Below are 57,671 nucleotides of genomic sequence, written 5' to 3'. Positions count from 1 at the left end.
CCGGCCCGGACCCTGGCCCCCGTGGCCTGACACCCCGTCGACCACGCCCAAGGTCGCCACAGCCAGCCGTACCCGCCCGGCCGGCCCTCGTCGAAGCGAGCGGGACCAGTACACCCCGGACCCGGGGCCGGTCGCGGCGCAAGCCGGGACCGGCCCCGTCCGCTGTGCCGGGGAGGCTCAGACCAGGCCGGCGTCGCGCAGCAGCTTCCACAGCCCCGCGCCGTCGGGGGCGGAGAGCCACTTCTGCCCCACCGGGCCGGACGACGAGCTGCCGGACGGGGCGGGCAGGCCGCCGGCCAGCACCGACTGGGCGGGCGAGAGCCGGCGGATCGCCACCCCGGCCACGTTGTCCGGATGCCCGGCGGCGAACTCCCGGTAGATCTCCGGGTCGTGCTGGCCGTCGTCGCCGATCAGCAGCCAGCGCACGTCGGGGAACTCGCGGGACAGCCGGGCCAGGGTGGCCCGCTTGTGTTCCCGGCCGCTGCGGAACCACCGGTCGGCCGTCGGCCCCCAGTCGGTGAGCAGCAACGGCCCCGCCGGGTAGAGGTGCCGGGACAGGAACCGGGTCAGGGTCGGCGCGACGTTCCACGCGCCGGTGGACAGGTAGAACACCGGGGCCCCCGGGTGGGCGGTGACGAGCCGCTCGTAGAGCACCGCCATGCCGGGCACCGCGTTACGGGCGTGCTCGTCGAGCACGAAGGTGTTCCACGCGGCGAGCAGCGGCCGGGGCAGCGCCGTCACCATGACCGTGTCGTCGATGTCGGACAGGATGCCGAAGCGGACGTTCGGGTCGAGGACGCGGATCAGCGCCTCCACCGGCTCGGCGTCGGCGACGCTCAGCCGCACCGACGACCAGCCGGGCGTCAGGTGGGCCTCGACCACGGTGTCGACGAAGCCGCTTCGGTCGGCCTTCGCCTCGTGCTTCACCCCGCCGGCCTCGATGGTGACCGTCACGTGCTTCGCGGGCAGGGTGGTGAAGCTGCGCCAGCCGCGCACCTTGTCCAGCCGCTGCCCGGACCGGTTGTCGGGGCGGCCGAGCAGCACCCGGCACAGCACCCGCGCCCAACCCGGGGCGCCGTATCCGGCGTACGCGATGATGTTGGTCTGCCACCCGGTGCGCCGCAGCCGGCGTTCCACCAGGTTGTGCACGGCGTCCTCGATCCGCGCGGCCCGGTGCAGGTTCGGTACGGCAAGTTCGCCCGCGGGTGTGGGTGGCACGCTGCAACCCTGCCACACCCCGGCGGGGACGGCCACGCGAGGCGGGGACGAGGCGGTTCTCCCCCGATCGGCCCCGGTCCGGGCCGCGTGCGTGACAGACTCCGGTCGGGACGGCGACGGGGGCGTTGGTCGTGTCGACACATGTGCAGCACCGCGGGCGGTGGCGCCCGACCGACCGGCCGGCGCTGGTGGCGCTGCTGCTCGGGCTGGCCGGGTTCGGCTACCGGCTGGCGCTGACGCTGCTCACCCTGCCCGGGTCGAACAGCGACGAGGCGACCTTCGGCCTGGCCTCCCTGCACATCGCCGCCGGCCGGGAGCACCCGGTCTTCCTGTACGGGCAGCGTTACATGGGCACGCTGGAGGCGTACCTGGCGGCGCCGCTGGTCGCCGTCGCCGGGCCGAGCTGGCCGGTGCTCCGGCTGCCGATGCTGGCGCTCTGGGCGATCTTCGCGTGGCTGATGTACCGGCTGACCCGCCGGATCTGCTCGCCGTGGTGCGCCGTGCTGGTGGTGGGGCTGCTCGCGCTCGGCCCGGAGCGGGTGGTGCGGGACCAGTTGACCGTGGTGGGCGGCCGGCCCGAGGTGAAACCGGCGGTGGCGTTGGTGCTGCTGATCGCGCTGGGGCTGGCCGACCGGCGGATCGGGGCCCGGCGGCTGGCGGCCGGGGCCGCCGGCCTGCTCGCCGGGGTGGCCGTCTGGTCGGACTGGCTGATCGTGCCGTACCTGGCGGTGGCCGGCCTGCTGCTGGCCTGGGTGCTCCGCCGGGAGCTGGCGGGCTGGGCGGGGGCGCTGCTGGTGGCCGGGTTCCTCGTCGGGGCGGCGCCGCTGATCGTCGACAACCTGCGCGCGCCGCCCGGGCAGGACTCGCTGTCGGTGTTGCGCCGGATCAGCACCGCCGCCGGGCCGGCGCCGCCGCTGGCCGACCGGCTGCGCGGCGGGCTGCTGGAGGGGGTGCCGCTGGCCACCGGCCTGTGCCAGATCAACGGCTGCGCCCGCTGGCAGCAGTGGTTCGGCCTGCTCTACCCGGTGCTGCTGGCGAGCGCCGCGGTCCTCGCGCTGGTCGCGTACCGGCGGGCCGCCGGCCGGCCGGACGCCGACCGGGTCGGGCCGGCCACGCAGCTCGCCCTGGTCGCGGGCGCCGGCCTCACCCTGGTGGCGTACGTCCGCAGCCCGCTGGCCGGCACCGACCCGCTGGGCAACGCCCGCTACCTGTCGGTGCTCCAGCTCTCGCTGCCGGTGGCGCTGTGGCCGCTGTGGCTGGCGGCGGTGGGCGTCTGGCGGGGCACGGCAGGGGTCGTCGGGCGGCTGGCCGGGGCGTCGGCCACCGCCGCGCTGGCCGGGCTGGCCGCCACCGCGCTGGTCGCCACCGGCCTGTTCGTGGCCGGCGGCGGCGGGCTGCGGACGGAGGAGCGGCGGGCACGGGAGCTGGCCGACACGGTCCGCCGGGCCGGGCTGCGCACGGTGTACGCCGAGTACTGGACCTGCAACCGGCTGGTCTTCAACACCGCCGAGGCGGTGGTCTGCGGGGTGCTCGACGGGGACCTGGCCCCGGGGCAGAACCGGTACCGGCCGTACTGGCAGCAGGTGGGGCGGGCCGACCGCCCCGGGTACGTGCTGGCGGCCGGCGGCCCCGCCGACCGGCGGCTGCGGGAGCTGCTCGGGGCGGGGGCCGACTCCGCCCTGCTCGCCGAGGCCGGCGGCTATCGCGTGTACCACCCGGCGACGGCCGTGCGGCCGTGGCGCTGACCGGTGGGCCGTACGCTGGCCGGACCGGCACGCGCCGGCGTGCCGCCGCACCGAGGAGTCGACCGAGATGCTCATCCTGCTGCCGCCCTCGGAGGGGAAGGCCGACGCCGGCACGGGCCGGCGGCTGGACCCGGCCCGGCTGTCCCTGCCCGAGCTGGCCCCGGCCCGCACGGAGGTGCTGGCGGCACTGGTCGGCCTCTGCACCGGGCCGGACGAGGCGGCGGCCCTGGACGCGCTGGGGCTGACCCCGGGGCTGGCCGGCGAGCTGCGCCGCAACGCCCGGCTGGAGCGGGCGGCCACCGCCCCGGCGGGCCGGATCTACACCGGCGTGCTCTACGAGGCCCTCGACCTGGCGACGCTGCCCCCCGCGGCGCAGCGGGCGGCCCGCCGGTCGGTGCTGATCAGCTCCGGGCTGTGGGGGGCGGTGCGGCTCACCGACCGCATCCCGCCGTACCGCTGCCCGATCGGGGCGCGACTGCCCGGGGTGGGGGCGCTGTCGGCGTACTGGCGGCGGGAGCTGGCCCCGGCGATGGCGGCGGCTGCCGGCGGCGGCGCGGTGCTGGACCTGCGCTCGGGCGCGTACGCGACGACCTGGACGCCGAGCGGCGAGCTGGCCGAACGGACGGTGACGGTGCGGGTGCTGCACGAGCGGAACACCCCCGACGGGCCGGTCCGGTCGGTGGTCAGCCACTTCAACAAGGCGACCAAGGGGCGGCTGGTGCGCGACCTGCTCACCGAGGGCGCCCGCCCGCGCCGCGCCGGCGAGTTGGTGACCGCGCTGCGGGACCTGAAGTACACCGTCCTGGAACAGCCGGTGACCGCCGGACGGCCCCGGGCGGTGGACGTCGTGGTGACCCAGTTGTGACGGATCGCGCACGGGAGGGCGTCACCGACGGCGACTGTCGCAAGATTTCCTCAAGGCTCGCGGCCACGGCTACCACCGGACGGCGCGGGAGTCCACGGTAAGGGGAACCTGACGCCGACAAGGAGACTGTGGTGGCCCCCGAACCCACGCTGCTCGACCGGCCTCGTCTTCCCTCGACCCCACCCCCGCTGGACTGGCTGACCCTCGCCGACGCGTTCGAGGTCGCCTGCCTGCTGCGCTGTGCCTCCCCGCCGGCCGCCCAGGCCGGGGCGGGTCGCCGGCCCCCGGCCCCCGCCCACATCGGCCCGACCGCCGAGTTCAACCGGGAGGACGCGGCACACCGGATGCGCCAGCTCCTCGCCCGGCTGGAGATCCCGGTCGGGCACGAGGTGACCACCGGCGGCCTGCGCCGCCGCTTCGAGCTGCACCGGCTCCAGGTGCCCCGCGAGCACCGGGCGACGTACGCGACCCTGGTGGAGATCGGCTGGCGGCAGGGCCGCCGGGAGCTGCTCGGCGGGTCCGTCCCGGGCACGTCCCCGGCCCGCCGGGTGTGGCGTCCCCGGCTGGCCGCCGCGGCCTGGCGGGCGGCGCTGCTGGCGGGCGGCCGGCACGTCCGGCGGCACATCCTCGGGATCCGGCTGACCGACCGGGAGCTGGCCGCCGTGCTGGTCCGGGGCGCAGCCCTGCTGGAGGTGCCGGCGCTGCTGCGGCCCGGCGCGGGCTGCTACGTCGTGAGCGTGGCCGACGGCTCGGACCGGGACCGCATCCTGCACAGCGTGACCCTGGACCCGGCGACCGGTCCCGGGGTGGCCGCGGTCGCCTGAGCACGGCCGGCCGGCGGGCTTGCGCCGGGAGCGTCGCACGCGCAGAGTGCACCGGGTGAGCCGTAGCTGGTCTGTGCCACCGCGCGCCGCCGGCGTGGCGGTGCTGCTGTTGGTGCTGGTGGTGGCGGCACCCGGGCTCGCCGGCTGCCGGGACTCGCCGAGCGAGCCGATCCCGATCCGGATCGCCACCGGCAGCCCCACCGCCGTCTACCACGCGTTCGGCCAGTCGCTGGCCGCCGTCCTGAACCGGGAGCTGCCCGGGGTGCTGGCCAGCGTGGTGGTCACCGCCGCGTCGGCGGAGAACATGCGGCTGCTCGGCACGGGGGACGCCGAACTGGGCTTCACCCAGGCCGACGTGCTCCCCACCGGCCGGGAGGGCCGCCCGAGCGTGCTGGCCGTGGCCCGGGTCTACGACGACCTGCTGCACCTGGTCACCCGGGCCGACGGCCCGGTCCACTCGGTGGCCGACCTGCGTGGCCGGCGGGTCTCCGTGGGGGCGCCCGGCTCCGGCACCGAGGTGACCGCCACCCGGCTGTTGGAGGTCGCCCAGCTGGGCGGCGCCGCGGTCCGCCGGGAGCGGCTGGGGCTGGACGCCTCGGCCGACGCGCTGCGCGCCGGGCGGATCGACGCCTTCTTCTTCTCCGGTGGGCTCCCGGTGCGCGGCGTCGAGGAACTGACCGCCGACGGCGCCACCCGCATCGTCGACCTGGGCGACTGGACGGAGCCGCTGCGGCGCAGCTACCGGGAGGTCTACGTGTCCCGGGACATTCCCCGCTCGGTGTACGGGGTAGAGCCGGTGACCACCGTGGCGAACCCGAACTACCTGGTCGTCCGGGCCGACCTGCCGGATCCGCTGGTCCGGGAGGTGACCCGGCTGCTGATGGAACGCCGGGCCGAGCTGGCCGCGGCGCATCCCGCGGCGGGCCGGATGAGCCCTCGCTCGGCGATCGCCACCGCCCCGCTGCCGCTGCATCCCGGCGCCGCCGACTGGTACCGGTCGAACAAGCCCTGAACCGTCAGCCGACCGGGGCCGCCGTTCCGCCGGTCAGCGGGGTGTCCCGGGCCGACGCGGCGTCACGGGTCGGCGCGGTCTCGCCGGTCGGCGCGGCGTCGCGGGTCGGCTCGGTCTCGCCGGTCGGCGCGGCGGTGCCCGGCGGGAGCGGGTCGGAGGCCGTCGCGGGGTCGGGAGCGGCCGGGAACCAGAGGCCGGCCACCAGGCCACGCGGCTGCGCCAGGCGCATGGTGAGCCGGCCGTCGGAGGCGTCGACCAGGACCGCGACGATGGTCAGCCCGAGCCCGGCGCCGTCGACGTTCTGCACCTCGGGGGCCCGCCAGAACCGCTCTGTGGCCTGGTCGAGCTGATCGAGGGTCATGCCGGGGCCGGTGTCGCGGACCTCCAGGGCGACCCCGTCGTCGGCCGGCCGGACGTCCACGGTCACCTCCCCGCCCGCGCCGCTGAACTTGACCGCGTTGTCGATCAGCGCGTCCAGCGCCTGGTCCACGGCGGTCGGCACGGTCCGGGCGTACACCGGATCGGCGACCGGGGCCAGGCGCAGGGCGACCGACCGGTGCCGGGCCAGCGGCTGCCAGGCGGCCACCCGGGACGCGGCGACCGCCGCGGCGTCCACGGTGACCCGTTCGTTCTCCTCACGCTCGGCGCGGGCCAGGGTGAGCAGGGCGTCCAGCAGCAGGGCCAGCCGGTCGGTCTCCTCCAGCGCCAGCCGGTGCTCGGCCCGCCCCGGCTGGTCGGTCAGGCTCGGCCCCAGCTCCTCCACCCGCAGCCGCAGCGCGGTCAGCGGGTTGCGCAGCTGGTGGCTCGCGTGCGCGACGAAGGCCCGCTGCCGGTCCATCACGTCCGACACCACGTCGGCCATGTTGTTGAAGCTCACCGCCAGCCGGCGCAGCTCCGGCGGGCCCAGCCGGTGCTGCACCCGGGCCCCCCGGTCCCCCTCCGCGATCTCGTGGGTGACCGCGTCCAGCTCGGTCACCGGGCGCAGCACCCAGCCGGCCAGCCCGAACGCGGTCAGCACGCAGGCCAGCACGGCGAAGATGCCGGTCGCGGCGAGCAGCAGCCACCACGCGGTGACGGTGCGCCGGACCCCGTCCGCCGGGGTGGCGATCACCACCGCCCCGAGCACCTCACCGCCGTCGTTGATCGGCACCGCCACCACGACCGGCCCGCCGGTCCACGGCCACACCGACTCCGGGTCGCTGAACTGCTGCCCGGACAGCGCGTTGTCCAGCGCCGCCTCGGTGCCCGGCCCGACCTGCCAGCTGCGCGAGGCCACCACCGTTCGGCGGTCCCGGTCGACCACGGCCGCGCCGATGCCGTACAGCTCGTCGTAGCTGCTCAGCTCGCCCCCGATCGGGCCGGGGACGCCGCCGCGCAGCGCCGGCCCGGCCAGCGAGGCGAACCGGGTCGCGTCGGCCAGCCGGTCGGCGCGCACCTCGTCGGTCTCCCGGGTGGCCAGGGTGGTGGCGAGCGGAGTCTCCAGCGCGATGAGCACCAGCACCATCAACAGCAGATAGCTGATGACCAGCCGACGACGCACCGGCCCTCACTCCCCGCGCAGCCGGTAGCCGACCCCGCGGACCGTCTCCACCAGCCGGGCGTCGCCCAGCTTGCCGCGCAGCGACCCGATGTGCACCTCGACGGTGTGCCGGTCCGCCCAGGTGGTGCCCCACACGTCGAGCAGGATCCGGTCCCGGGGCACCGCCACCCCGAGCTGCCGGGCCAGCGAGAGCAGGATGTCGAACTCCTTGCGGGTGAGGGTCACCTCCCGGCCGTCCACTGTGACCGTCCTCCCGGCGACGTCGATGCGGACCGGGCCGGCCTGGATCACGTCCCGCTCCGGGGCCGCGTGCGCGGCCCGGCGCAGCACCGCCTCGATCCGGGCCTGGAGCTCGACCATCGAGAACGGCTTCACCACGTAGTCGTCGGCGCCCAGCCGCAGGCCGAGGACGCGGTCGCGTTCCTCACCCCGGGCGGTGACCGCGATGATGCCGAGCTGGGCGCTGCGCCGGCGCAGCGCCCGGCACAGGTCGGTACCGTCGCCGTCGGGCAGGGTCAGGTCGAGCAGCACGAGGTCGCAGGGCGCGGCGGACAGCGCGGCGGCGACGGTGGCGGCGTGCTCCACCTCGTAGCCACGGCGGGTCAGGGCGGACGACAGGGCGGCGGCCACCCGTCGGTCGTCCTCGACCAGCAGGATGCGCAACCCGGACCTCCGCTCCTCGTTCCCCGTTGCTCGACCGTCGAATGGTCGCAGAAGCGCCGCCCGGACGGGAGGGCCGGCCGGTCAGACCCTTCCCGCCGGCCGAGGGCCCGCCCGGGGCGCGTCCCGGGCCGCGGGGTCGCGGTCGTCGTAGGCTGCCGGGGTGATCTACAAGCTGCTGGCCACGACCGAGTGGGACGCCGCCCGGGACGCCGGGCACTTCGCCGGTTCGGCGGTGGACCGCCAGGACGGGTTCATCCACCTCTCCGCCGCCGACCAGCTCGTCGAAACGGCCCGGCGGCACTTCGCCGACGCCACCGGGCTCACCCTGCTCGCGGTGGACCCGGCGGCGCTCGGCGCGGCGCTGCGCTGGGAGCCGTCCCGGGGCGGGGTGCCGTTCCCGCACCTGTACGGGACGCTGCCGGTGGCCGCCGTGGCCGCGGCCCACCCGCTGCCGGCGGACGTCCCGGCCGCCGACGCGGTGGCGCGACTGCTCCGCTGAGGGATCGCTATGCTCACCCGAGTCCGCGCGCCGGCCGGGGTGACCGCAGCCCGCCGGTGGGCTGCGGCAGTCCGATCCGCGCGGGCGGCCGGCACCCGCCGCCGTCCCGACGCGTCCACCCGCCGGCGCGACGGCGCCCCGAGCGATGCGAGCAGCGATGACTGACACCACCGACCGACCCGACGTCTTCGTCCACCCGAGCGCCGACGTGGAGGAGGGTGCCCAGGTGGGCGACGGCACCAAGGTCTGGCACCTGGCCCACATCCGGTCCAGCGCCCGGGTCGGCGCCGGCTGCGTGATCGGTCGCAACGTGTACGTCGATGCCGGCGTCACCGTCGGCGACCTCGTGAAGATCCAGAACAACGTCTCGGTCTACCAGGGCGTGACCATCGAGGACGAGGTCTTCGTCGGCCCGTGCGCCGTGTTCACCAACGACTTCCGCCCCCGGGCGCAGAACCCGGACTGGACCATCACCCCGACGCTCGTGCGCCGGGGCGCCTCGATCGGCGCGAACGCCACCCTGATCTGCGGGATCGAGGTCGGCGAGTACGCGATGGTCGCCGCCGGCTCGGTGGTCACCCGGGACGTCGCGCCGTACCAGCTGGTCGCCGGCAATCCCGCCCGCCCGAAGGGCTGGGTGGACGCCAAGGGCGAGGTCGTCTCCCGCGACGTGGACAACCCGCCGCACCGCGCCTGACGGTCGGCACGAAAAAGGGGGGCGGCGGAAGCCGTCCCCCTTTTTGCCGCGGGCGGGTCAGCCGCAGAGCCGGCCGATCTCCTGCCGGAACCGCTCCATCGAGTTCGGCTCGTCCGGGCCGAGCAGGTAGATCTTCAGCTCGCGGCGGGCCTCGGTCATCGGGTCGCCGCCGGCCCGGGTCAGGGCGACGATCTTCTCCAGCTCGCCGCAGTCCTTCGAGAGCAGGTACGCCCCCCGCGAGGTGGGGAAGTTGCGCCGGAACTCGTCCTCGGGCAGCCCGCTCGGGTTCGCCACCACGTACGGACGCTGGCTCTGCACGAAGTCCGAGACCACGCTGGAGATGTCGCTGATCAGCAGGTCGGTCTGGTTGAAGCAGTCGAACAGCCCCGGGGTGCGGCCGGTGACCACGAGGTGGGCGGTGCCGCCCAGCGAGGTCGCGTCGATGTCGCCGCCCGCGGCGCGGATCGCCTCCACCACCCGCTCGTGCACGGCGCGGGCCTCCTTGGCCCGGGTGCCGGTCAGCGGATGCGGCTTGTAGATCAGCCGCACCCCCGGCCGGGCCGCCAGCAGCCCCTTGACGATCCGCTCCCCCATCAGCACCAGCGAGGTGTGGTACGGGTCGTCGTCGAGCCACCCCTCCCAGGTCGGGGCGTAGAGCACGGTGAACGGCCGGTCGACCGACTCCGCGCCGAAGGTGTGCACGCCGGCGAGTTGGGGTCGGCCGACCTCCACGATGTCGGCGTCGAGCACCCCGACGCCGGCCCGGGCGTACCGCTCCCGCCCGGCGAGTCCGGCCACCCACACCTCGTCGTACACCTTGCTGTACGGGTTGACGCTGGCCTGCTTGTCGCTGTCGCCGTGCCCGACGAAGACGTGCTTCATGCCCGGGTCGCGGAGCATGTGGATGTTGGCGCCGACGTTGGCCGCGTACAGCACCGCCCGGACGCTGGCCGGCTCCAGGTTCATGAAGTCGACGCCGGCCGGCACGCAGATCACCGGCAGCCGGGTGTCGGCCAGCTCTCCGAACGCCTCCCGGCTGCGCATCAGCACCACCGCCGGCCGCTCGAGGGCCTCGGTCGGGGCGAGCCACATGTTGGCCTGGTAGACGTCCTTGGCGGGGCCCGCGAAGTAGAGGGCCACCTCCGGGCGGTGGGTGTCCAGCCACCGTTGCAAGGCGGGCAGCAGCGGGCTCTGGCCGGTGCCCCGGCCACGCAGCCAGGTCAGTGCGACGATGCCGCCGGCCACCGCCGCGACGAGCACGGCGGCGGCGGCGCCGGCCAACATCGGTGCGGCGTCGTCCCACACCGCCGAGAGCACGGCCGCCGGCACCAGCAGCACGTTCACCAGCGCGAGCCGCTCACCGGCGACCCCGGCCGCCCAGTCCGGCGGGCGCGGGGCCGCACGCATGGGGCCGAGGTCGATGTTGCGCACCAGCGCGGACATCGGGTTGCGCCGGTCGATCATCGTGTTCAGGGCCCCGGCGAAGACCGAGATCACCCAGACCACCGCCGGGAGCAGCAGGACCGTGGTGAGCTGCCCGGCTGTGAGATCGACCGTCGCTACCACCAGCAGCACAGCCGAGACGTCCCGGGTGAGCTGCCGGTAGCCAAGGCTGAGCCCGACCTTTTCCAGCAGGACCTCCGACGGCTTGGACCACCGGGCGAGCGCGAACTCGCCCAGTGCCGCCGCCGCACCGAAGACGGCGAACACGGCGGTCCAGCCCAACGCTCCGGCGGCGAGCATGACCAGGTAGGACAACAGGAGCAGGGCGCCGCGGGCGGCGACACCCACCCGCTGGGGCAACGAGCCGAACAAGGATTCAGTCTCCCTATGAAGTCAACGACGGGCGGAGCCCGTTGGCCGGCGGCACCACTGGGCCCGTCCGATGAGCTTCCGACGGCGGGCCATGGTCGTGTTCCCGCTCGGCGGCACCTCCTGACGGGCCTGTCCCGCAGTGCTCCGGGGAGCCCCGCCCGGGTTGACCGTGCGGTCGGACGGCCGCGGCCCTGGCGGGAGGCGGTCCACCGCCACCACTCAGGGCACGTGCCATCTCGGTTTCCTGGATCCAGTCTGTCATCGCCGGCAGCCGAAACGTCGTTGCGACCTTAACGCGAGGGACCGGCGTGCCGTCGCTCGGGTTAACCCATGACTTTCCGGCCCATCGTCGCGAAAACGGTCAGCCGGCCGCTGCGGGACGAACCGGCACAGCCTGGGACGGCGCCCCCACATCCGTGGCGGAGGTGCCCGGCCGGCGGCACGTCGGTTCCAGCTCATTCCGATAGTGTTGCCGCCGAAATCGGCGTCGGCGACTGCCCGCCGGAAAGGGAACCTGTGTTGACCAGTCTCGTCGCCCTGGCCGTGGCCGTCCTGCCCGGGGCACTACTCGGTTTCGTCGTGCCACCCGGGCGTTACCGCTGGGCGGTGTGGGCGACGGCGCCGGCGCTGACCCTCGGCCTGACCACGATCGCGATGGGTTGGCTGCCCAAGCTGGGACTGCCCGACAGCGCCTCGGCGGTGCTGGTGGTGGAAGTGCTGCTGGCCGGCGCGGCGGTGCTGGTCTCCCGGCTGTTCGCCCGGGGCTGGCCCGCTCCCGGGGGCCGGGAGACCGGGGCCGAGGACGGCGGGGCGGCTCCGGCGTCCGGGCGCCGCGCCGCACTGCTCGCCCGCCTCCGGCAGCGGCCGGCACGTCCCGGCTGGGCGGACGTGCTCGGTCTGGCGGTCCCGTCGGTGCTCAGCGTCGCGTACGGGTGGCTGCTGCTCGGCCGGCTCATCGCGCCCCCCGGCTGGGACGCGATGAACCACGGCTACTTCACCCGGCGGATCCTGGACACCGGCCACGCGGTCATCGAGTCGGCGTGCAGCAGCGGCTCCACCGACCCGGTGGTCGGCTGTTCCTTCTACCCGCTGGCCACGAACGTCGCCTGGGCACAGGCCGCGGAGCTGAGCGGCGGTCGGATCAGTGTCGCGATGACCGCCTGGTCGATCCTGGTCGGGCCGCTCACGCTGGTCGCCGGGGTGTACGCCTGCGTCCGGGTGCTCGGCGGCCGCCCGGTCGTCGCGGCCTGCGCGGCGCTCGCCCCGACCTTCCTCGGCCCGCTGTGGTACTCGGTGGTCACCGGCCGGATCACCCAGCAGACCGGTCCGGCCATGGCGGTCGGGATCGCCCTGCTCTGCGCGCTCGCGTTGCGCGGCGCGCACCCGGTGCGGCTCGGTCTACTGGCCGGCCTGTCCGGGGCCGGGTTGATCATGTCGCACACCTACGATGTCCTCGTCGTCGCCGTGCTGGCGCTGGGCCTGCTGGTGCTGCTGCGCCACCCGTTCTCGGTTCGCGGCGCGGCCGCCGGCGCGGTGGCCGCGGTGGTCGGCGGCATCGGCGCGTTGATACCGTTCATCAACGCGCTGACCAGCGCCAACGGCGAACGCGAGCAGAACAAGCCCGCGCTGCTCGGCAGGTGGGGCGAGGCGTTCGAGTACTGGGTCACCGACCAGCAGCGGTACGCCCTGCTGGGCTTTCCACCCCCGGGGGGCGCGGACTACCAGCTCAGCGTGCCAGCCATCCGGATCGGCCTGGTGATCACCCTCGCCTGCCTGATCGCCTCCCCGCTCTGCCTGGTCTTCCGTCAGCTGCGCTGGGCCCGACCGTGGCTGTTCACCGGTGTCCTGTTCACCGCCGTCGGGGTGTGGACGACCAGCTCCGACTCGGCGTCCGCGATGTTCGTTTCCGGCCTCTGGTACGGCGTGCGGGAGCGGTTGCGCTCGATGATCCTGCCGGTGTACGGCCTGCTGGCGGTGGCCGGTGCGGTGGCCATCGGCCTGGCGATCCAGTGGCTGGCAGCCCGCCTGGTGGCCCGGGCGCGAACGCTGCGTGAGTCGACCGTGCCGGCCGCGGTGGCCGCCTCGGCCCTGTTGGTCACGCTGATCGCGCTCGCCGTGCTGCCGCAGACCTGGCACCCGATCCGGGGCGAGTTCAAGCGCCGCGCCCCGGTCGGCGAGAACTACGTCCGCACGTACGAGTGGCTGGCGACGAACACGCCGCAGGGCAAGGTGGTGGCGTACGACCGGCACCGACAGTTCATGACCTGGTCGTACGTGGACTACGGCACGCCGGTGCTGTTCGGGCTGCCTCCTCTGCCCGTCTTCGACGTGCAGAACTACACACGCCGCTGGGACGCCTGGAACTGGCTGGTCGACAACGAGAAGGCCGTCCCGGCGGGGTGCGACGTGGAGCGGTTCGGCGTCGAGTACGTGGTCGTCGGCGGCGGTCGGGCGGTGCCGGGCGGCTGGGAGCAGCACTACACCCGGAACCGGCTGGACGCCAGCCGCCGGGTGAAGCTGGTCCAGAGTTTCGGAAGTATCAACATCTACCAGGTCACCGACGAGGGACGCGCCTGCGCCAACCCCGGCGGATGACCGGCTGGTGACCCCGGCTCGGCCGGGGTCACCGTCGCTACCCCGATATGCCGAAGGGCGTCGCCGACCACGGCGACGCCCTTCGGCTGTGGGCCGTTCAGTGGCCCTTGTCGTCCCCGATGACGGCGGCCACCGCGCGGTGGGCGGGGAGCAGCCGCTGGCGCTCCACGTCCGCGTCGAGGCGCCCGTCGAGGATGTCGAGGAAGTGGTCGAGCTGCGCGGCCAGCGGCTCCCGGTTCGACACCAACTCGGGCACCTCCATGATGCTCTGCTGCCGGTATCCGCGGCCGTCCGGCGTCGCCGCGTCCAGCGACACGTGCCGGTAGATCGTGACGTCCTTGCGGATCAGGTCCGCCTCGATCAGCCGGTCCACCTCGCTGATGACCAGCGTCCGCACCTTGCGCTGACCGATCCGGCTCGCCGAGATGTTGGCCAGTGCGGTGTTGCCGAAGGTCAGCACCGCCTCGGCGACGTCCTCCGCGCCCGCGACGGAGTCCGGGTGGAAGTATCCCAACGCACCCCGCGTCGAGGTCGGCTCCTGGCCGCCGAACGCCTGGATCGCCAGGTCGATGTCGTGCACCAGCAGGTCCCACGCCACGCCGGTGCGGATGCGGGGAGCGTACGGGGAGTGTCGGGTGACGGTGAGGTGCACCGGGCGGTGGATGAGCGCGAACGCGGTCAGCACGGCCGGGTTGAAGCGCTCCAGCAGACCGCAGAGCAGCGGCAGCCGCCGCTTCTCGGCGATCGCGACGATTTCCTCGGTCTCGCTCAGGCTGCCGCAGACCGGCTTCTCGATCAGCAGCGGCTTGTCCGCGACGAGGACCTCCTCGGCGAGGCCGCGGTGAAACTCGGTGGGGGCGGCGATGACCACCGCGTCGATGTCGGACAGGTCGGACAGGCCCGGAGCCCAGGACGCGCCGTACCGGTCGGCGATGTCCCGGCCGACCGCCTCCCGGGGCTCGATCACGCGGGCCAGCCTGGCCCGGGAGGACTGGGAGATGACCCGGGCGTGCAGGGAACCCATCACACCCGTACCCACCAGGGCGAAACGCACCGGGGCGGTCACGCGCCCACCGCCTTGCGGACGGCCTCGATGACCCGCTCCACGTCGCCGTCGGCGAGGTGGTGGTGCACCGGGAGGGAGACGCACTGCCGGACGACCCGGTCGGCTACCGGGGCCGGGTCGGCGACCACCCGGGGGTGCTCGCGGTAGCAGTCGTAGTCGTAGACCGTCTTCGGGTAGTAGATCCCACAGCCCACGCCCTGCTCGGTCAGCCGGGCGATCACCTCGTCCCGACTGACCGGCGCGGCGTCGGTGACCAGCACGGTGTACTGGTGCCAGACGTGCGAGCGGCCCGGCAACTCGGTCGGCAGCCGCAGGCCAGGCACGTCCACCAGACCGGCGGAGAGCCGGGCGGCGTTGTCCTTGCGGCGTTTGACGTTGTCCCCGTAGCTGGCGAGCTGCGGGATGCCGAGGGCCGCCTGAAGGTCGGTGAGCCGGTAGTTGTGGCCGGCGACCTCGTACTGGTAACGCTGCCGCATGCCCTGGTTGCGCAGCACGCGCAGCCGGTCGGCGAGGGTGGCGTCGTTGGTGGTGATCATCCCGCCCTCACCGGTGGTGAGGTTCTTCGTGGCGTAGAGGGAGAAGGTGCCCAGACCGAAGCTTCCGGCACCGCGCCCGCCGATCGTCGCGCCGAGCGACTGCGCGGTGTCCTCGACCAGGCCAAGCCCGTGCCGCTCGACCAGCGGCACGATCCCACCCATGTCGGCCGGCTGGCCGTACAGGTGCACCGGCATCACGACCTTCGTCCGCGGCCCGATCGCGGCACCGAGGGCCTCGGGGTCGAGACAGAAGTCATCCTCGCGGATGTCGGCGAAGCGCGCGGTGGCACCGGCCTCAAGGATCGCGTTCAGGGTGGCGACGAAGGTGAACGGGCTGGTGACGACCTCGTCGCCGGGCTGGAGGTCGAGCACCTCCAGCGCCGCGACCAGCGCGGTCGTGCCGTTGTTGACGGCCACCGCGTGCTCCACGCCGACGACGTCGGCGAACTCGCGCTCCAGCCGGGCGACCATCGGACCCTGTGCCAACATTCCTGAACGGATCACCTCGACCGCCAGCTGTTCGGCCGCCTCGTCGAGTTTGACGACGGAAATGGGGATCACAGCGTCTCTCCTTGGGGGGATCGGTGGCAGCGAGCAGACGGTAACAGCGGAGGACTGCGACGGGACAAGTGGTCCGTCGTCGACGGATTCCGCATCGAGTGCGCCGGGTGCCTACAGGCGCACAGCCTGGGCTAGTGTAGTGCCTTGCTCTGACCACCCCACCCCTGCAGCGGGTGAATGCGACGCGGAGGCAGGTAACGCATGGTAGAGACCGCCGCGCGGAAGGACGCCGCCGTCACGAACGCGCCGGTGTCCCCCGCCCCGCCGGCCCCGGCCAGTCCGCTGAAGCGGTGGCTGTCGCTGGGCGTACGGGTGGTCGTCATCGTGGCCATCGCCGCCGGGATGGTCTGGAGCGTCGTCGACCAGTGGCCTCAGGTCCGCTCCACCTGGCTCGGCCTCGCCTGGCAGTCGGTGGCGCTCTCCGTCCTCGCGGCCCTGCTGGGCATGGTCGCCAACACGATGGCCTGGCGGGCCGCCGTGGACGACCTGGAGCACAAGGTCTCCGTCACCGCCGCGCTGCGCATCTGCCTGGTCGGGCAGTTGGGCAAGTACATCCCGGGCAGCGTCTGGGCGTACGTGCTCCAGATCGAGCTGAGCAAGCGGGCCGGCCTGCCCCGGGCCCGGGCCTTCCTGGCCACCCTGGTCACCATCGGCCTCGGCGTGACCGCCGCACTCGGCCTCGGGCTGCTGAGCCTGCCGGCGCTGCGGGACGCGGCCGTCGCCAGCGACTCCACCTATGCCGATTCGGTCCGGGTGGCGCTCTGGATCGTCCTGGGGCTGTTCCCGGTCGCGTTGATCTGCGCCGTGCCGCGGGTGCTCACCATGCTCGTCCAGCTCGCCCTGAAGGTGCTGCGCCGACCGCCGCTGGAACACCGGCTCACCTGGCCGGGGGTGCTGCGCGTGGTCGGCTGGAGCGCGCTGGGCTACAGCCTGTTCGGGGTGCACCTGTGGCTGCTGGCGAACGCCCAGGCCGCCCCCGGGGTGGAGGGGCTGCTGCGCAGCGTCGGCTCCTTCTCGATCGCGATGACGGTGGGCATGTTCGCCTTCCTCTCCCCCTCCGGGCTCGGCGTGCGGGAGGCCGTGCTGGTCGCCGCGCTGGCGCCGTTCCTGGTCGGCAGCGGCGGCGTCGGCGCCGCCATGGGCATCGCACTGGCATCCCGGCTCATCTTCACCATCGCCGACGTCATCGCCGCCGGCCTGGCCGCCCTGTCCGGGATGCGTCAGCTGCGGCAGGGCGCCCCGGCGCAGGTGGCACCAGCGGTCGAGTAGCACGACGCACACACGAACGGGCCCGATCACGCCGGCGTGATCGGGCCCGTTCGTCGTCCGGCGGACTCTCAGCGGGTGACGACGCTGGTGATGCGGGTGAACTCCCGCATCAGGTCGTACCCGTCCCAGGTGGCGGCGAAGTTCAGCGCGTCGCCCACCGGGACGATCCGGTCCACCCCGCGACCGCCGAGGGCCCGGGCGAAGGCGACCAGTTCCTCGCTGCTGAACCCGAAGTGGGTGACGGTCTGGTCCCGCCGGACCACCACCGGCGCGAGGTCCACGAGGGCCTCCACCCGCGCCTGCGGGAACGTTCCGACGCCGAGCCAGCGACGCGGGATGGCCCCCGGATCGGTCAGGTCGACGGTGGCCAGGTCGTTGCCGTCGAAGTGGATGGCCGTGGCCGCTCCCTCGACGGCCAGGCCGTAGGTGGCCACCCGCTTCTCCACCGCCATCGAGGCGTCGACCTCCGGCCGCTTGCCGTTCAGCACCGCCCGCAGGCGGGCCAGCAGGTCCGCGCGGGCGGCCTCGGTCGTCGCCGGGTCGCCCACCCAGTACACCGTCCGGGGGGAGGCGCAGGCCGCCTGGTCGAACCAGTAGGAGTCGTTGTAGAGGCCGAGGGCGGCGTCGGCGCGGTCCTGCTCGTTCGCCGCCAGCCAGCCGGCCGCACCGATCACGGTGAACGAGGAGCGGTCCGGGAAGGTCAGGTCCCGGGCGTGCGGGGCGAGGGGGTGCCTGCGGATCTCGGTCACCGAACGGTCGCCGCCCCAGATAACCCGCAGGTCCGCGGCGGCGGAGAGCGCGGCGGTCACCGCGTCGTCGCGGCCGTAGGTGACCATCCGCTGGGTCTGCCGGACCGCCTCATCGGCGTCGGCAAGGGTGTCGTTGAGCGCGTCGAGCACCGCGTCGGCCGCCCCGGCCGAGCGGGACGAGATCCGGACGACGTTGGAGTTACCGGCCAGCGCGGACAACGCCCACGAGTAGACGAAGATGGTGTCCACGTTGGCCGGTGGGACGTGGAAGACCAGTCCCCGGGGGAAACGCAGCTGACCGGGCTCGTCAGCCACCCGGTGGAGCGCCTTGGCGATCTCCCCCCGCCGCAGGAAGAAGCCGAGCGAGGCCAGCTCCGGGTGCCGGCGGGCGACCGCCGGGCGGAGCAGCCGCCGGGCGAACGCCACCAGGAAGTCGACCACCCGCTCGTCGCCGACGGTCAGCGGACCACCGGCCGGGGCCACGCGCAGGGCGGTGACCAGGTCATCGACGGCAACCGCGCCGCCCGCCGGGAACCGCTCGATGACCTTGCCGCTCATGCCGCCTCCGCGAACGTGTCGCTGCAACCACGCGCCTCGGCACGGGGCAGCCGGCCCAGGATGGAGAAGCGCTTGCCGGGCCAGACGCCGTCGTCGATGCCGTGTATGACACCCCAGTCCTCGGTGAGCAGGACGTGCCCCGGGTACGACCGGGGCATCGTGCTGATCACCTGGACCACGCCCGGGGTGCCGACCGGCGTCTCCTCCCAGGTGTGCGGGTCCCGGACGATGATGTCGGCGAACTCGGGGCAGTAGAGCCCGCCGCCGTCCGGGCCCTCCAGGAAGGTCGTGCCGATCTGCTCGACCATTCCGTAGAAGCTGTGGATCCGGGTCAGGCCGGTGTCCTCGGTGAACCGGCGACGGAACTCGGCGTTGTCCACCGCGCGGTTGGCCAGCTTCTTCCAGCCGCCGCTGTGGATCAGGATGCCGTTGCTCAGGTCGAACTTGTTGTCCCGGGCCAGCTCGTAGAGGTAGAGCCAGGTCATGAAGGTGAAGCCGAAGATGAGGAACGGCTGGTCGCCGTGCTTGTCCAGGAAGCCACGCACCGCGTCCAGGTCGGGCTGCTCCTGCTCGTCCAGGACGAAGGTGTGGTCCCGACCGAAGTTCATCAGGCCGAGCACCCCGGCGCCCCGGGCCGAGAACGACTTGCGGTTCTTGAACAGCGCCTTCGTGTCGACCAGCAGCATCGGCAGCCGCTTGGCCCCGATCACCGTGCTCAACGTGGCGGAGAGCATCTTCTGCTGGACCCCGGCGGCGTCCTTGTCCAGGAAGATGCGGCTCACGTCCCCGGTGGTGCCGGACGAGGTGAGCACCTTGAAGACCTGGTCGTCGGGGATGCTCTTCAGCGTGTGGTCCTTGAACAGCCGCACCGGCAGCCAGGGCAGGTCGGCGATCCGGTCGTACCGACGGCCGGGCAGATGCCCCAGGGCGGCGAGCAGCCGGGCGTACTCCCGGCTGTTGGCCCGGTGGTGTTCGGTCAGATCGACCAGCTCGGGCAACAGCCTCGCCTCACGCGCCGCCTGGTCGAGGGTGAACAGGGTCATACCAGCGCCTCCAGGGAGCGGTAATCGATCTTGCCGTTGGGCAGCTGCGGCAACCGCTCGATGGTACGGATGTCGAAGCCGGACCGGTGCAGCTTGAGCCGCTCGGAGAGCCGGCCGGCCAGCGCCCTGGCCGCGTCGTCCGTGATCTGCTCGACGAAGACGACGACCTTGTCGGGACCGGAGACCGCCACGACGGGCCCCCGCTCGCGGGCCATCTCCTCGATGTCGTGCAGGTTGACCCGGATGCCGAAGATCTTGCCGAACCGCTTGAGGCGACCGCGCAGCCAGACGAACCCGTCCTCGTCGAGGTGGCCGAGATCACCGGTGCGCAGCGCCCCGCCCTGCTCGTCCCCCCGGGTGAGGTCGGCCGAGCTCTCGGCGTAACCCATCATCACGTTCGGGCCGCGGTAGACCAGCTCACCGACCACACCGGGGCGGTCGGTCTCCACACCGTCCTCGCCGAGCACGGCGAACGACCCGCCGTCCAGCGCCGGGCCGACCGAGCCGACCCGGTCGGGCAGCGCGTCCGCCGGCAGGGTGCTCATCCGCGGCGCGGCCTCGGTGCAGCCCCACATGACGTGGAACCGGCCGCCGACCGCGGCGATCTTCTCGTGGTAGGCGAGGATCATCTCGTCGCGCAACTTGCCGCCGGCCTGGGTGAGGGTACGCAGCGACGGGTACTTCGCCGGGCTCCACCGGATCCGGTGCAGCATCTCGTAGTTGTAGGGCACCCCGGCCAGCGACGTGGCGCCGTGGGCCTGCACGGCCTGCCAGAACTCTCGGGCCAGCACCCCGCCGTCGACGACCAGCACCGTCGCGCCGGCCGCCAGGTGGCTGTTCAGCACGGACATGCCGAAGCTGTAGTACAGCGGCAGGCTGGTCGGGGCGATCTCGGCCGGGCCGATGGCCAACGCCCGCCCGATCGCGGCGGCGTTGGACTCCACCGCGCCCCGGGAGAGCCGGACGAACTTCGGGTCCCCGGTCGAGCCCGAGGTCGCCAGCAGCACCGCGAGGTCGGAGTGGGGCTGGTCGGTCGACGGGCGGTCGCGGACCCAGACCGACCCGAGGGCCGGATCGTCGACGTGGTGGTACTGCTTGGGCCGCTCACCGGGGGTGGCACCGGCGCCGCCCTCGGCCAGGCCGACCACCACGGACGGCTCGAAGCGCCGGACGAAGTCGGCCAGCACGGCCGGGTCCAGCGACGGGTCCAGCAGCGCCACCGGGCGGTCGGCGCGCAGCGCGCCGACATACCGCAGCACCGCGGCCACCGAGGTGCCGCTGCGGGCGAAGACCACCCCGGGCGGCAGACCGGCGTACGCGGCGGCGTGCCGCTCCACCTGGGCGGCGAGGTCGTCGCCGCCGAGGACATCTCCGGTGGCGGCGTCGATCAGCCGGGCGGTCGGGGCGACCAGGTTCACGGCACGAGCCCTCCGTCGACGCCGAGCACCTGACCCGTCACGTACCGGGCCGCGTCGCCGGCGAGGAACCGGATGACGTCCGCCACCTCCTCAGGGGCGCCGAGGCGACCCAGCGCGGCAGCCGACGCCTGCCTGTCCAGCACCTCCGTCGGCAGCGACGCGGTGAGGTCGGTACGGATCACACCGGGCGCGACGGCGTTGACCCGGATCCCCCGGCTGCCCAGCTCCCGCGCGGCGGAGCGGGCCAGCGCGGCCACGGCGGCCTTCGACGCCGCGTAGACCGACTGACCGGCCGCGCCGTACGTCCCGACGACCGAGGCGAGCAGCACGATGGACCCGCCCCGCCGCTCGGTGCCGTCGCCGGCCCTGCGCTTGCGCGCCATCGCCCGGCCGGCCGCCTGGACCGCCGCGACCGTCCCCGCCACGTTGACGTCGAGGGTCCGGCGTACGTCGTCCGCGCGCATCATGCCGAGCAGGCCGCTCTCCATGATCCCGGCGTTGGCGACCAGCACGTCCAACCCTCCGTGCTCCGCGGTGACCTGCTTGACGGTGGCGCCGACCGCGTCGAAGTCCGCGACGTCCAGCCCTACGCCGTGCCCGCCGAACTCCTTGCCCACCTGCTCGGCCCGAGCGGCGTCGCGGCCGGTGATGACGACCGTGGCGCCCGCCTCGGCCAACGCCCGGGCGGTGGCCAGGCCGATGCCGCGGGTACCGCCGGTGACCAGGGCCACCCGGCCGGTCAGCTCACTCATCGACGCCGAGACCCCGCAGCATGTCGAGGGCGACCTTGAAGCTGCTCATGTCGATGACCTGCTCGGTCTCGAGCTGCACGTCGAACTCGTCCTCGATCGCGGCGACCAGTGTCATGTGACCGAGGGAGTCCCACTGCTCGATGCCGCGGTAGTTGAGGTTCTCCACGTCAGTGCCCTCGGGCAGTTCCAGGGCGTCCACGAAGACGGTGCGCAGGCGGTCGTTGAGAGTCATGATCGCATTTTCTCCGTTGAATCAATAAGGGGTGTTCGTCACTGCCCGTCGCGGCGCCCCGCGGGCGAGCCCCAGGCCGGGGTCTCCCCACGTGCCTGTGCCTCCGCCCGACGGACGGCGTTCTCCGCGCGGACCCGTTCCGCCTCGGCTTGGATGTGTTTCTCGTCGTACCGCTGGAAGACCCGGGCCGGGTTGCCCGATACCAGACTGTAGGCCGGAACATCCTTGGTCACCACCGACAGCGGGCTGACCGTGGCGCAGTCACCGATGGTGATCCCCATCATGATCACGCTGTTGCCGCCGATGAAGCAGCCCTTGCCGATCCGTACCGGCTTGCGTTCGATGAGGTCACTGCCGGAGTAGTTCTCCAGCATCATGTTCGCCAACCAGCTGGAGTGGGTGAACACCAGGCAGTTCAGTCCGATGCTGGTGTGGTCGCCGATCTCCAGACCGCCGCTGGCGTCCAGGACCGTGTTCTCCCCGATCCAGCAGTGCTCCCCCATGACCAGGTTCTCCGGGCTGACGATCTTCGTCCGCTCACGGATCCGGGTGGTCTCGGGCAGGCCGAGGTGCCGGGCCCGCTCCACGTCGTTGAGAAAGCCGCCGACGAAGTCGTTGAGGATGCCCGTGCGCAGCCGGTTGCTGCGCTCGTCGTCGGAGAACATCGTCACGCGCGCTCACCCACCATCCGCTCGAACACGTCCAGGTGCTTGCGGGTGACCACGTCGAGGGTGAAGTGCGAGTACACCAGGTCCCGCTGGCGCTTGGCGATCCACTCCCGCTCCTCCGGCTCGTCGAGCAGCCGGATCACGGCGTCGGCGAGGTCCGCCGGGTCGTTCGGGCGGACCAGCACGAAGTTCTCCCAGTTGCGCAGGTGCACAGCCGGGAAGTTGGTCTCGGTCACCGTGCCGATCGTCGCCCGGCCCGCCGCCATCGCCTCCAGGCTGGCGGTGCCGAAGCCACCGCCCTGCAGATCGTGGGCCACCACGTCGGCGGCCGCGAAGTACGCCGGCACGTCCGCCGACGGCACCGCGCCGGTGGTGATGATCGCGTCGCTGACCCCCAGCTGCGCGGCCCGCTTCGCGTACGCGTCGAAGTAGACCTTGCCAACGATCATGACCTTGGTGTCCGGGTGCTTCGCCAGGATGGTCGGCAGCGCGTCCACCAGGGCCAGCCGGTCCCGCAGCGGGATCACGTGCCCCAGCGAGACGATCAGCGGCACGTCGCCGACGCCGTGCCGGGCCCGCACGTCGGTCTCCGGGCTGCTGTCGAAGCGGCTCGGCTCCACGGCGACCGGGATGTAGTCGAAGTCCGCCGTGGTCGCGCCGTAACGCTCCGCACAGTAGTGGGCGGCCAGCTCGTCCATGATGACGTAGCGGGGTCGGAACCGGCGGATGATCGGCTTGACCATGAACCGGTCCAGCGTCCGGAACAGCGCCGCGTACTTCGGGTCCGGGCTCTCCAGGCGGGTGTGGATGGAGAGCAGCACCGGGACCCGGTGGCGACGCGCGTACCAGCCGGAGATCCAGCTCAGGTCGAAGAACTGGCCGTGCTGGTGGATCACGTCCGGCTTGAACTCGGCCAGCAGCCGGGAGACGCGGCGCAGGTTGCCGGGGCGGGCCAGGGCGAAGGCCATGTCGAAGTCGATGGACAGGCCGAGCTTCGGCATCGGCATCGCCGGCAGCCGGACGACCCGGTAACCGTCGCGCACCTCCTCGGGCGGCGCGTCCCGATAGGCAGCCGTCAGGACGAGCACCTCGTGCCCGGCGGCGGCGTAGCGTTCCGCCAGCGCTGCGGCGAGATGGGAACTCCCGCCTGGTCGCGGGGGGAAGAAGTTGTTGACGACCGCGATCCGCACAGCGGTAACTCCTGTCGAGATCGGTGTGGGGGCGGGGGCCGGGCCCACCGGTGGATGCTACGGGCGGGCCGGGGGATCTGCCGGGAGGCGACGCCGGCCTACGCTACCGCAGCGCTGCGCGGATCGGCGACGGGCTCCTGCCGAGGTTGATCGACACGGGACGCGGCGGCGGTGTGCGCACGGCGGCCCAACCGTCCGCGCCAGCCCGGCCCGGCGGTCGACTGGACGCGCCGGTCCAGGCGCCGCTGTCCGGGCGTCGGGCGCCGCCGCGGAACGGGTTCGCCGGGAGCCCGTACGACGACGGGCCCCCGGCGGACGGCGGCTAGATCACGCCACCTCGGTCTTGATCAGGTCGGTCATCCCGTCGCCGACGGCGATGCTCGGCTCCCAGCCGAGCACCTCGCGGGCCCGGGTGATGTCCGCCGCCCGGCGGCTGACCAGCACCTCGCGCGGGTTGAACTGCGGCTCCACGTCCACCCCGACCGCCTTGATCAGGATCTCGGCGAGGGTGGCGACGGAGGTGTCGATGCCGGTGCCGATGTTGACCGGCACGTTGCCCTGCTCGGCCTCCATCGCCGCGACCACCGAACGGGCGATGTCGTGGACGTGGATGAAGTCCATCGACTGCTCGCCCTTGCCGTCGATGACCGGCGGCTCGCCGTTCTTGAGCCGCTTCACGAAGTGGTTGATCACCGAGGTGTAGTACGCGGTCGGCTTCTGGCCGGGGCCGTAGACGTTGAAGAAGCGCAGGGCGATCCAGTTGAGGCCCTTGCTGCGCTGGTAGAAGGCGAGCAGGTCCTCGCCGGCCCGCTTGGAGATGCAGTACGGGGTGAGCGGGTCGAGCCGGTCGTCCTCGTGCATCGGCAGCTTCTGCGGGTCGCCGTACACCGAGGCGGAGGAGGCGAACACGAGCCGCTTCACGCCGTGGTCGGCGGCGGCGGCGAAGACGTTGTGGTTGCCGACCATGTTGATGTCGATCGACTCGTGCGGGTCGGCCTGGCTCTTGTTGATCGAGACGGCGGCCAGGTGGATGACGTACTCGCAGCCCTTCATGGCCGCGTGCACGGCGCCGCCGTAGCGGACGTCCTGGTCGATCAGCTCGACGTCGCCGGTGGCCACCAGGTCCGCGACGCGGTCCCGGTCACCCCGGAACATGTTGTCGAAGATGCGGACCCGGTAGCCCTTCTCCAGCAACAACGGCACCACGTGCAGGCCGATGAAGCCCGCGCCTCCGGTGATGAAGACGGTCTGCTTCGACATGGCGGACAGTGTCCTTCCTGGGGGGATCAGCGGCCGGTGGCCGCGCTGGCGACGACGTCGACCAGGGTGGCGGCGACGGTCTCGACCTGGGCGTCGGTGAGGTTGGCGTGCATCGGGATCGCCAGGTGCCGGGCGAACAGGTCCGCCGACACCGGGCACGGGTCGGCCTGCCCGTAGAGCGGCTGCGTGTGCGAGGCGTACGTGCCGAAGGTGCACTGCACGCCGCGCTGGCGCAACTGGAGGGCGACCGCGCCCCGGTCCACCGAGGGGTCGAGGGTGACCACGTACGACTGCCACGGGTGTTCGCGGTCCGGGGCCTCGTACGGGGTGGTGATCAGCTCGTGGTCCTTGAGCAGCTCGCCGTAGCGGGCGGCGGTGCGCCGCTTCGCGGCCAGCAGGTCCGGCAGCCGGTCGAGCTGGGCGATCATGATCGCCGCGGCTACGTCGGAGAGCCGGTAGTTGTAGCCCAGCTCGGTGAAGGTCGGGATGGGCAGGTGGGACAGCTCGGCGCGGCTGAGCGCGCCCTCCACCCCGTAGGTGCGCAGCTTGCGGGCGTGCGCGGCGAGGTCCTCGCGGTCTGTGACGTACGCCCCGCCCTCGCCGGCGGTGATGCCCTTGCGGCCGTGGAAGCTGAAGGTCGCCACGTCGGCCAGGCTGCCGGCGGGACGCCCCTTGTAGGTCGCGCCGGCCGAGCAGGCGGCGTCCTCGACCAGGAACAGCCCGTGCCGGTCGGCGATGGCGCGCAGCTCGTCGTAGTCGGCGGGCTGGCCGAAGGCGTCGACGGCGATGATGCCGACGGTGCGCGGGGTGATCGCCGCCTCGACCGCGGCCGGGTCGACCGTCCAGATGTCCGGCCGGACGTCGGCGAAGACCGGCTTCGCGCCGGCCCACATCACCGAGTGGCCGGTGGCCGGGAAGGTGTAGTCGGCGACGACCACCTCGTCGCCGGGCTTGACACCGAGGGTGAGCAGCGCCAGGTGCAGCGCCGAGCCGCAGTTGCTGGTGGCGAGCGCGTGCCGGGTGCCGACGGCAGCGGCGAAGCGCTCCTCGAACCGGAGGCTGGTGGGACCGGAGCCCGCGAGCCAGCCGGAGGCGAAGACCTCGGCGATGGCGGCGAGTTCGGCCTCGCCGACCGTGGGTTGACCGAGCGCGATGACCTCAGACATGTGACTCCCCGAGAAATTGGACCCGCAGCAGTGTAGGCCACCCGTGCGGGTCGGACGCGAATCGGACGCGCCGGGCGACTTCGTTACCATCTGTGGCGGCGCCGGCAGGGGAGAATGAGATGACTAGGTTCGTGGTCGTGGGTGGCGGCATCGTCGGCCTGGCGGTGGCACACCGCCTGGTGACCGACCGCCCCGGCGACTCGGTGACCGTGCTGGAGAAGGAGGCCGGCTGGGCGGGGCACCAGACCGGCCACAACTCGGGGGTCATCCACGCCGGCGTCTACTACAAGCCGGGCAGCCTGAAGGCCACCATGTGTAAGGCCGGCAGCGCGTCGATGGTCGAGTTCTGCGACAAGCACGGCCTGTCGTACGAGATCTGCGGCAAGCTGATCGTCGCCACCGACGCGGCGGAGCTGCCCCGGCTGCGCGCCCTGCACGAGCGGGCGAGCGCCAACGGGCTGCCGGCGCGGCTGATCGAGGCGGCCGAGGCCGCCGAGTACGAGCCGCACGTGGCGGCCGTCGCCGCGCTGCACGTCTCCTCGACCGGCATCGTCGACTTCGGCGCGGTCTGTCGCAAGCTCGCCGAGCTGCTCGCCGCCGCCGGGGCCGACCTGCGCACCCGCACCGAGGTGACCGGGGTGGTCAACCGGCCCGACGGCGTGGTGGTCACCACCACCGCGGGCGACGTGGTCGGGGACGTGCTGATCAACTGTGCGGGGCTGCACGCCGACCGGATCTCCCGGCTGGCCGGGGTGCCCACGCCCGTGCGGATCGTGCCGTTCCGGGGCGAGTACTACGAGCTGACCCCGCAGCGGCGCGACCTGGTCCGGGGGCTGATCTACCCGGTGCCGGACCCGCAGTTCCCGTTCCTCGGGGTGCACCTGACCAAGATGATCGACGGCAGCGTGCACGCCGGGCCGAACGCCGTGCTGGCCACCGCCCGGGAGGGCTACTCGTGGGGGCGGTTCAGCCCACGCGACGTCTGGGACGAGCTGTCCTACCGCGGGCTGTGGGCGCTGGCCCGCCGGCACTACCGGTACGGCCTGACCGAGGTGGCCCGCTCGCTGTCGAAGAAGAAGTTCGCCGCGAGCCTGGCCCGGCTGGTGCCGGAGCTGACCCCTGCGGACATCGTCCCGGCCGGCGCCGGGGTGCGCGCCCAGGCGATCCTTCCCGACGGCGGCCTGGTCGACGACTTCCTGATCGTCGAGGCGGACCGGCAGGTGCACGTGCTCAACGCACCCTCCCCCGCCGCGACCAGCTCGCTGGAGATCGCCCGGCACATCGTGTCCCGGCTCCCGGCCGAAGCCGGGCGCTGACGGCGCCCAGGCTGCCGGTGGCGGGGCGGGGCGGGGCGCAAGGCCGTGAGCGGGCGGGGCGGTTCAGGCGGGGGCGGCCGGCGGGGTCACGTCCCGCTGCCTCGGCACGGTCGGGGCCGCGCCGAGGCCGGTCGCCACGGTCTCGACCAGCGCGTCGAGGTATGCCTGGGCCGGGGTGGACCGGGCGATCGCCAGCCGCCAGTAGAGCGGCCCGACGATGAGGTCCACGGCCGCGCCCGCGTCGGTGCCGGCGGGCAGCTCGCCGCGCTGGACGGCCCGGGCGACCAGCGACCCGCCGATCTCCTGCTGCTTGGCCCGCAGCACCACCTGGAGGGTCTCGTCGATCTCGGGGTTGCGGGCCGCCTCGGCCAGCAGGTCCGGGATGATCTGCGAGGCCAGCGGGTGGCCCAGGGCGTGGGTGACCAGCTTGAACAGCAGGGTGAGGTCGCCGCGCAGGGTGCCGGTGTCCAGCGTCGGCAGCTTGCTGCCGGCCGCCGCGACGACGATCTCCAGGACCAGTTCCAGCTTCGAGCTCCACCGCCGGTAGATCGCCGTCTTGCTGACCCCGGCCCGCCGGGCGACCGCCTCGATGGAGAGCCGGCCGTAGCCGACCGCGGCGAGCTCCTGCATCAGCGCGCTGCGGATGGCCCTGGTGATCTCGCCCCGGAGCACCGCCGCCCCGGCCGGCGCCCGCCTCTTCTCGGTGGTCACGACAGGCTCTTTCTCGGGCGTCACGGAAGGCTCTTCTCGGCTGTCACGTGGGACAATGTACCGCAACGACGCTACGGTTGCGTCCCGACGTGTTTATGGACTACCTTCCACGCAGCGACGAGGCGGCGCTCCACGCACCGGCCACGCTCGACCCGTTCGAATCCGTCGTCGCGCGCATCCCGTTGGTACGAAAGATCGGAGCGCCCATCCCATGGCCAACACCGCGCTGGCCGACCCCGACGCCGGCCTGACCCAGGCGCAGCTGGCCGCCCGGTACGGGCTGCGGGTCGCCGGCGAACGGCCGTCCCTGGCGGACTACACCCGCCGCCTGTGGGCGTACCGGCACTTCATCGCCGCGTACTCCAACGCCAAGCTGGTCGCCTCGTTCAGCAACGCCCGGCTCGGCCAGCTCTGGCAGGTGCTCACCCCGCTGACCAACGCGGCGGTCTACTACCTGATCTTCGGCCTGGTGCTGAGGCAGAACAGCATCCCGAACTTCATCGCGTACCTCACCGCAGGGCTGTTCATCTTCAACTTCACCCAGACCGCGGTGCAGAACGGCACCCAGTCGATCACCGGCAACCTGGGGCTGATCCGGGCGCTGCACTTCCCCCGGGCCTGCCTGCCGCTGGCCGTCATGCTCACCCAGTTCCAGCAGTTGCTGGCCTCGCTGGTGGTGCTCGTCGGCATCGTGCTGGTGACCGGCGAGCCGCTCACCGTCGAGTGGCTGCTGCTGGTGCCGGTGGTGCTGCTCCAGGCGTTGTTCAACGCCGGGCTCACCATGGCGGTGGCCCGGGCGGGGTCGAAGATCGCCGACCTCAAGCAGGTCATGCCGTTCCTGCTGCGCACCTGGATGTACGGCTCCGGCGTCCTCTACAACGTGGCGCTGTTCGAGGAGAACCTGCCCAGCTGGGCGACCAGGCTGGTCGAGGCGAACCCGATGCTGGTCTACATCGAGCTGGCCCGGCACGCGCTGCTGGAGGGGGCGCCGCTGCTCAACTCCTCGATGCTCCAGCTCTGGCTGTACGCGGTGGGCTGGGCGGTCGTGATGGGTGTGGGTGGTTTCATCTACTTCTGGCGGGGCGAACAGGAGTACGGCCGTGGCTGAGCACATCGAGACGTCCAACGACGTCACCGTGACGCTGCCGAGGATCACCGAACGCATCCCGACCGTGGTGGTCGACGACGCGCACGTGATCTACCGGGTGCACAAGGGCGCCAGCGGCGGCACCAGCCCGGTGGCCGCGCTGAAGCGGATCGCGTCCCGCACCTCGGCGCCGAACATCCGCGAGGTACACGCGGTCAAGGGGGTCAGTTTCACCGCGTACCGGGGCGAGGCGGTCGGGCTGATCGGCAGCAACGGCTCCGGCAAGTCCACCCTGCTACGGGCCATCGCCGGCCTGCTGCCGGTGAACCGGGGCGCGGTCTACACCCAGGGCCAGCCGTCCCTGCTCGGCGTCAACGCCGCCCTGCTCAACGACCTGTCCGGCGAGCGGAACGTCACGCTGGGCTGCCTCGCCATGGGCATGCACCCCGACGACGTGCAGCGGCTGGCCCCGGAGATCATCGAGTTCTCCGGGATCAACCAGCGCGGCGACTTCGCCTCGCTGCCGATGCGGACGTACTCCTCGGGCATGTCGGCCCGGCTGCGGTTCTCCATCTCGTCGGCGAAGAAGCACGACGTGCTGCTGATCGACGAGGCCCTCGCCACCGGCGACAAGGGCTTCCGCAAGCGCAGCGAGCAGCGGGTCCGCGAGCTGCGGGAGGGCGCCGGCACGGTGTTCCTCGTCAGCCACCAGCTCTCCTCGGTCCGGGACACGTGTGAGCGGACGATCTGGCTGGAATCGGGCGAGCTGCGGATGGACGGGCCCACCGACGAGGTGCTGCGCGCGTACGAGGACTTCTCCAACGGCAAGTAGTGCTCCGGCATCCGTACGGCGTCGTGCGGGTGTCGGCCCACCGCGTCGTCCCTGGGGGCGACGCGGTGGACGCGTTATGGTTCACCGGGCCGCCACACGGCCGTCACCCATCGTTCTGACATTCCCTGAGAGTTTCTGACATTCCCTGAGAGTGAGGATCGGCAATGACGCAGGACCACACCACTGGCCCGGACGCCACACCGGAGACCCCGGCGCCGTGGCGGCCCTCGCGGACGGTGGCGGTGGTGCTGGCCGGTGGCACCGGGACCCGACTGGGCCTGGGCATCCCGAAGCAGCTCCTGAAGATCGCCGGCAAGCCGATCATCGAGCACACCCTGGCGGTCTTCGAGGCGGCCCCCGAGATCGACGAGATCATCGTGCTGATGGCCGCCGGGCACGTCCCCGACGCCCAGCAGATCGTCGACAAGGCCGGCTTCCGCAAGGTCAGCAAGGTCATCGAGGGCGGCGACACCCGAAACGCGACCACCCGGATCGCCCTGGATGCCGTCGGCGAGGGCGACGTCAACATCCTCTTCCACGACGCGGTGCGCCCGCTGCTCAGCGGCCGGATCGTCCGGGAGTGCGTGAACGCGCTCTGGACCTACACGGCGGTCGACGTGGCGATCCCCTCGGCCGACACGATCATCCAGGTCGACGAGAACGAGTGCATCACCGACATCCCGGTCCGCTCCACCCTGCGCCGGGGCCAGACCCCGCAGGCGTTCCGCTCGGGCACCATCCGGGAGGCGTACCGGATCGCCGGGGGTGACGCGAACTTCGCCGCCACCGACGACTGCGGCGTGGTGCTGCGCTACCTGCCCGGCACCCCGATCAAGGTGATCGACGGCTCGGACGAGAACATCAAGGTCACCCACCCGGTCGACGTGCACCTCGCGGACAAGCTCTTCCAGCTCGCCGCCGCGCAGGCCCCCCGGCTGACCGACCACCGCAGCTACACCGAGGAGCTGACCGGCCGGACCATCGTCGTCTTCGGCGGCAGCTACGGCATCGGCCACGAGCTGACCGAGCTGGCCCGCCGCTACGGCGCGCAGGTCTTCCCGTTCAGCCGCTCCACCACCGGCACCCACGTCGAGCGGGCCGCCGACGTCGAGGCAGCGCTGAAGACCGCCTTCGAGGCCACCGGCCGCATCGACCACGTGGTGGTCACCGCCGGCATCCTGGAGAAGGGCGAACTGGCGGAGATGGACCAGGAGACCATGGACCGGGTCCTGCAGGTCAACTTCGTCGGCCCGGTCACCATCGCCCGGCAGTCCCTGCCATACCTGCAGCAGACCAAGGGTCAGCTCCTGCTGTACACCTCCAGCTCGTACACCCGGGGCCGGGCCCGCTACGCGCTCTACTCGGCCACCAAGGCCGCGCTGGTCAACCTGACCCAGGCGCTGTCTGACGAGTGGGCCGAGTTCGGCGTACGGGTCAACTGCATCAACCCGGAGCGCACCGCCACCCCGATGCGCACCAAGGCGTTCGGCGAGGAGCCGGAGCACACCCTGCTCGCCGCGGAGACCGTCGCCCAGTCCTCGCTGGACGTGCTGGTCTCCGAGCTGACCGGGCAGGTCATCGACGTCCGGCGGGCGCCGGGCGAGGGGGCCACCGCGAGCGTTCCCGCCCAGGGCGGCCCGGCGGCGACCCCGGCCACGGCCGGCTGAGCGACGACGGCCACCGCGGTACGGCGGGAGAAGCGGAAGCGACATGCGTGGTGACCTGGTCAGGAAGCTGACCGCCCGGGTGGCGACCACCGGCCTGGCGGTGCTGGCGTTCCTCTTCCTCGCGCTGACCGGGGCGACCGGCTGGGGGCTGGCGCTCGCGGTGGCGGCCCTGGCCGCCGCCGGCTGGGAGCGCCGGGTCCGGCCGGCCGCCGACAGCACCGCCGAGTCGGTGCTGCTCGCGGCCGGCATCCTGGTCGGGTACGCCCGCCGGCTCGACGCCGGCTTCGACCCGGCGCTGGCCGCCACGGCCCTGGTGCTGCTGGGGCTGGTGCTGCTGGTGGGTCCGCTGCGGCAGGCCGGGGACCTGGAGATCCGGGCCGCCAACCTCCCGGCCCGGTCGTGGGCCCCGCTGGTCGCCGGCCGGCTGGGCGACGCCCTGCTGGTGCTGCTCGCCGCGGTGGCGCTGGCCGCCGCGCTGGTGCTGCCGCCGTTCGTCGCCCTGCTGCTGGCGCTGGGCGTCGGCGCGGGCGCCGGGGCGGTGGCCCTGGACCTGGCCCGCCGGCGGTTCCGGCCGGGGACCGGGGGCGGGGCGGTGACCCGGGCGCTGCGGGCGCACCGGCCGGAGTTCCTGCTGCACTTCTCCGCCCCGCCGGGGTCGGAGTACCAGGTCACCATGTGGCTGCCCTACCTGGAGCGGATCGGCCGGCCGTTCCTCGTGATGGTGCGGGAGCCGGAGTTCCTCGCCCCGATCGCCGCGGCCACCACGGCCCCGGTGGTGTACTGCCCCACCCTTAAGGCGATGGACGAGGCGCTGGTGCCGAGCCTCAAGGTGGCGTTCTACGTCAACCACGGGGCGAAGAACAGCCACTGCATCCGGTTCACCCAGCTCACCCACGTGCAGATCCACCACGGCGACAGCGACAAGGCGCCCAGCGCCAACCCGGTCTCGGCGATCTTCGACCGGATCTTCGTGGCCGGCCCGGCCGCGATCGACCGGTACGCCCGCGCCGGGGTGGACATCCCGGCGGAGAAGTTCGTCGTGGTCGGCCGGCCGCAGGTCGAGTCGATCGAGGTACGCCGGGAGCAGACCCCCGGCCTGGCCAACCCGACGGTGCTCTACACCCCGACCTGGACCGGGCACCACGCCGACGCGAACTACTGCTCCCTGCCGGTGGGCGAGACCATCGTCCGGGGGTTGCTGGCCCGGGGCGCGACGGTGATCCTGCGCGCCCACCCGTACACCGGGCAGAACCCGGCGTCGGCGCGGCAGCTCGCCCGGCTCACGGAGCTGCTCACCGCGGACCGGGCCCGCACCGGCCGGCAGCACGTCTGGGGCGCCGCGGCCAGCCGGGAGATGTCCCTGGTCGACTGCGTGAACCGCTCCGACGCGCTGCTCTCGGACGTCTCCGGGGTGATCTCCGACTACCTCTACTCCGGCAAGCCGTACGCGGTCACGGACATGGGTGGCGACGGCGACCGGTTCGTCGAGCTGTTCCCCCTGGCCGGCTCCGGCTACGTGCTGCGGCGCGACGCGGCCAACCTCGACGAGGTGCTCGGCCACCTGCTCGACACCGACCCGCAGGCAACGGCCCGCTGGGCCACCCGCTCCCGCTACCTGGGCGACTTCCCCACCCAGCAGTACGCCGAGGCATTCCTGACGGCAGCCCGCCACGAACTGACCCCAACCTGGACCCCACCCACCCCCCGCCCAACCACCCCTCTTCCCTCTCACCCCCACCCCCACCCCCGACCCCCGCGTTGATCAAGAAGTTTGCGTCAGGGTTGGGCGCAGAGCCGACGGAAACCTCTTGATCAACGGGACCGTGTCCCGTCAGAGGTGGGGGGTCAGGAGGGATAGGACGGCGGCGGGGTTTTCGACGTGTGCGTTGTGGCCGAGGCCGGGCAGGGTGGCCGTCGGGACGGCCAGTTCCCCGAGTTGGGCGTCGGTGACCATGGGGTCGTGCTCGCCCCGGGCCAGGAGGACCGGGACGTCGACGGCGGCCAGCAGGGCGGGCAGATCCGGTGCGCCGACCCCGAAGACCGCGGGGTCCATGGCCAGCCGCCACCGGCCGCCCTCCCGGCGCAGCCCGGCGTCCACCACGGGATCGTCCGGGGCGACCAGCCCGGCCAGGCCGGACACCCGCAGGTAGCGGCGGGCCGCCTCGTCCCGGGAGGCCAACCAGGTCACGGGGCGGGCGGCCAGCTCGCGGGCCCGGTCCAGCTCGGTGGCCGACCAGGCGACCTTGATCCCGAGACCGACCACCGCGTCGACAGGCAGCCCTCGGCCGCGCGCGGCCAGCGCGAGGCCGACCACCCCGCCAAGCGAGTGCCCGAGCACCACGAGCCGGTCGCCGGGGCGCAGCCCCTCGGCCACCCGGTCGGCGAGCCCGGCGAAGGTGTAGACCGACGGCGCCGGCGACCAGCCGTGGCCGGCCAGGTCGGGCGCCAGCCACCGGCCAGGCCAGCGGCTCTCCAGCAGCGGCGCGCAGGGCAGCCACACCTCCCCCGTGCCGCCCATGCCGTGCAGCAGCAGAGCCACGCGCCGGGTACCCGTGTCGTCGGTCACGCAGCGCAGTGTCGCACCGCGCGGCCCGCCGGGCGAGAGGCCGGACCGGGACACGACACGGACCGGGGCGGGACACGACACGGACCCGGGCGGGACACGACACGGACCCGGGCGGACCGGGTCGGGGCACGGGCGGGGCGGGGTCGGACCGGGGCGGGCGACGGGCGGCCCGGCCGGGGTGAGACGGCACCGGCCCCGGCTCACAGGGTGAGCCGGGGCCGGTGGGGGGAGGGCGATCAGGCCGAGTAGCCCCTGGTCGCCGCCCAGTGCGCCAGGGCGGTGGTGCTGATCCAGTACGCCGGGACGGCCGGGTTCGCCGAGTCGGCGATCCGTACGGTGCTGCCGTTGTTGCGGTAGCCGACGACGGCGATGTAGTGGCCGCCGGGGAAGGAGTGCCAGCCGCCGTCGACGTCGGTGGCGTCGCCGGCGATGTTCACCACGACGCCGCGCCCGGCGCCGACCGCCGTCACCACGTCGGCCTGGAGCCGGTCGATCTGGGCCCGGGTGGCGGCGCCGCCCGGGATCATCCGGGTCCGGTACGGGTCGCCCTTGACCATCTCGTTGAGCACCCGGGTGGTGTCCTCGGCCGAGTTGGTGCCCATCTCGGTGGTGCCGAGGCGGCTGGCCAGCCCGTCCTGGTTGCTCCCGACGCCGGTGGCGGAGAGCGCGTTGCGAACCGCCGCGGGGCCGCAGTAGAAGTAGGTGGTCTGCGCCTGGTAGTCGTAGTCGAGGGACTTCGACGACGGCGGCTTCGGGGCGGCCGCCTTCGCCGTGGTCTGCTTCGGGGCCGCCTTGGTGGTCAGGTCGGGGTTCGGCGCGGCCGTGGTGGCGCTCGGCGACGGCGAGGCGCTGGGCGACGCGGTCGCGCCGACCCGGGCCTGGGCGCGGCTGGCCACGCCGTCGAGGCGGGGTGCGATCTCGGCCACGGCGGCGTTGGTGGTCTGCCGCGGGGCGGGGGTGTCGTCGGCGCCGGCCAGCAGCACACCGGTGCCGGAGGCCAGCAGGAGCGCCGCGGCCGAGCCGGCGACGACCTGGTACGGGCGCTCGGTGGCGAGACGTCGCAACTGCCGCTTGAGGTGGTCGTTCACGTGTTCCTCCACGGGGGTGGGGCGGAGAGCGGGGCACCCGGGCATGCGTCGTCGCACGGCGGCGCGGACGAGACGTCCACGGCCGGTGGGGACCGCTCTGGGAAGACGCCCGGTCAGCCGGGCGTACGGGCGGGTGCGCGGGTCAGCTCGTCAGCCCAGGGGCGACGGACGCGGGCACCATGGCGCCGCAGTGGAGGAACAACCGAGGGATGGGGTCGCGCTGCACGAGGATGGCACTCCTTCCGACACCGCCTACCGGGTTAGCTGACGGATTCGGGCGGGAAGATCGCCCTACCGCAGGCCGTGGCCCGCGGATTCACCCCACACTGCATTGGGTCCCCGGTTCGTGATGGTCACGATTGAGCGGGTCGGCGCGGCGTCGCCTCTTGCGATCGGGTACCGCACCGGACGGGCCGACATTACTGGCCGGTCGAAGCCCTGCCAACCCCCTCCCACCTGCCTAAACCCTCTCCGATCAACTTTCTTGCGGCACATTGGGAACTGACGTGACTCAATGGGATTACGGGCCTTCGGGGTGCCGCAGGGCGACAACCGGACGATTGGTCGTGATCGTCGGTGAGTTGTGTCGGCCGATCCACCCCGATGGGTCGACTGCCCGTTTACCCGAGCGACGTGACCGGCATCACCCAAGAAATCCGGGGCCGGCCACCGCGACGCCCGGATCGGGTCAGCTACCGCCCGGATCGGGTCAGCCGGCCCGGGCCGGACGCCAGCGGGCGGCGGGGACGATGCGGCCGGCCGCCGCCGTCGCTGCCCGGGGCGTGGGCGACCGGACGGGGCGGGCCCGCTCCGCAGCGGCGTACGCCTCGACGGCCAGCGTCCGGGCGGCCTCGGCGGCCAGCTCGGCGTCGCGCCAGGCCGCCCGCTCCCGGGCCACCGCCGCCCGGTGGCCGGCCTGCCTCCCGTCCCGCACCGCCCGGGCCAGCACGACCTCCTGCTGGGCCGGGTGCAGCCGGGGGTTCCAGCCGCCCCGGTGCGCGAAGACGTCGCAGAGCTGCCGGATGGACAGCTCGCCGCGCAGGTGGGCGGCCGTCGCGGCGTGGTGCAGCCAACGCTCCCGGGCGGCGTACTCGGCGGGGGTTCGGGGGGTGCGCGGCGCAGGCAGGGCCCCCGCGCCGGAGAAGCGCCGCGCGGCGGCCTCCGCCTCGTCGTACGCCTGCCAGGCCCGATCGAGGGCGTCCTGGGCGGCCAGCCACGCTTCGCGCCGCCGGCGGGCGGTCCGGGCGGCGCCGACGGCGGCCACCCCCACCTCCTCGGCGTACCGGCGCAGGTCGGTGGCCTCCTCGATGACCGGGTCGACGGCGGGCGGGGCGGGGTCGACCGCCGGCCGGTCCCGCTGCGGGCGGGCGACCAGGGCGGTGAGCACCCCGAGCGCCACCACGAGCAGCACCGACCAGATGGCGGCGGCCAGCGGCACCTCGACGAGGAACTGGTAGAGAACGATGTCCATGGTCGGCACCTCACGGAGGGTGGATGCGGGAAGCGGGCTCCGCGCGCCACCGGGTGGGGCGCGGGGCGCCACCGGGCCGGGCGGACGGGTGCGGTGGTGAGGTTTCGCGAGAGGGCGGTGTCGCGGGCGGGTCAGCCGCGCGGCGGCGCGCGCGACCCGGCGGTCGCCGGGGCGGGGCCGACGGGCATCCGGGGCGCCGGGGCCGGGTCGACCACGGACCGGCCCGCCGGGCCGGGCGGGACCGCGGCGGGGTGCGCGGGGGCGGCCGGGGTGTCGGCGGCGGCCCGGCCGGGGCCGGCCGCGCGCACCCCGGCGGCCGGGGCGGGGCCGTGGTCGGACGCCCCGATGGCGGGCGTGCTGCCGACCAGGGACCAGGCCGGCACGGGGTCGTGGTCGGGAGCCCCGACCACGGGCAGGCTGCCGGCCAGCGACCAGGCCGGGGCTTGGCCGCCCGCGTCGGCGGGCGGCGCCGGGTCGAACGACAGCGATCCGGCGCCCAGCGAGAAGGCGACCGCGACGGCCAGGCTGGTGAGCATCCGGGCGGTCCAGCGCGCGACCCACCACAGGGGGCAAGTCGGCGCGACGGGAAGCACCCGCTCACGCTACCGAAGCCGGCCGCGGGGCGCACCGCTGGCGGGGCGTGTCGCGACGTCCCGATCGTCCGGTTCTTCCCCGGCCCGCCGGCCCACCCGCCCACCCGTCGCGGGCGCGTTGGCGGCACCCCGGCGGGCGGCGCGGGAGCGGGGCCGGTCAGCGCCGCTCGGGGACGGCGACGTACTCGCGGGGGCGCTCCGTCGTGGGGGCGGCCGTCGTGGGGGCGGCCGTCGTGGGGGCGGCCGTCGTCGCCGGTCCGGGCGGTTCCGGCGGGTCGCCGGGGGCCGTCCCGCCGCCGGGAGCCGGCGGGCGGGGTCGGCGGGGCGGCCCGAGCCGGCGGGTCAGCGGCATCTCGACCCACCGGTGCAGCAGCGCGGCCAGCCCCAGGTTCACCAGCAGGAAGCCGACCACGGCCAGCGGCCCCCACCAGCCGGGCAGCCCCACGCCGAGCCGGTCGGCCAGCCGCAGCACGGTGACCATGACGAAGACGTGCACCAGGTAGAAGGCGAAGGAGACCTCGCCGAGCCAGACCATCGGCCGGGACCGCCACGGCGTCCGCGCGCCGCGCACGTCCGCGTCGGCTGCGGCGGCGATGACCAGCAGGTACGCCGCCGCGAGCAGGGCCGCCCACAGCTCGGCGCGGATCCACTGCGAGGCGACGACCCAGGTGGCCACGAAGATCACGCTGGCCGCGGTGAGGCCGGGACCCCGCCAGCGCCCCCGGCGCAGCAGCTCGGCCGCGGCGACGCCCATCCAGAACTCCAGGGACCGTACGACGGGGAAGACCTGGGTGAACCACCAGGTGCTCTCCTGCGGCACCAGTTGCTGACCGGGCCAGAGCGCCACGATCAGCAACGGCACCGCGACCACCACCGCCCACAGCACCCCGGGCCGCGCCCGGCGGACCAGCGGCAACGCGAACGGCAGACAGAAGTAGAAGAACAGTTCGCAGGAGAGCGACCAGCTCACCGAGTTGACGCTGTAGAAGTAGCCGGGGGTCGGGTCCCAGGCCTGGAGCAGCAGGAGGTTCTCCACCGCGGCGCGGATGTTGACCGGGTCGGCGAAGACCCACACGCCGGTCAGCAGCACCACACCCCACATCAGCAGGTGGTTGGGGTAGATCTTGGCGAGCCGGCGGCGCCAGAAGTCGCGTCGGCGGTCCCCGTCGCGGGCCGACCAGACCAACACGAACCCGCTGAGGATGAAGAAGAACTCGACCCCGGACAGGCCCAGGGTGAACAGCCGGTCGATGACGGCCTGGTAGTCGGGCTCGGCGACGATCCGCATGGTGCCGGCGTGGTATCCGAAGACCAGCAGGGCGGCGATCCAGCGCAGCCCGGTCAGCGAGGGCAGCCGGCTCGCCGGGCGGGCGGGCGGCTCGGGTCGTACGACGGTCGGTGCGCTGGTCATGCCGGCGGCCCGTCCGTCCGCAGGGTCACCAGCACCGCGCCTCCTCGCCTCGTGTCGCCCCGGGCGGCCGGCGCCGCCGCGTCGTGGCGGGCCGGCGGGTGCCGCCCGCCGGGCACCCTACCCGCTGGGCCCGCCCGGCCCCCGCATCGGCGGTCGCCGGGAGACGCGAATGCCAGGAGCGGGCGTCCGATGGCCTAATATCGCGGTCTCGGCACCCACGGGCGTGCCCCGACCTCGTCGGGCCACGGCGGGTCGGCGCCCACCAGCGCACCCCTGACGGGGCTGACACGACGAGAAGGACGGCACCGATGCACCAGCGGATCCTGCTCCGGGCCAAGAAGGGCCCGTTCGACGTCTACTCGCCGGAGGAGACGTTCGAGCGCAACTGGATCGGCGACAACACCGGCAACCTCGTGTTCAGCCACGCGGCGCACAAGATCCTGCGGACCTCGACGGCGCAGATCACCTCGTCGGAGTTCCGGGCCAACCCGCGCGAGGCGGACGAGATCAACGAGCGGTACGACGTCTTCGTGGTGCCGCTGGCGAACGCGTTCCGGCGCAGCTACGCCAGCCGGCTGGGCACCATGACCCGGCTCATCGAGCGGCTGAAGATCCCGGTGGTGGTGCTGGGCGTCGGCGTGCAGACCGACGTCAACGGCGACCGGGAGTACCTGCGACCGATCGACGACACGGTGAAGGCGTTCACGAAGGCGGTGCTCGACCGGTCGCACAGCATCGGCGTGCGCGGCGAGATCACCGAGGGGTACCTGCGCAGCCTCGGCTTCTCCGCGGTCGACGTGATCGGCTGCCCGTCGATGTTCCTGCACGGCGACAGCCTGCGGGTGGAGAAGCGGAAGGCGACGCTCACCGTCGAGGACCGGGTGGCGCTGACCGTCTCGCCGTACGTCAAGTCGATGGCGAAGGTGATCAGCTCGCACCACCAGCGCTACCCGAACCTGCGCTACCTCCCGCAGGACCTGAAGACCCTCGGCACCCTGCTCTACGGCGACCTGCCCGAGGAACGGGGCAAGAAGGCCGCCATCCCGATCCACACCTCGCACCAGCTCTTCGTCGAGGACAAGGTGCGGATGTTCGTCGACCCGTGGACCTGGATGGACTACCTGTCCGGGTTCGACTTCAACTTCGGCACCCGCATCCACGGCACCATCACCGCGCTGATCGCCGGCACCCCGGGCTACCTGTTCGCGCACGACTCGCGCACGCTGGAGCTGGCCCGGTACTTCGACATCCCACACCGGATCATGAAAGACGTGTCGGCCGACGTGGATGCCGTCGCGCTCTACGACGAGGCGGACTACACCGCGCTGAACAACGGGCACAAGGCCCGGTTCGACACGATGATGTCGTTCCTGGCCCGGCACGACCTCGGCCACTCCTTCGCCGACGGCGACAGCGCGGCTCACTTCGACCGGCAGGTCGCCGAGACGAGCTTCCCCCCGGCGATCCGCGCCCAGACGGCCACCGACCCGGGCGAGCTGATCGCCCGGATCCAGTGGCTGCGCGACCGGAACCAGGAGCTCGGGGAGAGCGTCGAGGAGCTGAGCGCCCAGCGGCTGCGGACCCGGGTGCGGGCGGCGGTGGGCGGTCGGATGCGCCGGATACTCAACCGCTGACCCTCCCGTCAAGGGCTGTTCAGAGACCCACGACCGCCGGCGCACCCACGCCAGGGCCGTCGGCGTTCCGGCCACGGACGGCGACGGGCCCGCCAGGAAGGCGATGGCACGCCGCGCTCGTACGGGTGTACGAAAGCGGCGTTAGGATGGGCGCATGTCCGGTGCCGCCTACCAGCCGTCGATGCTCGACCTCACCACCGACGGGCCCGCGCTCGACCGGCTCGCCGGGCGGCTGCGCCGGCACCGGCTCGACCGGGGCGCGTGGGTGGACCACCTGCCCGGCTGGGTCCTCGGCTCCGACCAGGTGCTGGACACCCTGCTCGCCGAGGTGCCGTGGCGGGCCGAGCGCCGCACGATGTACGACGCCGAGGTCGCCGTGCCCCGGCTGCTCTGCTGGTACGCCGCCCACCGGCCGCTCCCCCACCCGGTGCTCACCGCCGCGCGGGCCGCCCTGACCGCGCACTACGCGCCCGAGCTGGGCGAGCCGTTCGTGACGGCCGGGATGTGCCTCTACCGGGACGGACGGGACAGCGTCGCCTGGCACGGCGACACCCAGGGCCGCTCCGCGCACACCGACACGATGGTGGCCATCGTCTCGTTCGGCTCGCCCCGGCCACTGCTGCTGCGCCCGCGCGGGGGCGGCACGAGCCTGCGCTTCCCGCTCGGGCACGGCGACCTGGTGGTGATGGGCGGGTCCTGCCAGCGCACCTGGGAACACGCGGTCCCGAAGACCAGCCGGCCCGTCGGGCCCCGGGTCAGCGTCCAGTTCCGTCCCGCCGGCGTCGCCTGACCCGCCGGGGCGCCCGGCACCCGTCCCGCCGGTGCCGCCCCGTCCGCCCGCACGCGGCCGGGTCCGGTGGTGGGCGGGCACCAGCACAGGAGGCAGGCCTCCGGTGGTGGGCGGGCACCAGCGCGGGAGGCAGGCGCAGGTCCGCCCGCCCGCGCTCGGCCGGGTCCGGTGTCCACGCCGCCCAGATTCGCCGGCCGGACGGAGAGCGGAGACGACCTGGTCGGTTCCGCCGCGACGGCCGTTCGGGCCAGGGCCCGCAGGGGCCGCGCGTCCCGGGGCGGCCCTGCCGGCGCACGGACCGGCGGGTCGGGCCGGAAACGTAACGTGATCGCCCACTTTCGGGTAACCATGGACTTCCCGGGCCGTGTTAGCTTGGCCGCGCCCATCACTCTCCGCATTGCTCTGGAGCTTTACGTGCTCATTGGACGCCCGATCGCCCGGCGGTCGGGACCCGTACGCGTCCTCGCCGCCCTGCTGCGCCGCCACGTCGGGCTCGTCCTCCTGCTGGCCGCGGGGATCGCACTGCGCGTCACCGCCATGGTCGCCTACGCGCCGGCGCTGTGGTTCCAGGGCGACTCGGGCAGCTACATCCGGATGTCCCGGGAGTGGCCCGCCATGCCCCCACGTTGGACGTTCCCGTGGCTGCTCAAGGGTTTCGAGTGGACGGGCACCTTCGCCTCGGTGGTGGCGCTCCAGCACGTCGCCGGGCTCGCCCTGGGCGTCGCGGCGTACCTGCTGCTGCGCCGCCGCCTCGGGGTGCGGCCGTGGGTCGCCGCGCTGGCCACCGCGCCGGTGCTGCTCGACGCCACCCAGCTGACGCTGGAGCAGTACCTGCTCACCGAGACCCTCTTCACCACCACGCTGGCCGTCGCGGCGCTGCTGCTGGTCCGGCGGGAGCGGCCCGGGTCGCTCGCCGCGCTGGGCGCCGGGGTGGCGGTCGCACTGGGCATGGCCACCCGCCCGACCGGCGTGGTCGCCGTCGGCGCGCTGCTGCTGTTCCTCCTGCTGCCCTGGCGCGGCTGGCGGGCCCCGACCGCGTACCTGTTGGGCATCGTCGCCGTCTTCGGGGCGACCTTCGCCGCCACCGGCACGGTCAAGGAGGCCCTCGGCGCGGAGGGCGGGAAGTTCCTGTACGGACGCACCGCGCAGATCGCCGACTGCGACCGGCTGGAGCTGCGCGCCGGGCTGCGCAAGCTCTGCCCGACGCAGCCGCTGGGCCAGCGACCCGATCGACCGGACTGGTTCATCTGGAACCGGGCCAGCCCGATCCGCGCCGCCGAGCGGCCGGCGGACCTCGACGAGTTCGCCCGCGAGGTGCTCCGGCAGCAGCCGGGCGACTACCTGGCCGCCGTGGCGTCCGACACCGGCCGCTACTTCTGGCCGAGCCGGCTCGGCCCGACCGAAGCCTGCCTGGCGAACTTGTGGCGCCCACAGCCCGCCCCGACCAACTGGGCGGCCGACTACGACTGCGTGCCGCGCACCGCCGGTGACGACTACGAGTGGCGGCCCGCGCCTTCGCGGGACGTCGAGCCGAACGCGGCGAGCCGGTTCCTGCACGCCTACGGCCGACACGCCGTCCTCCCACCGCCGGCCCTGGCCGCCATGCTCCTGCTCGCCCTGGTCGGGGCGGGATGGCCACGCCGGGGCGGGCTGCGGCTGAGCATGGTGGCGCTGCTGTACGCGGGGATCGGCGTCGGGATCATGGTCTTCTCGGTCGCCACCTCGATGTTCGACCTCCGCTACGGGCTGCCGGCCCTGGCGTTCCTGCCGATCGCCGCGGCGGCCGGCTGGCAGCGGCTGCGGTCGACCCCCACCCGGACGGACCGACGTACGCCGGCTGACCGCGAGCCAGATCGGCTCGAACCCACCACGGCAGAGAGCAACGGGGCGCATGACGAACGAACGGGAGATCGAGGTCACGGTGCTGCTACCGTGCCTCAACGAGGCTGAGACCCTGGAGACCTGCGTCCGCAAGGCGCTGCGCTCGCTGGGCGAGTGCGGTGTCGTCGGCGAGGTACTGGTCTCCGACAACGGCTCCACCGACGGCTCTCAGGAGCTCGCCGAGCGGGCCGGCGCCCGGGTGGTGCACGCCCCCGTCCGGGGCTACGGGGGCGCCCTGCTCAACGGCATCGACCAAGCCCGCGGGCGCTACATCATCATGGCCGACGGCGACGACTCGTACGCGCTGTCGGACCTCGGCCCCTTCATCGAGAAGCTACGCGCCGGGCACGACGTGGTGATGGGCAACCGGTTCCGGGGCGGGATCGCCCCCGGCGCCATGCCGCCCCTGCACCGCTGGCTGGGCAACCCGGTGCTGAGCTGGCTCGGGCGGATGCTGTTCGGGCTGTCCGGCGTGCGGGACTTCCACTGCGGCATGCGCGGCTTCAACGCCGAGCGGATCCGCGCCCTCGGCCTCTGCATGCCGGGCATGGAGTTCGCCTCCGAGCTGGTGGTCCGCGCCTCGCTGGCCGGCTACGACATCGTCGAGGTGCCGACCACCCTGTCCCCCGACGGCCGGTCCCGCCCGCCGCACCTGCGCACCTGGCGGGACGGGTGGCGGCACCTACGCTTCCTGCTTGTGTTCGCCCCCCGCAAGACCCTGGTCCGGCCGGGTGGCGCGCTGGCCCTGCTCGGGTTGGCCGGGGTGGGGGTGCTCACCCCCGGCCCGCTGGCCCTCGGCCCGATCCGGCTCGACGTCGCCTCCCTGGTCTACGCGTGCCTGATGGTGCTGGTCGGGGCGCAGCTCATGCTCTTCGGCGGCCTCGCCGAGATCTACGGACGGCAGGAGAGGCTGGTCCCGCCGCGCGCCTCGGACCGGTGGATCCGCCTGCTGCGGCTGGAGACCAGCGCCACCGTCGGCCTGCTGCTGCTCGCCACGGGCGGGGCCGGCACCGGCGCGGCCGTCTGGCACTGGGGGCTGGACGGGTTCGGCGACCTGAACCCGCTCGCGACCCTCCGGGTGGTGCTGCCGTCGGCCACCGCCATCGCGCTCGGCGTGGTGGTGCTCTTCTCCGGGCTGGTCGGCAGCCTGCTCACGCTCCGCCCGACCCATCCGACGCCGACCGTGGTGCGGCAGCCCCGCCGGGAACCGGAGCTTCCCACCACTGGCAGCCCCGACCAGCACGACACCGCGACGGACTCGGTGCTCGCCGGGTAGCCGACCCCGGGCCGGCCACGGCGGCGGGGGCAGCGCGCCGCCGCCGGGGACCGGCCTGCTAGAAACAACTCCCAGGGTCGTCCACGCCCCCGTCAGCACCTCGACGCGAAGGGCGCCCCATGACCCAGCCCCCCACCCAGCCGCGCTCCCGCTGGTCCCCGTGGTCCCTGCACGGCGACGGCCGGTCCGTCCGCCCCGGCGACGTGGTCCACCCCGACGAGCGGCTCTCCTGGCCGCGCACCCTCGGGGTCGGCGTGCAGCACGTGGTGGCGATGTTCGGCGCCACCTTCACCGTGCCGCTGATCACCGGCTTCCCGCCGGCCACCACGATCTTCTTCTCCGGCATCGGCACCCTGCTCTTCCTGCTGCTCACCGGCAACCGGCTGCCGTCGTACCTGGGGTCGTCGTTCGCGTTCATCGCCCCGGTGCTGGCCGCGAAGGCCGGCGGTGACATCGGCCCCGCGCTCGGCGGGATCGTGGTGGCCGGCGTCGCGCTGGCAGTGGTCGGCCTGATCGTGCAACTGGCCGGGGCGCGTTGGATCGACGCGCTGATGCCTCCGGTGGTGACCGGCGCGATCGTCGCCCTGATCGGGCTGAACCTCGCCCCGGTCGCCTGGGACGGCGACGGCAGCGGCACCGGAGTCAAGGCGCAGCCGCTGATCGCGGTGATCACCCTGGTGGTGATCCTGCTCGCCACGGTGGCGTTCCGGGGCTTCCTGGCCCGGCTGTCCATCCTGCTCGGCGTGGTGGTCGGCTGGCTGCTCGCCACCGCCCTCGGCGACCTGGACGGGAAGGCCGTCGACGCACTGCGCGAGGCGGCCTGGGTCGGCCTGCCCGACTTCCACGCGCCGCAGTTCAGCCTGCGCGCGGTCGTACTGGTGATCCCGGTGATCCTGGTGCTGATCGCGGAGAACGCCGGGCACGTCAAGGCGGTCGCCGCGATGACCGGCCGCAACCTGGACCGGGACATGGGCCGGGCGTTCCTCGGCGACGGCCTGGCCACCATGCTCGCCGGCTCCGGCGGCGGCTCCGGCACCACCACGTACGCGGAGAACATCGGCGTGATGGCGGCGACCCGGGTGTACTCGACCGCCGCGTACTGGGTGGCCGGGGCGGCGGCGGTGCTGCTCGGGCTCAGCCCCAAGTTCGGCGCGCTGATCCTCACCGTGCCGGCCGGGGTGCTCGGCGGCGCGACCACCGCCCTGTACGGCCTGATCGCCGTGCTCGGTGCCCGGATCTGGATCGAGAGCCGGGTCGACTTCCACAACCCGGTCAACCTGATGACCGCCGCCGTGGCCCTCATCATCGGCGCGGCGAACTACACCCTCACCGCCGGCGACCTCTCGTTCAACGGTATCGCCCTCGGCACCGCCGCCGCCCTGGTCACCTACCACGGCATGCGCCTGATCGCCCACCTCCGAGGCACCACCCCGAAGCCCCACCAAACCCCCGAACCCAACCTCTGACCCCACCCCACCCCCACCCCCACCCAGATTGATCAAGAGGTTTGCGTCGCCCGAGAAGCTTGGGCTGACGCAAACCTCTTGATCAACGCGGACATGCGGGGTGGGGGTGGGGGTGGGGGTGGGGTTAGTCGCGTTCGATTTGGTGGCCGACTGTTGAGGGGCCGAGCATTACGGCGAAGCCGCTGCCGTCGCGGCGGGGGTCGGACGGGGGCAGGTCGACCGGGTCGCCGGTCGCCGTCGCGCCGACCGGGCGCGGGCCGATCCAGGCCACCACCAGGTCCGTCTCGCCCCTGAGGAACCGCTGCGCGCGCACCCCGCCGGTCGCCCGCCCCTTCGCCGGGTACGCCCCGAACGGCGTCACCTTCACCGTCGCGCCCGTGGAGGTGACCACCATCGGCTCCCCGTGCCCCGGGTCGTCGGTGCGGATCGCCCCGAAGAAGACCACCCTGGCCTCCGCAGGCAGGTTGATACCGGCCATTCCGCCGCCCTTGGGCCCCTGCGGGCGCACCAGCGACGCGGCGAAGCGCAGCAGCGACGCCTCGGAGGAGACGAAGGCGAGGGTCTCGGTGCCGTCGGCGAGCCAGCTCGCCCCGACCACCTCGTCGCCCTCGCGCAGGCCGATCACCTCGAACTCGTCCGAGCGGACCGGCCAGTCCGGCGAGCACACCTTCACCACGCCCTGCCGGGTGCCCAGCGCCAGCCCCGGCGACCCCTCGGCCGGCGCACCGAGCGGGGCCAGGCCGACCACCGTCTCGCCCGGCTCCAGCGGCACCAGCTCGGCGGCGGACATGCCGCCACGCAGCGACACCGTGCCCGCCTGCTCGGGGAGCACCGGCAGCGGCAGCACGTCGACCTTGAACGCCCGGCCCGCGCTGGTCACCAGCAGCACCCGGCCCCGGGCCGTGGAGTGCACGACCGCGCGTACCGCGTCGTGCTTGACCCGGCCGCTGCGCCGGCGCCCCTCGGACGCCTCCTCCGACTCGGCCGCGGTCCGGGCGACCAGCCCGGCTGCGGAGAGGATCACCTGGCACGGGTCGTCGGCCACCTCGAGAGGACCGGCCGGCGCGGACGCGGCCAGCACCTCCTTGAGGTCGCCGTCGACCAGCGTGGTGCGCCGCTCGGTGCCGAACTGCTTCACCACGGCGGCCAGCTCGTCGGAGACGACCTTCCGCAGCACCTTCTCGTCGTCGAGGATGGTGGAGAGCTGGGCGATCTCCTTGCGGAGCTGCTCCTGCTCGGCCTCCAGCTCGATCCGGTCGAACTTCGTCAGCCGGCGCAGCGGGGTGTCCAGGATGTAGCTGGCCTGGATCTCGGAGAGCTTGAACTGGCGCATCAGGCCGTCCTTGGCGGCCTGGGCGTCGTCGCTGCCCCGGATCAGCCGGACCACCTTGTCGATGTCCAACAGCGCGATGAGCAGGCCGTCGACCAGGTGCAGCCGGTCCTCGCGCTTGCGCCTGCGGTACGCGCTGCGCCGGGTCACCACCTCGTAGCGGTGCCGCAGGAAGACCTCCAGCAGCGCCTTCAGCCCGAGGGTCCGCGGCTGGCCGTCCACCAGCACCAGGTTGTTGACGCCGAAGGACTGCTCCAGCGGGGTGAGCCGGTAGAGGTCGGCCAGCAGCGCCTGCGGGTTCACCCCGACCTTGCACTCGATGACGAGCCGGGTGCCGTTCTCCCGGTCGGTGAGGTCCTTGACGTCGGCGATGCCGGTCAGCCGCTTGGTCTTGTTGACCTCGTTGGTGATCGCGGCGATGACCTTCTCCGCGCCCACGCCGTAGGGCAGCTCGACAACGGTGATCGCCTGCCGGCCCCGGCTGCCCTCCAGGTGGCCGATCTCCACCCGGCCGCGCATCCGGACCACGCCGCGCCCGGTCTCGTACGCCCGACGCACCTCGTCCAGGCCGAGCAGCACGCCGCCGGTCGGCAGGTCCGGCCCGGGGATGAACTCCATCAGCCTGTCCAGGTCGGCGTCCGGGTGGTTGATCAGCCACCGGGCGGCGGAGACGACCTCGCCCAGGTTGTGCGGGATCATGTTGGTGGCCATCCCGACCGCGATGCCGGAGGCCCCGTTGACCAGCAGGTTCGGGAACGCGGCCGGCAGCACGGTCGGCTGGGTGAGCGAGCCGTCGTAGTTGGGCTCGACGTCGACCGTGTCCTCGCCCAGCTCGCCGACGAGCAGCATCGCCTCCCGGGACATCCGGGCCTCGGTGTAGCGCGCGGCGGCCGGGCCGTCGTCGGGGCTGCCGAAGTTGCCGTGCCCGTCGATGAGCGGGACGTTGAGCGAGAAGTCCTGGGCCAGCCGGACCATCGCGTCGTAGATCGCGGTGTCGCCGTGCGGGTGGTACCGGCCCATCACGTCGCCGACCACCCGGGCCGACTTCACGTGCGCCCGGTCCGGACGGTAGCCCGCCTCGTGCATCGAGTAGAGGATGCGCCGGTGCACCGGCTTGAGGCCGTCCCGGGCGTCCGGCAGGGCGCGGGAGTGGATCACCGAGAAGGCGTACTCCAGGTAGGAGTCGGAGACCTCGGTGACCAACGGGTTGTCGAAGACCCGCGCGCCGGCCTGGTCGAAGGCGGCAAGGTCCGCCCGGGGACCGGTGTTCTTACGGCGTGCCATGGTTCAGCTCTCTCCTCGGCGGGCCACGGTCGGGCGGCGTTGCCCCCTGGGGGCATCGGTCTGGCGGCGGGCGGTCCTCATGCGTCGATCGCCCCCCGGTCGACCCGGTCGGCGGAGTCGATCAGCCAGTTGCGGCGGGGCTCGACCTTCTCCCCCATCAGCAGCTCCAGGATCCGCTCGGCGGCGTCGACGTCGTCGAGGGTGATCCGGCGGACCGCCCGGGTGGCCGGGTTCATCGTGGTGTCCCACAGCTCGTCGGCGTCCATCTCGCCGAGGCCCTTGAACCGGGGGATCGGGGTGACGATCTGCTTGCCGGACTTCTCCAGCTTGCGGACCAGCGCCTCCATCTCCGCCTGGGTGTAGGTGTAGGTGGTCTGCGGGTTGCGCCCCTTCGTGGTGATCTTGTGCAGGGGCGGCATCGCGGCGTAGAGCCGGCCGGCCTCGATCAACGGACGCATGTACCGGGCGAACAGGGTGATCAGCAGGGTGCGGATGTGCGCGCCGTCCACGTCGGCGTCGGCCATGATCAGCACCCGGCCGTACCGCAGCGCCGACAGGTCGAAGGTGCGGCCGGAGCCGGCACCGAGCACCTGGACGATCGCGGCGCACTCGACGTTGTCCAGCACCTGCTGGAGATTCGCCTTCTGCACGTTGAGGATCTTGCCGCGAATCGGGAGAAGCGCCTGATACTCGGCGGTCCGGGCGACGCGGGCGCTGTTGTGGACGAACACCCCGGCTTCGAGGGCGAAGTTGTGGTAATCGTCGACCGTCAGGTCGTAGACGTCCGCCGTCTCGTTCAGAGCCTCGACCGACACCACGCGGTGGTTGACCAGGGACGCCGCCTCGCGCAGCCGCCCGTAGTCCCCGTCGTACAGGTTCAGGAGCCGGTCGAAGCGGAAACCGGTGCGGGCGGGCCGCATCCGCTCGGCCTCGTAGGCTGCCGCCAGGTCCTCGTCGGCGTACGACAGCAACGGCGCGATACGACGAAGCGCCGCCAGGCGGCGACCGTCGTTCTGCCGGCTCACCCGCTCCTGACGTGGCACGGAGGCGACGTATCGGGCCCGTCCGTCCTGCGCCTTGGCGAGGTGGCCGGTGCTGGGGTCGGTCATCCGCCGCCGCATCCGACGGGAGTGCTGCTCACCGAACTGGGGGTTGTCCCGGTGCCAGGCCGACACGGCGTTGCGCTGGCGCTCCCGCTCCGCCGGATCCGCGAACTGCTCGACGGTCTTCCGGGACCGCCAGGCACGCAGATCGTGATCCTGCCACTGACGCACCGAACGATCCCGCCACGCCTCCCGGCGGGAGGGGTCGGCGAAGAACCTGCGGACCCGCTCTGCCGCCGCTTCCCGATGCTCCGGTTGCGACCAGTACGCCGCCTGCCGCTCACGCATCCGCTCGGCGTAGGCGCGCTGCTCATCGGCGTCGAGCGCTTTGTACCAGGTCTGAAAGGCCTGTTCCACCTTCGCCCGGAACTTGGGTGACTCGTTGAGCGCGAACAGGCGGGCGAGGCAGGCCTCTCGGAAGGCCGGATCCCGCCACTGGGCCGTGAGCATCGCCGAGCGGATCTGCCGGCCCCCGTTGTCGAACCACTCCCGCCAGCCGGCGTGGACGTGCTCACCCATCAATGCGGCGTGCAGGGCGGAATGAGCCGCCCATGTCATCCGCCGCAGGTTCCAGGCATCCGCCAGGTAGTGGGTGTAGACCCATTCCTCCCTGTCGTTCATCCAGACCCGCTCGTACCCCTGAAGTTTCTGCCCCTCTGCCTTGCTGGACAGGCTGCGGTAGAGCGGCATCAGGGAATCGCCGGGCGCCAGCGCATCGGCCCGCCGGTACGAGCCGTCGCGCAGCCGGAACAGATGGTCGGGAGTGCAGCGCACCGACTCGCCGTTGTCAATGGAGACCTGCACCAGCGGGGCGTCGCGCTTGGTGAGCCGAGGCTCCACCAACGGAGCGACGACCACCCGGCCGGCCTTGTTGGTCGTGTAGCCGAAGTGGCTGACACCCCGCTCCCAGTCGGCGGCCAGGTCGGCGAAGGATCGACTCCGCCCGGACGCCAGCGCGACCATGGTGTCGCCGGTAAAGCACCCGAGCGCGCTGTCCCCCTCAACGATGAACAGCTCGCTACGGTCCACCCCAGTCGCGCGGCAGTCGACCAGCTTGGGAGGCATGGACGCGCCCTCCAGGGCGGTCTTGCGGCGGGCGGCGTCCTTCTGCTGCTTCTGAGTCAGCCGGACCCGGGCCGCGTCCACGATCTTCTGGAGCACCGTGCGGGCCTCGACCTTGGTGCGGCGATCCTCCAGCCACGCCTTCAGGTGCGCCTCGATCAGCCCTTGGAGCACCTTGGTGATGCCGGCGGTGGACAGCTCGTCCTTGGTCTGCGAAGTGAACTGCGGCTCGGGGATCCGCACGTGCACCACGGCCGTCATCCCCTCCAGGACGTCGTCCAGGGTGGGCGCGTCCTCCTTGGGCCTGAGCAGGCCCCGGGCGCTGCGGGCCGCGTCGGCGAGGGTGCGGGCCATGGCTCGCTCGAAGCCCTTGCGGTGGGTGCCGCCGTGGGCGTTGCGGATGGTGTTGGTGAAGCACTCGACGGTGCGTTCGTAGCCGGTGCCCCAGCGGAACGCCACCTCGACCTCGGCACGTCGCTGCACGTTGGACTGCATGACGCCGTTGGCGTCGGCCGCGTTCTCCCGGTAGGTGCCCTCGCCGGTGACCAGCAGGGTGCCGGAGACCGGCCGGTCGCCGCTCGGGGCGAGGAACTCCACCATGTCGGTCAGGCCGGCGGGGAAGTGGAAGGTCTCCTCGACCGGCTCCTCGCCGGTGCAGTCGCGCAGCAGGTAGCTCACGCCGGGGACGAGGAACGCGGTGTTGCGCAGCTTGAGCCGGACGGCCTCGGCGTCCAACGTGGCGCCGGTCTCGAAGTACCGGGCGTCGTGCCAGTAGCGGATCGAGGTGCCGGTGCGCGCGCCGCGCTTCATCGCGCCGGCGACCTGGAGGCCCGGGCCGGCGGTGAACGTGGCGTCGGGGCTGGGGCCGTCGAAGGCCCCCGGCACGCCGTGCCGGAACGACATGGTGTGCACCTTGCCGTCGCGGCGGACCGTGACGTCGAAGCGCCGGGACAGGGCGTTGACGGCGGAGGCGCCGACGCCGTGCAGGCCGCCGGAGGTCTTGTAGCCGGAGCCGCCGAACTTGCCGCCGGCGTGCAGCCGGGTGAGCACCAGCTCGACGCCCGAGATGCCGGACTTGGCGTGCACGTCGGTGGGGATGCCCCGGCCGTCGTCGTCGACCTGCACCGAGCCGTCGGCGTGCAGAATCACCTCGACCCGGGTGGCATGACCCGCGACACCCTCGTCGGTGGAGTTGTCGAGGATCTCGTTGACGAGGTGACCCACGCCACGGCTGTCGGTGGAGCCGATGTACATGCCGGGCCGTTTGCGTACGGCGTCCAGGCCCTCCAGGTGCGTCAGGTCGTCGGCCCCGTAGAGCATCTCAGGCTGTGCGGTCAACTGGTCGTACTCCCAGGTCTCGGCGGTGTGGTGCCGCTCACCGGCTCGATCACCTCGCGTGGCGCGCCGCAGCGAGCCTAACCGGGAGGTGGGACAGGACGTAGGCACCCCGCAGTGTGCGGGTCGCTCCGCCGTCGGCGGATCCCCTTCCAGTGGGCGGCCCGGAGGACGCCCACCTCCGCGCCAACGCCACCGACCCCGGGAATCATCCCGCCCGACCCCGCCCCCGGGACGACCCACCCGCGCCACGGCCCCCGCCCGGCGGCGCCGGGGCACCCCTGCCCGAAACCCGCGCAGGGACGCCCCAGACGTTGACGCCCGTCACTCGCCCGTGATGTGATCACCGCCTCATAGAAACTTTCACATTTCCATGGATTGATGGAGGACGCGCATGTCCGTGTTCCGTCGTACCGCGCTCGCGGCGGTGTTGACCGTCGCGGCGGCGGCGCTGTCGACCGCCGTCGCACCGCCCGCCCCGGCGGTGGCCAGCCTCCCCACCGCCGCCGTGGCGCTCGGCGACAGCTTCATCAGCGGCGAGGGGGCCGGGGCCTACTCCCCGGTCGTCGACGTCAACGGCCTCAGCCAGGGCTTCCCCGGGTGGACCGCGCCGAACAGCAACGCCTACTTCTGCCACCGGTCCCCCAACGCCTCGCTGTTCCAGGCCAACCTGCCGGGCATCCAGGACCGGTTCAACCTGGCCTGCTCGGGCGGGCAGCCGTACGACATCGGCAACGCGTCGGTCAACCGGACCAAGGGACGCTCGGTCGCCTCCCAGCTCGACCAGCTCCGCACGGTGGGTCAGACCCACGACATCGACCTGGTGCTGGTGGGCCTGGGCTCGAACAACAGCTCGTTCACCTTCGGCAGCGTGGCGGAGAAGTGCGCCAACCGGTTCATCGCCGACGCGTGGACCGGCTGGTGGGAGTTCTGGGCGTACCTCGGCGGGCCGGTGGAGCAGAAGCCGTGCAGCGACGCCGACCTGGCCACCGCGGCGCAGCTGAGCGCCGCGACGGCGGAGACCACCGCCGCCGTACGGCAGATCCTCACCACGCTCGACCAGATCGACGCCGACGGCCAGCACCGGATCGTGTTCCAGGACTACACCAACCCGCTGCCGTTCGACCTGGCCTCGAACTACTGGGAGGAGGACGGGCGGCAGGACGACCGGGACAAGTTCCGGGACCTCGGCGCCGAGCGGTACGCGGCCGGCTGCCCGATCCACCGGGCCAGCCTCCGGCCCGGGCACAACTTCTCCGCCGGGCTGGGCACCCTGGTCAGCTCGGTGCGGACCACGCTGGCCAGCCAGTTCCCCGCCGCCGACCTGGTCTACCTCAACGTGCAGCGGGCGTTCGACGGCGCCCGGCTCTGTGAGCAGCCGACCAGCCCGTCCGGCTCGCTCGCCACGCCGATCCGGCTCCAGGACGGCGCGACCGGCACCTTCGTCACCAGCCTCGCCGGGAAGGACAAGATCGCCATCCAGCGGATCGCCAACACCTGCGTGAGCTACTTCCAGACCTGCCAGGAGTCGTGGCACCCCAACGTGGCCGGGCACCAGGTGCTGGGCCGCTGCCTGGCCGGGGCCTCCTCCACCACCGCCCGCGCGGTGGCCTGCGTCCGCTCCGGGGACGGGACGATCAGCGTCGGCTGACCGTCCGCCGCCAACTAGAAGGGGCCCCTGGCAACAGGGGCCCCTTCGTCATCTCCGGCCGAGGGTGAGCAGGAGAGGGCCGGTCGGGCCGTCGACCAGGTCGCCGAGCCGCATCTCGTCGAGGACGGCGAGGAACGCCTCCTGCGCGCGGCGCAGCTGGCCACGCAGCCGGCAGCCGGCGACCAGGGGGCAGGCCGGCTGTTCGCAGGAGACCACCTCGTCGTCGCCCTCGAAGGCCCGCACGACCGCGCCGACGGTGACCTCGCCGGCCGCCTCGGCGATGGCCACCCCGCCGGAGCGGCCCCGGATGGTCACCAGCACCCCGATCCTCTGCAGCCGCTGCACCACCTTGGCGACGTGGCTGCGCGGCAGCGCGAGCTGTTCGGCCAGTTCGTCCACCGTCGTACGGGCCTGGGAGGCGGCGGTCAGCATGGCGATGCGCAGGGCCATGTCGGTGGACCGGTTGAGCTTCACGCACCGACCCTAGCCACCGCGAACGCGCCGCGCCCCGGGCCGGACGACCCGCACCCGGTGTGATCCGGGCGACTCCACAACCGGGACCTTCGACCCTGAAGAGGTATCTGATATTCCTGTTTATTGGGCACGTCGTCGACGAAAGCGGACGACACCGGACGACCGCAGGAGGACATGTCATGCTCACGGAGTCATCAGCGGCGGTGGTGCGGGCGACCCTGCCCGCCGTGCAGGCGCACGGCGAGGCGATCACCGGCCGGTTCTACCGGCGGATGTTCGACGCCCATCCGGAGCTGCTGGACCTGTTCAACCGGGGCAACCAGGCCACCGGGCAGCAGAAGGCCGCGCTGGCCGCCGCCGTCGTCGCGTACGCGGAGCACCTGGTCGGCGCCAGCGACGCACCGTGGGGGCCGATCCTGGACCGGATCGCGCACAAGCACGTCTCGCTCGGCATCACCCCGGCGCAGTACACCGTTGTGGGCCGGCACCTGCTCGCCGCCGTCGGCGAGGTGCTCGGCGACGCGGTAACCCCGGAGGTCGCCGCGGCCTGGGATGAGACGTACTGGCTGCTGGCCTGCGAACTGATCGCCCGGGAGGCCCGGCTCTACCAGGGCGCCGGGGTGGCCGAGGGGCAGCCGGTCTGGCGGGCCTGGCGGGTTGCCGAGCGGGTCCGGGAGACCGCCGACGTCGTGTCGTTCGGCCTGGAGCCGGCCGACGGCGGCCCGGTGCCGGAGTTCGTCCCCGGCCAGTACGTCTCCGTCGCGGTCGACCTCGACGGCGGCCGGGGGCAGCAGATCCGGCAGTACAGCCTCTCCGGCCGGCCCGGCGCGGCGCGGTGGCGGATCACCGTGAAGCGGGTGCACGGCACCGCCGGCGCGCCCGACGGCATGGTCTCCACGTTCCTGCACGAGCGGGTGGCCGTCGGCGACACGCTGCGACTCAGCCCGCCGTTCGGCGAGGTGAGCGCCGTGGCCGGGGAGGGGCCGCTGGTGCTGGTCAGCGCCGGCATCGGGCTCACCCCAGCGATGTCCGCGCTGGAGCACCTCGCGGCCACCGCGCCGCAGCGGCCGGTGACGCTGGTGCACGCCGACCGGGCCGGCACCGCGCACGTGCTCCGCGACGAACTGCCCCGGCTGCACCACGCCCTGCCCAACCTGCGCACCGCGCTCTGGTACGAGAACATCGACGCCGCCGACGGGCCGCTCGCCGAACTGCCGGTGCAGGTCAGCCCGGGGCGCGTCGACCCGGAGCTGATCCCGCTCACCCCCAACGCCCACGTCCACCTGTGCGGCCCGCTGCCCTTCATGAACCAGGTCCGCAGCACCCTGCTGCGCCGCGGCGTCCCCAGCGACCGGATCGCCTACGAGGTCTTCGGCCCCGGCATGCTCCGCGACGGGGCCTGACCCGCCGCCGACGCCGCCCGTGTCGCCACTGTGGACGGCAGCGGCGCGGCGGCCACCGGCCTCCCTGGCTTCGGTGACCTGCTCGTCGACCGGTCGTGGGCGCGACGGCCGGTCGGCCCGAGGAGGTTAGGAGGCGAAGGCGAGGGTAGGGACCTGTGGTGCGCGTCCAGGGACCCCGCCGGCTCGACGGGTCCCCGCCGGCCGGGACGGGCGGATGGAGGAGGAAGAATGCGGATCGCGATGATCTCGGAGCACGCCAGCCCGCTCGCCGTCCTCAGCGGGAGGAGCACCGGCGGGCAGGACACGCACGTGGCGGAACTGGCGGCGGCCCTGGTCGACCGGGGCCACGAGGTACACGTCTACACCCGCCGCGACTCCCCCGCCCTGCCCGAGACGGTTGCCACCCCGGACGGCTACGAGGTGCTGCACGTGCCGGCCGGGCCGCCGCGCCTGCTGCCCGGCGACGAGCTGCTGCCGCACACCGGCGAGTTCGGCCGGTGGCTGGCCGGGCACTGGCGCGACGCCTGGCTGCCCGACGTGGCGCACGCCCACTTCTGGCGGAGCGGGCTCGCCGCCGTGCACGCCGGGCGGCGGACCGGGGTGCCGGTGGTGCTGACCTACCACGCCCTCGGCACGGCGCAGCGGCGGCTGCGGGGCGCACGGGACACCGGCCCACCGGGCCGGGCCGGCTACGAGCGCGCGCTCGGCCGGGCTGCCGACCGGGTTGTCGTGCAGTCTCAGGACGAGATCGGCGAGCTGGTCCGCCTCGGCGTGCCCCGGTCCCGGATGTCTCTGGTGCCCGCCGGGGTCAACGAGCGGATCTTCCGCCCGGACGGCCCGGTCGCCCCCCGTGACCCGGCCCGTCCCCGGGTGCTGACCGTGGGCCGGCTGACGGAGAGCATGGGCTTCGAGGAGGTCGTCCGGGCCATGCCCGCGGCGCCGGAGGCCGAGTGCGTGATCGTCGGCGGCCCGCCGGCCGAGAAGCTGCCCACCGACGGCTCCGCCCGGCGCCTGACCACGCTCGCCCGGTCCTGCGGGGTGGCCGACCGGGTCAGGCTGATCGGCGGGGTGCCGCGCGAGGAGCTGGCCAGCTGGTACCGCTCGGCCGACCTGCTGGTCGCCGCTCCCTGGCACGAGCCGTTCGGCCTGACCGCCCTGGAGGGCATGGCCTGCGGTGTCCCGGTGATCGGCACCGACGTGGGCGGCATCGCCGACACCGTCATCGACGGGCTCACCGGCGACCTGGTGCCGCCGCGCGACCCCCGGGCGCTGGGCACCGCGATCCGCCGTCTGCTCGGCGACAACGTGCGGCGCTTCGCGTACGCCACGGCAGCGCTGGACCGGATCCGCAGCCGGTACTCGTGGCGGCGCTGCGCCGAGCAGCTCAACCTCGTGTACGAGGCGGTTGCCACCGTCGCCCGGCCGGCCACGGCGGCGGCCTGACGACCGGCGGCCCGCTCACCGCCCACCCCTTACTACCCGCCGGTAGCTTACGGCCGTAGGCTGGTCCGGTGAGCGCGACCGAGGAGTACACGCAGGAGTTCGTCGACGTCGACGGCGCCCGACTCGGGGTGCAGATGTATCCCGAGCCCGACGGCACGGCGGACGCCCCGGTGGTGGTGATCTGGCCCGCGATGGGGGTGCGAGCCCGCTACTACCGGCCGTTCGCCGCCGAGCTGCGGGCAGCCGGTCTCGCCGTGGTCGTCGCCGACCTGCGCGGCACCGGCGCGAGCACCCCGCCCCCGAGCCGGGCCTGCCGGTACGGCTACGTGGAACTGGCCGCCGACGTCGGCGCGGTGCTCGCGGCGCTGAAGCCGAGGCTGGACGGGCGGCCCACGATCCTGCTCGGGCACTCCCTCGGCGGCCAGGCCGCCCTGCTGCACCTGGCCCTGCACGGCACGGACGCCGTGGACGGGCTGGCCCTGGTCGCCGTCGGCGTGCCGTACTGGCGCGGGTATCCGGGTCCCCGCCGGTACGGGGTGCTGCCGTACACCCAGGGGATCGCCGTGACCGCCCGGCTGCTCGGCGTCTGGCCGGGCTGGGGGTTCGGCGGCCGGCAGGCACGCGGGGTGATCCGGGACTGGGCGCACACCGCCCGCACCGGCCGCTTCCCCGCGCTCGACGGGGTGGACACCGAGGCGGCGCTGTGCTCGCTGGACGTCCCGGTCCTCGCGGTGAGCGTGGACGACGACCAGTACACCCCGCACGCCACCGTGGACCACCTCTGCGGCAAGCTCGCCGCGGCCACCGTCGCGCGCGAGCGCTACACGACCGCGCAGGCCGGCACCCCACTCGACCA

At 73.4% G+C, this 57,671-nt stretch carries 47 protein-coding genes, 1 pseudogene and 1 riboswitch (2 of these 49 cut by a window edge); of the genes and pseudogenes, 23 read left to right on the top strand and 25 right to left on the bottom strand.

What is annotated here, in order from left to right; genetic code table 11:
* Positions 1–30, top strand: the 3' portion of a protein-coding gene (locus tag OG617_RS24285) for a hypothetical protein (protein ID WP_405095279.1). The gene continues 1,323 nt to the left of window position 1, outside the view; 30 of the gene's 1,353 nt are visible here — the last part of the coding sequence; its start codon lies beyond the left edge, outside the window; the stop codon is at positions 28–30.
* Between the two features lie 147 nt (positions 31–177).
* On the opposite strand, the gene OG617_RS24280 is transcribed toward OG617_RS24285, so the two are convergent.
* Positions 178–1,218 (bottom strand): App1 family protein, encoded by a 1,041-nt coding sequence (locus OG617_RS24280; protein WP_405095278.1) that lies wholly within the window; start codon positions 1,216–1,218, stop codon positions 178–180.
* A gap of 131 nt (positions 1,219–1,349) precedes the next feature.
* Here OG617_RS24280 and OG617_RS24275 point away from each other — a divergent pair, with 131 nt between their 5' ends.
* The 4 genes from OG617_RS24275 to OG617_RS24260 all read left to right on the top strand — a co-directional run bounded on the left by OG617_RS24275 (position 1,350) and on the right by OG617_RS24260 (position 5,664).
* On the top strand, positions 1,350–2,963 hold the full coding sequence (locus tag OG617_RS24275; RefSeq protein ID WP_405095277.1) for a hypothetical protein: 1,614 nt from the start codon (positions 1,350–1,352) through the stop codon (positions 2,961–2,963).
* Positions 2,964–3,030: 67 nt separating this feature from the next.
* Entirely contained in the window at positions 3,031–3,828 is a 798-nt protein-coding gene (gene yaaA / locus OG617_RS24270; protein WP_405095276.1) for a peroxide stress protein YaaA, read from the top strand.
* A 131-nt stretch (positions 3,829–3,959) separates the two neighbouring features.
* Positions 3,960–4,652, top strand: coding sequence for a hypothetical protein (locus tag OG617_RS24265; protein WP_405095275.1), 693 nt, complete (start codon positions 3,960–3,962; stop codon positions 4,650–4,652).
* 55 nt (positions 4,653–4,707) lie between these two features.
* On the top strand, positions 4,708–5,664 hold the full coding sequence (locus OG617_RS24260) for a TAXI family TRAP transporter solute-binding subunit (protein ID WP_405095274.1): 957 nt from the start codon (positions 4,708–4,710) through the stop codon (positions 5,662–5,664).
* A gap of 4 nt (positions 5,665–5,668) precedes the next feature.
* Here the strand turns inward: OG617_RS24260 and OG617_RS24255 are convergent, their stop codons facing one another.
* Both OG617_RS24255 and OG617_RS24250 read right to left on the bottom strand, forming a co-directional pair.
* A complete protein-coding gene (locus OG617_RS24255; RefSeq protein ID WP_405095273.1) occupies positions 5,669–7,204 on the bottom strand; it encodes an ATP-binding protein in 1,536 nt (511 codons plus the stop codon).
* Positions 7,205–7,210: 6 nt separating this feature from the next.
* A complete protein-coding gene (locus OG617_RS24250) occupies positions 7,211–7,867 on the bottom strand; it encodes a response regulator transcription factor (protein WP_405095272.1) in 657 nt (218 codons plus the stop codon).
* 160 nt (positions 7,868–8,027) lie between these two features.
* Here OG617_RS24250 and OG617_RS24245 point away from each other — a divergent pair, with 160 nt between their 5' ends.
* Complete coding sequence (locus OG617_RS24245) at positions 8,028–8,366, top strand: DUF952 domain-containing protein (protein ID WP_405095271.1); 339 nt, start codon at positions 8,028–8,030, stop codon at positions 8,364–8,366.
* A gap of 157 nt (positions 8,367–8,523) precedes the next feature.
* A complete protein-coding gene (locus OG617_RS24240) occupies positions 8,524–9,063 on the top strand; it encodes an acyltransferase (RefSeq protein WP_405095270.1) in 540 nt (179 codons plus the stop codon).
* 57 nt (positions 9,064–9,120) lie between these two features.
* Here the strand turns inward: OG617_RS24240 and OG617_RS24235 are convergent, their stop codons facing one another.
* Positions 9,121–10,878: a CDP-glycerol glycerophosphotransferase family protein gene (locus OG617_RS24235; RefSeq protein WP_405095269.1), complete on the bottom strand. Its 1,758-nt coding sequence runs from the start codon at positions 10,876–10,878 to the stop codon at positions 9,121–9,123.
* A 519-nt stretch (positions 10,879–11,397) separates the two neighbouring features.
* Between OG617_RS24235 and OG617_RS24230 the strand changes: the two genes are divergently transcribed.
* Entirely contained in the window at positions 11,398–13,473 is a 2,076-nt protein-coding gene (locus OG617_RS24230) for a DUF6541 family protein (RefSeq protein WP_405095268.1), read from the top strand.
* Between the two features lie 97 nt (positions 13,474–13,570).
* Here OG617_RS24230 and OG617_RS24225 read toward each other — a convergent pair whose 3' ends face one another.
* Entirely contained in the window at positions 13,571–14,539 is a 969-nt protein-coding gene (locus OG617_RS24225; RefSeq protein WP_405095267.1) for a Gfo/Idh/MocA family protein, read from the bottom strand.
* Positions 14,536–15,636 carry a DegT/DnrJ/EryC1/StrS family aminotransferase gene (locus OG617_RS24220; RefSeq protein ID WP_405095266.1) on the bottom strand — a complete coding sequence of 367 codons (1,101 nt, stop codon included), beginning with the start codon at positions 15,634–15,636 and terminating at the stop codon, positions 14,536–14,538. Before OG617_RS24220 ends, OG617_RS24225 begins: the two co-directional genes overlap by 4 nt.
* Before the next feature lie 201 nt (positions 15,637–15,837).
* Between OG617_RS24220 and OG617_RS24215 the strand changes: the two genes are divergently transcribed.
* A complete protein-coding gene (locus tag OG617_RS24215) occupies positions 15,838–16,905 on the top strand; it encodes a YbhN family protein (RefSeq protein WP_405095265.1) in 1,068 nt (355 codons plus the stop codon).
* A 68-nt stretch (positions 16,906–16,973) separates the two neighbouring features.
* On the opposite strand, the gene OG617_RS24210 is transcribed toward OG617_RS24215, so the two are convergent.
* The 9 genes from OG617_RS24210 to OG617_RS24170 form a co-directional block, all read right to left on the bottom strand.
* Entirely contained in the window at positions 16,974–18,212 is a 1,239-nt protein-coding gene (locus OG617_RS24210) for an acyl-CoA reductase (protein WP_405095264.1), read from the bottom strand.
* Positions 18,209–19,255, bottom strand: coding sequence for an acyl-protein synthetase (locus OG617_RS24205; protein ID WP_405095263.1), 1,047 nt, complete (start codon positions 19,253–19,255; stop codon positions 18,209–18,211). Before OG617_RS24205 ends, OG617_RS24210 begins: the two co-directional genes overlap by 4 nt.
* On the bottom strand, positions 19,252–20,673 hold the full coding sequence (locus OG617_RS24200; RefSeq protein WP_405095262.1) for an AMP-binding protein: 1,422 nt from the start codon (positions 20,671–20,673) through the stop codon (positions 19,252–19,254). Before OG617_RS24200 ends, OG617_RS24205 begins: the two co-directional genes overlap by 4 nt.
* Positions 20,670–21,425, bottom strand: coding sequence for an SDR family NAD(P)-dependent oxidoreductase (locus OG617_RS24195; RefSeq protein WP_405095261.1), 756 nt, complete (start codon positions 21,423–21,425; stop codon positions 20,670–20,672). Before OG617_RS24195 ends, OG617_RS24200 begins: the two co-directional genes overlap by 4 nt.
* Positions 21,418–21,657, bottom strand: coding sequence for an acyl carrier protein (locus OG617_RS24190; RefSeq protein WP_266266845.1), 240 nt, complete (start codon positions 21,655–21,657; stop codon positions 21,418–21,420). The genes OG617_RS24195 and OG617_RS24190 overlap by 8 nt, the downstream gene beginning before the upstream one ends.
* Positions 21,658–21,695: 38 nt before the next feature.
* Entirely contained in the window at positions 21,696–22,322 is a 627-nt protein-coding gene (locus tag OG617_RS24185; protein ID WP_405103934.1) for an acyltransferase, read from the bottom strand.
* Between the two features lie 2 nt (positions 22,323–22,324).
* Positions 22,325–23,515, bottom strand: coding sequence for a glycosyltransferase family 4 protein (locus tag OG617_RS24180; protein WP_405095260.1), 1,191 nt, complete (start codon positions 23,513–23,515; stop codon positions 22,325–22,327).
* A gap of 327 nt (positions 23,516–23,842) precedes the next feature.
* Complete coding sequence (locus tag OG617_RS24175) at positions 23,843–24,775, bottom strand: NAD-dependent epimerase/dehydratase family protein (protein ID WP_405095259.1); 933 nt, start codon at positions 24,773–24,775, stop codon at positions 23,843–23,845.
* A gap of 26 nt (positions 24,776–24,801) precedes the next feature.
* Entirely contained in the window at positions 24,802–25,941 is a 1,140-nt protein-coding gene (locus OG617_RS24170; protein WP_405095258.1) for a DegT/DnrJ/EryC1/StrS family aminotransferase, read from the bottom strand.
* A 119-nt stretch (positions 25,942–26,060) separates the two neighbouring features.
* Here OG617_RS24170 and lhgO point away from each other — a divergent pair, with 119 nt between their 5' ends.
* Positions 26,061–27,257, top strand: a complete 1,197-nt coding sequence (lhgO, locus tag OG617_RS24165; RefSeq protein WP_405095257.1) for an L-2-hydroxyglutarate oxidase — start codon at positions 26,061–26,063, stop codon at positions 27,255–27,257.
* 63 nt (positions 27,258–27,320) lie between these two features.
* On the opposite strand, the gene OG617_RS24160 is transcribed toward lhgO, so the two are convergent.
* Positions 27,321–27,929: a TetR/AcrR family transcriptional regulator gene (locus OG617_RS24160; RefSeq protein WP_405103932.1), complete on the bottom strand. Its 609-nt coding sequence runs from the start codon at positions 27,927–27,929 to the stop codon at positions 27,321–27,323.
* A 250-nt stretch (positions 27,930–28,179) separates the two neighbouring features.
* Here OG617_RS24160 and OG617_RS24155 point away from each other — a divergent pair, with 250 nt between their 5' ends.
* The 4 genes from OG617_RS24155 to OG617_RS24140 all read left to right on the top strand — a co-directional run bounded on the left by OG617_RS24155 (position 28,180) and on the right by OG617_RS24140 (position 33,316).
* Positions 28,180–29,076 carry an ABC transporter permease gene (locus OG617_RS24155; protein WP_405095256.1) on the top strand — a complete coding sequence of 299 codons (897 nt, stop codon included), beginning with the start codon at positions 28,180–28,182 and terminating at the stop codon, positions 29,074–29,076.
* The gene (locus OG617_RS24150) at positions 29,069–29,887 is read left to right on the top strand and encodes an ABC transporter ATP-binding protein (RefSeq protein ID WP_405095255.1); all 819 of its coding nucleotides are present in this window, start codon (positions 29,069–29,071) and stop codon (positions 29,885–29,887) included. Before OG617_RS24155 ends, OG617_RS24150 begins: the two co-directional genes overlap by 8 nt.
* 164 nt (positions 29,888–30,051) lie before the next feature.
* Positions 30,052–31,554 carry a D-ribitol-5-phosphate cytidylyltransferase gene (locus OG617_RS24145; RefSeq protein WP_405095254.1) on the top strand — a complete coding sequence of 501 codons (1,503 nt, stop codon included), beginning with the start codon at positions 30,052–30,054 and terminating at the stop codon, positions 31,552–31,554.
* Positions 31,555–31,597: 43 nt separating this feature from the next.
* Positions 31,598–33,316 (top strand): CDP-glycerol glycerophosphotransferase family protein, encoded by a 1,719-nt coding sequence (locus OG617_RS24140; protein ID WP_405095253.1) that lies wholly within the window; start codon positions 31,598–31,600, stop codon positions 33,314–33,316.
* Positions 33,317–33,385: 69 nt separating this feature from the next.
* On the opposite strand, the gene OG617_RS24135 is transcribed toward OG617_RS24140, so the two are convergent.
* The 5 genes from OG617_RS24135 to OG617_RS24115 form a co-directional block, all read right to left on the bottom strand.
* Positions 33,386–34,120, bottom strand: a complete 735-nt coding sequence (locus OG617_RS24135) for an alpha/beta fold hydrolase (protein ID WP_405095252.1) — start codon at positions 34,118–34,120, stop codon at positions 33,386–33,388.
* A 236-nt stretch (positions 34,121–34,356) separates the two neighbouring features.
* A complete protein-coding gene (locus tag OG617_RS24130; protein WP_405095251.1) occupies positions 34,357–35,253 on the bottom strand; it encodes a C39 family peptidase in 897 nt (298 codons plus the stop codon).
* 189 nt (positions 35,254–35,442) lie between these two features.
* A riboswitch (cyclic di-AMP (ydaO/yuaA leader) is annotated at positions 35,443–35,584 on the bottom strand.
* Positions 35,585–35,917: 333 nt separating this feature from the next.
* Positions 35,918–36,679, bottom strand: a complete 762-nt coding sequence (locus OG617_RS24125; protein WP_405095250.1) for a hypothetical protein — start codon at positions 36,677–36,679, stop codon at positions 35,918–35,920.
* 131 nt (positions 36,680–36,810) lie between these two features.
* Positions 36,811–37,272 (bottom strand): hypothetical protein, encoded by a 462-nt coding sequence (locus tag OG617_RS24120; protein WP_405095249.1) that lies wholly within the window; start codon positions 37,270–37,272, stop codon positions 36,811–36,813.
* A 157-nt stretch (positions 37,273–37,429) separates the two neighbouring features.
* The gene (locus OG617_RS24115) at positions 37,430–38,683 is read right to left on the bottom strand and encodes an acyltransferase family protein (protein ID WP_405095248.1); all 1,254 of its coding nucleotides are present in this window, start codon (positions 38,681–38,683) and stop codon (positions 37,430–37,432) included.
* Between the two features lie 308 nt (positions 38,684–38,991).
* Between OG617_RS24115 and OG617_RS24110 the strand changes: the two genes are divergently transcribed.
* The 5 genes from OG617_RS24110 to OG617_RS24090 all read left to right on the top strand — a co-directional run bounded on the left by OG617_RS24110 (position 38,992) and on the right by OG617_RS24090 (position 45,730).
* Positions 38,992–40,317: a polysaccharide pyruvyl transferase family protein gene (locus OG617_RS24110; protein ID WP_405095247.1), complete on the top strand. Its 1,326-nt coding sequence runs from the start codon at positions 38,992–38,994 to the stop codon at positions 40,315–40,317.
* A gap of 154 nt (positions 40,318–40,471) precedes the next feature.
* A complete protein-coding gene (locus OG617_RS24105) occupies positions 40,472–41,107 on the top strand; it encodes an alpha-ketoglutarate-dependent dioxygenase AlkB (RefSeq protein ID WP_405095246.1) in 636 nt (211 codons plus the stop codon).
* A 414-nt stretch (positions 41,108–41,521) separates the two neighbouring features.
* Positions 41,522–43,057, top strand: coding sequence for a glycosyltransferase family 39 protein (locus OG617_RS24100; protein ID WP_405095245.1), 1,536 nt, complete (start codon positions 41,522–41,524; stop codon positions 43,055–43,057).
* Positions 42,999–44,264 (top strand): glycosyltransferase family 2 protein, encoded by a 1,266-nt coding sequence (locus OG617_RS24095; RefSeq protein WP_405095244.1) that lies wholly within the window; start codon positions 42,999–43,001, stop codon positions 44,262–44,264. The genes OG617_RS24100 and OG617_RS24095 overlap by 59 nt, the downstream gene beginning before the upstream one ends.
* A 119-nt stretch (positions 44,265–44,383) precedes the next feature.
* Complete coding sequence (locus OG617_RS24090) at positions 44,384–45,730, top strand: uracil-xanthine permease family protein (protein WP_405095243.1); 1,347 nt, start codon at positions 44,384–44,386, stop codon at positions 45,728–45,730.
* Between the two features lie 124 nt (positions 45,731–45,854).
* On the opposite strand, the gene OG617_RS24085 is transcribed toward OG617_RS24090, so the two are convergent.
* From OG617_RS24085 to OG617_RS24075, 3 genes and pseudogenes are all read right to left on the bottom strand, one after another.
* Entirely contained in the window at positions 45,855–48,344 is a 2,490-nt protein-coding gene (locus OG617_RS24085) for a DNA topoisomerase (ATP-hydrolyzing) subunit A (RefSeq protein WP_405095242.1), read from the bottom strand.
* A gap of 77 nt (positions 48,345–48,421) precedes the next feature.
* Positions 48,422–50,455, bottom strand: a complete 2,034-nt coding sequence (locus OG617_RS24080) for a toprim domain-containing protein (protein WP_405103930.1) — start codon at positions 50,453–50,455, stop codon at positions 48,422–48,424.
* A pseudogene (locus OG617_RS24075) lies at positions 50,429–51,829 on the bottom strand (ATP-binding protein); the annotation flags it as partial. The pseudogene OG617_RS24075 and the gene OG617_RS24080, both read right to left, overlap by 27 nt.
* Positions 51,830–52,238: 409 nt before the next feature.
* Between OG617_RS24075 and OG617_RS24070 the strand changes: the two are divergent.
* Positions 52,239–53,495, top strand: a complete 1,257-nt coding sequence (locus OG617_RS24070; protein WP_405095241.1) for a hypothetical protein — start codon at positions 52,239–52,241, stop codon at positions 53,493–53,495.
* Between the two features lie 48 nt (positions 53,496–53,543).
* Here OG617_RS24070 and OG617_RS24065 read toward each other — a convergent pair whose 3' ends face one another.
* Complete coding sequence (locus OG617_RS24065; RefSeq protein ID WP_405095240.1) at positions 53,544–53,969, bottom strand: RrF2 family transcriptional regulator; 426 nt, start codon at positions 53,967–53,969, stop codon at positions 53,544–53,546.
* Between the two features lie 179 nt (positions 53,970–54,148).
* Between OG617_RS24065 and OG617_RS24060 the strand changes: the two genes are divergently transcribed.
* From OG617_RS24060 to OG617_RS24050, 3 genes are all read left to right on the top strand, one after another.
* Complete coding sequence (locus tag OG617_RS24060) at positions 54,149–55,372, top strand: globin domain-containing protein (protein ID WP_405095239.1); 1,224 nt, start codon at positions 54,149–54,151, stop codon at positions 55,370–55,372.
* A 228-nt stretch (positions 55,373–55,600) separates the two neighbouring features.
* Positions 55,601–56,815 carry a glycosyltransferase gene (locus OG617_RS24055; protein ID WP_405095238.1) on the top strand — a complete coding sequence of 405 codons (1,215 nt, stop codon included), beginning with the start codon at positions 55,601–55,603 and terminating at the stop codon, positions 56,813–56,815.
* Positions 56,816–56,949: 134 nt separating this feature from the next.
* Positions 56,950–57,671, top strand: partial view of an alpha/beta fold hydrolase gene (locus OG617_RS24050; protein ID WP_405103928.1) — the 5' portion only. It continues 79 nt past the right edge of the window; 722 of the gene's 801 nt are visible here — the first part of the coding sequence; the start codon lies at positions 56,950–56,952; its stop codon lies off the right edge, out of view.

Source organism: Micromonospora sp. NBC_01412 (genome assembly GCF_045040215.1).
GTDB lineage: Bacteria > Actinomycetota > Actinomycetes > Mycobacteriales > Micromonosporaceae > Micromonospora > Micromonospora rubida.
Note: the sequence above shows the minus strand (reverse complement) of the source record. Positions and strands in the feature narration are given on the sequence as shown.

Bases quoted from the DNA above. Each gene is read 5' to 3' on its own strand.
- yaaA (WP_405095276.1), top strand. From the start codon at position 3,031: ATGCTCATCCTGCTGCCGCCCTCGGAGGGGAAGGCCGACGCCGGCACG.
- OG617_RS24240 (WP_405095270.1), top strand. From the start codon at position 8,524: ATGACTGACACCACCGACCGACCCGACGTCTTCGTCCACCCGAGCGCC.
- OG617_RS24215 (WP_405095265.1), top strand. From the start codon at position 15,838: ATGGTAGAGACCGCCGCGCGGAAGGACGCCGCCGTCACGAACGCGCCG.
- OG617_RS24210 (WP_405095264.1), bottom strand. From the start codon at position 18,212: ATGAGCGGCAAGGTCATCGAGCGGTTCCCGGCGGGCGGCGCGGTTGCC.
- OG617_RS24205 (WP_405095263.1), bottom strand. From the start codon at position 19,255: ATGACCCTGTTCACCCTCGACCAGGCGGCGCGTGAGGCGAGGCTGTTG.
- OG617_RS24195 (WP_405095261.1), bottom strand. From the start codon at position 21,425: ATGAGTGAGCTGACCGGCCGGGTGGCCCTGGTCACCGGCGGTACCCGC.
- OG617_RS24190 (WP_266266845.1), bottom strand. From the start codon at position 21,657: ATGACTCTCAACGACCGCCTGCGCACCGTCTTCGTGGACGCCCTGGAA.
- OG617_RS24185 (WP_405103934.1), bottom strand. From the start codon at position 22,322: ATGTTCTCCGACGACGAGCGCAGCAACCGGCTGCGCACGGGCATCCTC.
- OG617_RS24175 (WP_405095259.1), bottom strand. From the start codon at position 24,775: ATGTCGAAGCAGACCGTCTTCATCACCGGAGGCGCGGGCTTCATCGGC.
- OG617_RS24170 (WP_405095258.1), bottom strand. From the start codon at position 25,941: ATGTCTGAGGTCATCGCGCTCGGTCAACCCACGGTCGGCGAGGCCGAA.
- lhgO (WP_405095257.1), top strand. From the start codon at position 26,061: ATGACTAGGTTCGTGGTCGTGGGTGGCGGCATCGTCGGCCTGGCGGTG.
- OG617_RS24155 (WP_405095256.1), top strand. From the start codon at position 28,180: ATGGCCAACACCGCGCTGGCCGACCCCGACGCCGGCCTGACCCAGGCG.
- OG617_RS24145 (WP_405095254.1), top strand. From the start codon at position 30,052: ATGACGCAGGACCACACCACTGGCCCGGACGCCACACCGGAGACCCCG.
- OG617_RS24140 (WP_405095253.1), top strand. From the start codon at position 31,598: ATGCGTGGTGACCTGGTCAGGAAGCTGACCGCCCGGGTGGCGACCACC.
- OG617_RS24130 (WP_405095251.1), bottom strand. From the start codon at position 35,253: ATGCCCGGGTGCCCCGCTCTCCGCCCCACCCCCGTGGAGGAACACGTG.
- OG617_RS24125 (WP_405095250.1), bottom strand. From the start codon at position 36,679: ATGGACATCGTTCTCTACCAGTTCCTCGTCGAGGTGCCGCTGGCCGCC.
- OG617_RS24115 (WP_405095248.1), bottom strand. From the start codon at position 38,683: ATGACCAGCGCACCGACCGTCGTACGACCCGAGCCGCCCGCCCGCCCG.
- OG617_RS24110 (WP_405095247.1), top strand. From the start codon at position 38,992: ATGCACCAGCGGATCCTGCTCCGGGCCAAGAAGGGCCCGTTCGACGTC.
- OG617_RS24105 (WP_405095246.1), top strand. From the start codon at position 40,472: ATGTCCGGTGCCGCCTACCAGCCGTCGATGCTCGACCTCACCACCGAC.
- OG617_RS24095 (WP_405095244.1), top strand. From the start codon at position 42,999: ATGACGAACGAACGGGAGATCGAGGTCACGGTGCTGCTACCGTGCCTC.
- OG617_RS24090 (WP_405095243.1), top strand. From the start codon at position 44,384: ATGACCCAGCCCCCCACCCAGCCGCGCTCCCGCTGGTCCCCGTGGTCC.
- OG617_RS24085 (WP_405095242.1), bottom strand. From the start codon at position 48,344: ATGGCACGCCGTAAGAACACCGGTCCCCGGGCGGACCTTGCCGCCTTC.
- OG617_RS24070 (WP_405095241.1), top strand. From the start codon at position 52,239: ATGTCCGTGTTCCGTCGTACCGCGCTCGCGGCGGTGTTGACCGTCGCG.
- OG617_RS24060 (WP_405095239.1), top strand. From the start codon at position 54,149: ATGCTCACGGAGTCATCAGCGGCGGTGGTGCGGGCGACCCTGCCCGCC.
- OG617_RS24055 (WP_405095238.1), top strand. From the start codon at position 55,601: ATGCGGATCGCGATGATCTCGGAGCACGCCAGCCCGCTCGCCGTCCTC.